Source organism: Halalkalibacter sp. AB-rgal2, from assembly GCF_041821005.1.
Taxonomy (GTDB): Bacteria; Bacillota; Bacilli; order Bacillales; family Bacillaceae_D; genus Halalkalibacter.
This window is the reverse complement of record NZ_JBGUAV010000018.1, coordinates 1-57,671: the sequence shown is the minus strand read 5'-3', so window position 1 is coordinate 57,671 and position 57,671 is coordinate 1. Positions and strand designations below refer to the sequence as shown.

The window sequence follows — 57,671 nt, the reverse complement described above, 5'->3', positions numbered from 1 at the left end:
GTATTCTCTGGACCAAGTGTCGTATATCCTCTTAACAGTTCTTTGTACTGGTGGAGAAAGTGGGGATGCCCCGCTTCCATAGTCTGTTTCATATGTGGAAATACGTGCAGAGCTAAATGGGAGTGTGCATTATTTGTCGACATATACGGAAGCGACATGAGTGTAAGGGCTTTGACATGATCAGGATACGCGCGGGCGTACTTCACAGCTAAATGTGTTCCATAACCAAATGAGACTATATGGACTTCTGATAGCTCAAGTTTTGTAAGGAGTTTATTTAAATCCTAACACAGAACGTCCCATGTGATCGGCGCCTCCTCAAAATGACTTTGTCCATGCCCTCGAATATCGTACTGCACAACGGAAAAGTCCGCCACAAGTAATTCGCTAAAGCGCCCCCAGCATGAGGAATCAAGTGCCAGTCCGTGAATGAGCAAAAGTATCTCCTGACTCCTGCTATTACTATCACTCCATTCGTAATACATGTTATGTTCATTTATTGATACTAAAGGCATGTATTCGCCTCCTGTTTACATAGTTGTTGCATTTTATTTCGACAATAATGCTTATTTCCCTTCTTTCTGTTACTTTCTTATTATCTGTTCTTAGTTATAATGAACTACAGTAGCTAGAAGACTTTAAATGATATTGATACATTCATGTCTATCCTTTTTGCATTATTAAAAGATGGTGGGGTTATGGTTTTATGTGATTTTCATCCATTAAGAAGGTGTACGGTTAAAGGATTTGGTGCACAAATCCAATATGAGATCCAGCCTCATTACTTTGAAGAACATGAATAACGAGTCTTTCCGGATAACTGCTGGTACTTTCAGTGGTTCGGATATCGATAAATTTAATAAATATAACATCTCTTATGAGAACGATCTAAAAGCAGATATATCTGTTTTGACGGATGTTTACTTTGCTTACGAATGTAAAGTTAAAAGTATCATCTTTAGCACGCTGAATAGGCATTGTCACCTTAAAATGGATTGTTTTCTTAAAAAAATATAAAAAAAAAAAAGTAGTTGACACTTCGGGAAATTATAAATTAACATGTATGTAACCGGTTGACATATGTTTTTAATAACATTATGTCTTTATTTTCTGTATAAGTTTGGAAGCGTTAACAAAATAAAAATATTTAAACTCATTTAATAAAGCAGAAATGCAGAATCTTCAAAGACTGTCTTCACTGATTCATAATCTTGACTTTTATTGATGTGTGAAGCAGCCTTTAAGTCATTGTTGGTCGTAGTTAAAATTTGTAGGAGGTTATTTAATGCGTAGGAATAATGGCTATTTAAGAGTAGTAATAGTAATCTTTGTATTTACTTTATTTGTTAGTGGTACCGTAATAATAAGTGCAGAAGGCGATGTTTTTATGTCAAATATAGGAGGAAATAATAGTAGTATGATAGAATCAAATGATTATTATACAGAGTTATATCGTCCACAATTTCATTTTTCCACACCAGCAGGAAGGTTAGCTGACCCAAATGGACTCATATATTTTGAAAGTGAATACCATTTATTTCATCAAAAAATGGGGACATGGGCTCACGCCGTTAGCCAGGATCTTATCCATTGGGAACACCTTCCAATAGCATTAGAGCACGATGAATTAGGTCAGGCTCTATCTGGAAGTGCTGTAGTTGACTGGAACGATACGAGTGGTTTTTTTGATGGAGAAGCAGGAATGGTAGCCATCTATACAAGTACTCATGGTGGAGAGGCACAAAGTATTGCCTATAGCAAAGACAATGGAAGAACGTGGGAGCGTTATGGTGGGAATCCTGTAATTGAAAACCCCGGAATAAAAGATTTCCGTGATCCTAAAGTTTTTTGGCATGATGAGACAGAAAAATGGGTGATGGTTGTCAGTACTGATAAAAGTGTAGCCTTTTACAACTCATCTAACTTGATCGAGTGGGAATATCAAAGCAAATTTGGAGATGATCAAGGTTCACAGGTTGCAGTATGGGAGTGTCCAGATTTGTTCAGATTGCCGGTTGATGGTGATAAGCATAATCAAAAATGGGTGCTACATGTAAGCATTGGCGATAATCATGTTACCGATGGTTCGACTGCACAATATTTTGTTGGAGAATTTGACGGATATGAATTTACGAACATAAATCCAGCTGATGAAGTATTATTTACTGACTTTGGACAGGATTTTTATGCAGCTCAGTCTTTTAATGATATTTCATCTGATGATGGCCGACGGATATGGTTAGGATGGATGGCCAATTGGCGTTATCCTTATCAATCTCCAACATTTCCATGGATGGGCTCTATGTCTATCCCAAGAGAATTGTCATTAAGGACAGTTGATGATAGCATTCGTTTATTTCAGGAACCAATTAGGGAAATAGAAAGCTTACGGGCAACAAAATACACTATAGACTCATTTATCCTTGAAGGTGAGCATACAATTAAAGATTTCTCTGGATCAACATATGAATTTGAAATGGTTATTGCATACGATGATGTTGATGAATTTGGGATTCGTTTGCGACAGTCTGAAGAAAATGAGACAGTTGCCGGAGTCGATGTGAACTCAGAAAAGGTTTTCCTCGATCGATCCAATGCAGGACTTGAAACATTAGTTGACCGAAATGGAGACACTTTTCAATTTGGAAAACGTTTTGAAACGGATTATCCAACTGACAAAAAACAAATAAAACTAAGAGGATTAGTAGATGAATCTTCGGTAGAATTATTTATCGATGATGGGGAGTATGTTTTTACAAACCTTATATACACAAAACCAACAAATAGAGGAATTGAGCTATATTCACATGGCGGTAAGGTAGAAATTCTCTCTCTCGACTTTTACCATCTAGATTCGATATGGAGAGTGTCTCCGGCAGATGGAGAAATAGAACGAATCGTTGTGAGTGAGGAAGAAGTTGTTTTAGAAGTCGGAGAACTTACTGAACTGATTGCTCATGCAAAGCCAGATTGGTTAAATGTATTATCCCCTTTTGAATGGGAGGTTGCAAAAGCAGGTCTAATTGAATTGAAAGCAATTGATGAAACAATCGTTTCTATTACAGGAATAGAAATGGGTACAACCTCAGTTACGATAAGCGATCCAAATAGTGGTATCTTCAAAGACATTACTGTGAGAGTGGTGGAGGATAGAACCTCTAAGTATACTGACGGTTGGGGGCCATCTCCTTTAACGGGAAGGGTTTCTGGTAATTGGGATATATTCGATCAGACAAGTTTAAGTAGTCATATTGAATTCAACCCTGAGTGGAAAGAGATTTTTAGAGAGGAAGTTCTTACTACTGACTTTAGTGTTTCTACTGATATACAATGGATTGACCAAGGCGATGAAGGCTTTCCGAAATATGGAGTTACTATTCAAGACGAAGAAGGAACAATGGTCTCAGCCTTTTTCAACGTGGATATTAATCAGCTTGAAACATTTGCAAGAAACCACCATCAAGATTTCGGCTGGGAAGGCGTAGATTTACCAGCAGGTACGGATCTTCAAGAAGCATCAACGTTAAAAGTAGAGAAAGAAGGTGACATCTTTACTTTTTATATAAATGGTGAACAAATGTATGAAAGAATAGTCGAAATGAAAGGTGACATGAGTGTAGGTCTAATAAATGAAAATACAAAAGCTGAATTCCGTAATTTTGAAGTTGAAAAACTATCGGATCCTATTTTCGATCATGAAATCGATGTAACTGACTTAGAAAAATTAATAAATTCAGCAAAAGGAATTACTAATAAGGGTGTAACGGAAGCATCTTATCAAAGATTGCAAGAGGCCATTAAAAGAGCAATTGAAGATCTTGAGACTATCACTACCGATGAAGAGTTGTTAATTGCTATTGAACGATTACAAGAAAGTATTAATGATTTACAAATAAAGGAATTGTCCCCTGTCCCCATAAAAAAAGAGATTGATGTAAGAGACTTGGAAGAATTAATAGAAAGAGCTATAAAGTTAACAAATAAAAGTATGACAGAAGAATCTTATCAAGTACTACAAGTTGCTATAAATAGTGCGATGGAAAAGCTTGATAATATAAATTCAGATGATGAACTAAATAAGACGATAAGTGAACTACAAGCAGCAATTTCGGAGGTTGAATTCTCTCTTCATGAAACGAAATCACAAGAAGGGGACGATGAGGTACTATTCGACAGCGATAAATTACCGAATACAAGTACTGTTTTGTTTAACCTTTTATTGCTGGGAATTGTATTGGTCACAATCGGTGGAACGGTAATGTATCGTTATAGAAATAGAGAAAATGAAAGCTAAAACGTAAGATGCACTCATTGTTGAAGTGGCTGTCCGAAAGGGGTATTACCTTTTCGGGCAGTTTTTTATGTACTTTTTTAACAAGAGCATTGTGAATGTTAGTAGATTTAAAATATTGACAGAGGGTAAAATTCTCATATACTATATATGTTACCGGTTGACATAAGGTGAGTTAATTACGCTTCTAGTGATGCATACATATTGTTCTACAATTATCATTTTTACCATATCAAGGTAGACTAATGCTATACTAATATCGTTGTCTGGTGCTCTCATTTTATTCAAACCTAATGGAGAGTGATTCTTTCGATTGTGCTTGTGATATTATGTAAATAAAATATATCGCCAACAGCTGATTATATAATAGTTCCCACAAAACACATGTTAAAAATTGTATTGTTTTATAAATATTTGTTGATGTTAGGAGAATGGAAGTTGAAACCGAAAATAAGTGATGTAGCAAAAAAAGCCGGTGTATCTAAAACAACAGTTTCCCGAGTGCTTAATAACAGAGGTTACATTAGTGAAAAAACGAAAGACCTCGTCTATAAAGCGATGGAGGAACTTCATTATGTACCCAACGATTTAGCGCGTTCTTTGTATAAAAAACGCTCCTATATAGTTGGTTTAATCGTACCTACAACAAGTAATCCATTTTTTGGGGAATTAACTTTTCATATTGAAAATTTATGTGACGAATTAGGATATAGAGTTTTATTATGTAATAGTTCCAGTCGAAGTGATAAAGAACAGAAGTATTGGGATATGTTACTTAGAAATCAAGTCGATGGAGTAATTGTTATAACGTATAATCGAGGACTAATAAATTCAGATAATAAAAAGAATCCTGTTGTAGCAATCGATCATTATTTATCTGATACGATTCCTGTCATTGGTTCTGATAATTATGAGGGAGGAAAACAGGCAACTGAATTATTAGTTTCAAAAAAATGCAAACAAATTATTCATATTCATGGACCAGACTCATTAGAAACACCAGCAAATTTACGTAAAAAAGCGTATGTAGATGTTATGAAGTCATATAATCGCACTCCTATCACCTATAGTGTGGAAAATGTACTTGATTCTAATAATCATATACAAGTGATATCTACTTTATTTGATCAGTATCCTGATGTGGATGGTATCTTTGCAAGTGATGATTTATTAGCTGCGGCTGTGATTGCAGAAGCAAAAAAAAGAGAAATTTCAATACCTGATCAATTAAAAATCATTGGTTACGATGGAACGGAGACAAGTAAAAGTCTCTTACCTGAATTGTCAACGATCCAGCAGCCAATAGACCAAATAGCAAAAGTAGCGATTGATTCATTACTTAAAATGATTGAAAACGAAAATCATGATTTACAATTAGAAACATGGTTACCAATTAAATTAATAGAGGGTAGTACGACTTAATGAAAACCTTGTACGAGTCCCTTGAAAGCGTTGTTATTACTTTACTCTTATCAGTGGAAAAGATGGTTTTAAATGAACTATTTTATCATTGTTAAGAGTTTTTTCAATTTAAAAGAGAGTATTTTTGTGGAACCGGTTGACATGTGGAACCGGATGACATATAATTTGACTATGGAGGCCATTCTATAACCATCACAAGAAAATAAGAAGGTTACGTTAGATATCGAGTATAGAAACCGCTATCAAGACGTGCGTTAGAGCTGCTGAATGGTTAATCCGTTCCTATTTAGAAAGAGGTGCTGGTTTTAATCAAAATGTTGGTTTTAAATTTTGAGACTGATTGCTAAGGGGGGGTTTTATGTCAACAAATTTGGAGTCACCAAGTGAACCAATAATGGTATTAGATAAGAAAAAAAGAAGCCGTTTAAGCTATATCAAAAAAAACTATTTACTATATTTATTTTTAGCTCCTGCTGTTATTTTAGTTTTTACATTCAATTATGTTCCAATGTATGGTGTGCTAATCGCATTTAAAGATTTTAGTGTTACGAAAGGAATTATGGGAAGTGACTGGGTTGGTTTTGAACATTTTCACAGCTTTTTAACTTCTCCAAACTTCTACCAAATCTTTATGAATACAATAAAGCTTAGTACGTTCGAGCTTTTAATCGGTTTCCCAGTCCCGGTCATTTTAGCTATTATGTTAAATCAGGTGAGAAAATCTAGTATAAAGAAAAATATCCAATTAGTTATTTATGCTCCATATTTTATTTCAACTGTTGTACTTGCAGGTATGGTATTTATCTTTCTTTCACCATCAGGACCTATTAACTCTTTTTTAACTCTGTTTATAAATAGCCCCATTTCATTTATGTCTGATCCTGATTATTTTAGAACGATTTTCATCGCTTCAGGAATATGGCAAGGCGCAGGATTTGCTTCCATTGTTTATGTTGCAGCATTATCGAATACGGATCCACAGCTTCATGACGCAGCAACAATTGACGGGGCATCGCTTTTGCAAAGAATTTGGCACATAGATTTTCAAGTTTTAAAACCAGTTATGGCTGTTCTGTTTATTTTATCTATTGGAGGAATCATGTCTATCGGATTTGAAAAGGCTTACTTATTGCAAACCTCAATGAACTTGCCTGCATCAGAAATTATTGACACGTATGTTTATAAAAGAGGTCTAATAGCAGGTGATTGGTCATTTGGTGCAGCTGTGGGACTGTTCAATACTATTATTGGATTAGTTCTACTAGTAACAGCAAATGGCGTTGTAAAAAAACTTAAAGGCGAAACCCTTTATTAAGAAGGGAGATGAACTTATGAAAAAAAGAAAGAACGAGACGCAACTAATAAATAATTCGAAGACTGATAGATTGTTACTTTTCATAAATAGAATATTTCTAAGCTTAATCGTAATATGTGTTACCATGCCTCTAATATATGTTGTCCTAGGTTCATTTTTACAACCAAATGTATTGTTAACGAGAGGGATATCCTTTAACCCTGAGCATTGGACAATTGATGGATACGTTCGCATATTTGAAGATGGAACGATCATGCGTGGATTTTTAAATTCTGTTTTTTATGCAACTGGCTTTACGTTAGTATCGATTACGTTTACTGTTCTCGCAGGCTATTCTTTATCGATTGATGATCTTGTTGGAAAAAAAATATTTACTGTCTATTTCCTCTTTGCAATGTTCTTTAATGGAGGAATGATTCCAACTTATTTAGTCGTTCGTTCCCTAGGTTTAGTTGACACACCTTGGGCCATTATCCTTCCGGGAGCTATCGGCATTTGGAATATTATTCTAGCAAGAACCTTTTTCAAAGGCTTACCTAATGAATTGAAGGAAGCAGCGAGAATTGATGGAGCTTCAGATTTCAGAATATTTATTAGTATTATATTACCTTTATCCAAGCCGATTATTTTTGTCATTGCCCTGTTTGCTTTTATAGGGAATTGGAATTCTTACTTTGACGCAATGATATACCTTAATGATCGGTCTCTCTATCCATTGCAATTAATTTTGCGAGAGATTTTAGTGCAAAATGAAGTGCAGCCTGGAATGATTGGTGATCAATTAGCTAGGGCAGAAATGCAAAGAATTGCTGAAATGATAAAATACTCGTCTATTGTCGTAGCAAGTCTACCACTGATGATTATGTACCCATTTTTCCAAAAGTACTTTGAAAAAGGGGTAATGGTAGGTTCATTAAAATAAAAAAAGGTGAGGGGATTCATTTGAAAAAATTATTTAAAACATTATCTTTATCTATCATTGGGGCAGTCGTTATTACTGGCTGTGGAAATGGTAATGAACAAACTTGGTCTGATGATTACGAGCTATCGAATATTTCCTTCCCAATAGAGGAAGAAGGAATATCCCTTAAAATCATGACAGAAAGTGCACCAATAGCACCTGATGATCCTAACGAAAAATTGATTTATCAACGTTTAGAAGAACAAACAGGTGTCCATATAGAATGGCAAAACTTTGTTGGTGAGACGTTTGGTGAGAGAAGAAACTTAGCCCTTGCTACAGGTGAAATGCCGGACGCTATCAAAAATGCTAGTTTTAGTGATTATGAATTATTAGACTACGCTGAAGACGGTGTGATTATTCCTTTAAATGATTTAATTGATAATTATATGCCTAATTTACAGGCAGTGCTAGAAGAGGCACCGGAGTATCGAGAAATGATGACTGCTCCAGATGGGAATATATATGCGTTTCCTTGGATTGAAGAGTTAGGTTCTGATAAAGGGAGAATCCAATCAGTTGATAACTTCCCTTGGATAAATGTCGAGTGGTTAGAAGAACTTGGATTAGATATGCCAACAACTACGGATGAATTAAAAGAAGTGTTAGTTGCTTTTAGAGATCATGACCCAGCAGGAGGCGGACAAACGATTCCAATGTCCTTTATGATCAACCACGGAGGAGAAGATCCAGGCTTCTTATTTGGATCATTTGGAATAGGTGATAACTGGGGGCGCACAGTTGTGACAAATGATGGAGAGGTTATACTAACTGCAGCTCATGAGGACTATATTGATTCATTTAATTTTATGAGTGATTTATATCAAGAAAGATTAATCGACATAGAGGCTTTTGAACAAGATTGGCCTGTTTATGTGGCAAAAGGGCAAGAAAATCGTTATGGTCTTTACTTCACTTGGGATAAGGCAAATATTACAGGTATGAACGATTCGTATGAACTAATGCCACCTCTTGAAGGACCAGATGGGCATAAAAATGTTGCAAGGACAAATGCGATGGGATTTGACCGTGCAAGAATGGTTATCACAAGTGCAAATGAAAACCTAGAATTAACAGCTAAATGGATTGATCAACTTTATGAACCGTATCAATCAGTACAAAACAACTGGGGTACTTATGGAGATGATGAGCAGCAAAATATATTTGAATATGATGAAAGCAGTCAAATGCTAAGGCATCTCGATTTAGAAGGGACACCACCGGTTGAATTAAGAGAAAAAACCTCAGTTGGAGGGCCATTGGCTATACTTGATAGCTACTATGATGAGATTACGACAATGCCGGACGATGCAGCGTGGCGACTGAATTTAATGGAAGAGGTCATGGTGCAACATATGCAAGCGGAAAATGTACTACCGAATATCTTCTTTAGTAAAGAAGAGCTTGATCGAATCTCTACAATTGAGGCTGATTTAATTCCATATATAGAGCGGAAAAGAGCTGAGTGGATTATAAATGGGAACATTGAAGATGAATGGGAAGCGCATTTAGTAGAATTGAATCGTTTAGGTTATCAAGAATGGATTGAAATTATGCAAAATGGATATGATCGAACAACGAATTAAGGAGAAAAACATGACTATTCAAAACATAGATAAGTATAGGCCGAATTTACACTTTGCACCACAAAGAAATTGGATGAACGATCCAAATGGGTTAATTTACTTTAAAGGAGAGTATCATCTATACTATCAATACAATCCAAATGACAGCGTTTGGGGTCCCATGCATTGGGGCCACGCTGTCAGTAAAGATTTAATCACGTGGGAAGAATTAGACATTGCCTTATACCCAGATGAAAAAGGAACAATCTTCTCTGGAAGTGCAGTGATTGATTGGAATAACACATCTGGATTTTTTCCTGAGGAACCAGGGATGGTAGCAATCTTTACACATCATAATGAATTCGAGGGAGAGCCGCAAAAGCAAACACAAAGCATTGCTTACAGCTACGATCAAGGAAGAACGTGGGAAAAGTTTGAGGAGAATCCTGTACTCGAGCACGAAACTAAATTAGACTTCAGAGATCCAAAAGTGTTCTGGCATCACGAAACAAGCAAATGGATCATGGTTTTGGCTACTGGTCAGACGGTAAGTATTTATTCATCAACCAATTTAAAAGAATGGAAGTTTCAAAGTGAATTTGGCCAAAATTTGGGGTTCCACGATGGAGTGTGGGAATGTCCGGATCTATTTCAATTAAAAGTTGAAGGAAGTAATGAGAAGAAATGGGTATTATTTGTGAGTGTAGGTGATAATGAACAATTTGATGTCGGTTCTTGTACACAATATTTCATTGGTTCTTTTGATGGTTCGCATTTTGAAGCAGAGCATGATGATACTCGTTGGTTAGACTATGGAAAAGATAATTATGCAGGTGTAAGCTTTTCTGATATCCCTGAAGAAGACGGAAGACGAATTTATCTTGGTTGGATGAGTAATTGGCGGTATGCTAATCAAGTTCCTACAGTTGGTTGGAGAAGTCAAATGACTCTTCCAAGGGAGTTAACTCTTCGAAATTCTCGAGCGGGCAAGAGGGTCGTCCAGAAATTAGTAAGGGAACTCGGCTCTTACTTCGCAAAAAAACATGCAATCGAACAACTGATTGTAAATGAACGAGAAATGTTTCCTGTGAATGAACAATACGTACAATTAGATCTTCATATCGAGAATATCGATGCTAATCAATTTGGTATTACACTGCATCATACAGATAACCAATACACAACATTAACGATTGATTCAATCAACAACACATTCGAATTAGATAGAAAAAATTCAGGAGAAATTAGTTTCTCGGATAATTTCTTTAAAAATCAAATAGCTACTATAACAAATACAGATCATTTACAAATACGTTTCGTTCAGGATACATCATCAGTCGAAGTTTTTTTAAATGATGGAGAATATGTTCTGACAAGCTTACTTTATCCAGATAACGTCTGTGAACAGATTTCGTTTTTTTCAAAAGGCGGATCAATTAAACTAACAGACGGTTACATATCTGGACCAAAAAGGTTTTAATGAAAAAGAAGTGAAAATATGTGCACTAAAAAGTAGCTATAAAATGATGTTTCCAGGGGGGCAAATATTTCTCTCTGCCATTCAAACGTCGCTTAGAAGCAATTCAGAAGTCTATTTTTTGAACATCATTTTTTATAAAGAAGTTTTCAGTGGTCTTGTGAAATACCTTCTTATATGGGATTGAGGCAGTACAAGACACTGACCGCATTGTAATTGATGATTTAGTCATTAATAATATCGGAATTGGTGTACAACTACACGGAGCAGATGCCCCTTCGATACGTAATTCTTGGATTGCAGAAACTACGACTTCCATTATTTTAAATGGGGCCTCACAGCAGGCGAGTATTGTTAATAACTCATTAGGCGCACAGCCAGATGGTGTAACGATTGAGTTAGAAAATGCTAAATGGTTTAATATAAGCGGTAACAACATATATCCTGATGGTTCAAGTAATATACGACTATATAACCCAATTCATGAGACTTTAGCGAGCAATACTATTTCAGCCCGTTATAATGGGATGATTGAATTGTTGCCAAATGAATTTGGGGAATATGGTAATGGGAATGTCATTAATGGTAATGTTATCTCTATAATAGAATATAGAAATCATCCTGATGACAAGGACATAGAATGGGAAATATTACATGTAGAAGCCTATAATACTAATATTAGCGGGAATCAAATTATTGCTGATGGTATGCCAGAAGGGTATACGGCTATTTTAGTAGAGACTGGAGAAAACAATCGAATTTCAAATAATTCTATTGGGGTAACGAATCCATCTAATGCTAAGATTGTAGTAAACGCTCAGCGACTTCCACGATCATAACAGATAGTATCTATGAAAATGAATTTCAGAATCATGGGGATAATAGTAACGTAAATGTCACCTTACCTGATTAGTTACAAAAGTATCAGGAAATTAAACTTTATTGAGGGAGGAAGAAAACTTATTTTGTTAATAGGTTTCTTCCTCTTTTCAAGGTCGTTAATCGTAAATATTGAATATGTTATCAATTAGTTAGAAGGAGGATTAGGAAATGCAAACACATTCAACCATAGTATGTATTGGAGAGTTACTTATCGATTTCTTCTGTACGGATACCGGAAATGATCTAATAAAAGGGATGAAATTTGAAAAACAGGCAGGTGGTGCTCCGGCAAATGTCTGTGCATCGATAGTGAAATTAGGTGGACATGCAATGATTTGTGGGAAAGTTGGCAATGATCCATTTGGCCACTTCTTGAAAAATACGTTAGAAGAACTGAAGGTTGATACGTCAATGCTCGTATTTGATGATACGAATCCAACGACACTTGCCTTCGTGGCCTTACAGGAGAATGGGGAGCGGGATTTTGTATTTAATCCTGGTGCAGATGCGTTTTTAACAGAAGAAGATCTAGATATGGGGAAAATAGATAGTGCTCGCATTTTGCACTTCGGTTCAGCTACAGCTTTACTGAATGGTCCAATTCAAACAATTTATTTAAACACAATGAAAGAGGCAAAATTGGCAGATCAATTTATCTCGTTTGATCCTAATTTTCGGACGGATTTGTGGAAAGGCAATGAACAGGAGTTTGTCGCTTTGGCGAAAAAAGCCATTACTTTTTCTGATTTCGTAAAAGTCAGTGAGGAAGAACTACAACTCATTACAGGAGTCGAGGACATCGCAGAAGGGGTTCAGGCTTTTCATCGCGATGGAGCTAAGTTTGTTGCAGTAACGTTAGGAAGTAAAGGAACGTTTATTTCAAATGGAATGACACAAGAGACGATTTCAAGTATAAAGGTGAAAGCAATAGACACAACAGGAGCCGGAGATGCATTTGTTGGAGCAATGCTTTATCAGTTAGCTAAGGAAAAGGAACCAAAACGTGTTTTAGAGAATATTGAACAAATTAGAGAAATAACGTTATTTAGTAATAAGGTTGCAGCTCTTACATGTACAAATGTAGGGTCAATTGCATCGATTCCAACAATGGATGATTTAAATTATTTTTAGTACTGTTTATGTAAGCTCTCCTTCCCTGCCAAATTTAGAGCAAGTTGCCTTTGTGAAAAAGCAAGTTTTTTTATGTGACATACTTAATCACAAAAGACTTTTAGTAGCCGCAGAGATAACCAATTTATATGCTAATCTCCAAAGAAATGCTTTAGGAGTAGCTACCTTTACTGGGTTTAGTCAGGTCGCACAGGATCATGATGTTAAACTCTTCATTAGAAGAGGAATAGAAATTGGGAAAAAGCATGCGAAGTTATTTGGAGAAAAATTAGAAGAAAGTAACCCTCCTGTACCTACTACGTGGTCATCTGAAATAACCAATAGTACGGCTCATACATTTTCTGATAAAATGATGATGTTCTATACATCCTCTTTGATTTCTTTAAGTATTGGTTACTATGGTATAAGTACTTCTCAAAGCCCTAGAGTAGATATAGGTGTTATGTATAACAGATTATTATTAGAAATTCAGCTCTATTCTGAGAATGGAGTTAATATCATGATAAAAAAATGGTTAGAACAACTCCAATGGCTCTCGCTAGAAATGAGTTAGCAAAAAATAAATAAAGGGTTGTATAATTTGATAAACGTACTTAACAATGGTATAAGTGTAAAGGAAGCAGAGATATCTTTGCTTCTTATTTTTTGGGGGGGATATTAGGAATATTGCTGATGCTCCGATTGTGAAAGGATTTGGATTTGAAAATGACTGAAAATTTTTGGCGTGATTTACCACGTCCGTTTTTTATATTGGCACCGATGGAAGATGTGACAGATGTTGTTTTTCGACATGTCGTAAGTGCGGCAGCTAGACCTGATGTGTTCTTTACAGAGTTTACAAATACGGAAAGTTACTGTCATCCAGAGGGGCACCATAGTGTGCGTGGTCGTTTGGTTTTTACCGAGGATGAACAGCCGATAGTGGCGCATATATGGGGGGATAAGCCGGAATACTTTCGGCAAATGAGTATAGGTATGGCGAAGGAAGGTTTTCGCGGTGTCGATATTAACATGGGCTGTCCGGTACCTAACGTGACATCCAATGGCAAGGGATCAGGTCTTATTTGTCGTCCGGATGTTGCTGCTGATCTTATACAAGCAGCAAAGGCGGGAGGGCTGCCCGTAAGTGTGAAAACAAGGCTTGGTTACACAGATGTAGATGAATGGCACGACTGGCTTACACATATACTCAAACAAGACATCGCTAATCTTTCTATTCATCTTCGTACGAGAAAGGAAATGAGTAAAGTGGATGCACACTGGGAACTGATTCCAGAGATTAAGAAGCTTCGTGATACGGTGGCACCCGATACTCTTTTGACGATAAACGGGGATATTCCTGATCGTCAAACGGGTATGGAACTAGCACGGAAGTACGACGTTGATGGGATTATGATTGGGCGTGGGATATTCCACAATCCATTCGCCTTTGAAACGGACCCGAAAGGGCATAGTAGTAAGGAATTGTTGGATCTTTTAAGATTGCATCTTGACCTCTACGATCAATATTCAAAGGAATTTGAACCGCGTCCATTCAAATCGCTTCAGCGTTTTTTCAAGATCTATGTTCGTGGGTTTCGAGGGGCGAGTCCATTAAGAAATCAATTGATGAACACAGAGTCAACGGATGAAGTGCGAGCATTGCTCGATGACTACAACGCAACAGTAGACAATTATTGATAAATGATATGTAAACGGACTTTGGATGCGCCTGCCAATCTATTATGATGCCACTGAAAAAGTTTGGTTTTAACTTTTTCAGTGGCTTCTCTATTATGGCAGACACGTCCGAATTCCCAAAAAATTAAGGTAGGATGTTTCCTGCTGAACGATAGATGCTATACCATTCTTCACGAGTGAGATGAACATCGCTTGCTTTTATACATTCTCGTAATCTGCCTTCATTCATCGTTCCGATGACAGGCTGCATGTTCGCAGGGTGGCGCAGTAGCCACGCAATTGCGATCGTTGTATTCGACACCTCGTATTTTGCCGCAACCTCATCTATTCTTTTATTCAATTCTGGGAACTTTTCGTTTCCTAGAAATATCCCCTCAAAAAAGCCATACTGGAACGGAGACCAAGGCTGAATCGTAATATCCTTCAACCTACAATAATCAAGCACACTACCATCGCGATTTACGGCAGCATCATTCTCCATATTGACATTGATCCCACTGGAAATCATCGTTGTGTTTGTAATACTTAATTGGAGCTGATTGGCAACAATCGGTTGTTTTAAGTATTTGCTTAAAAGCTCCATTTGCATTGGATTTTGATTGGAGACGCCGAAATGTCTGACTTTTCCTGAGCTTTCGAGAATATCGAAGGCTTCTGCAACCTCTTCAGGCTCCATTAGTGCGTCTGGACGATGAAGTAGGAAGACATCCAAATAATCTGTTTTCAGACGCTTTAAGATTTTCTCAACGGATTGTACAATATGTTCCTTCGAAAAATCGAACGTTCCGACATCGGGTCGGATCCCGCATTTAGACTGGAGAATCAAATTTTCCCGGACATCATCATTCATCCGAACCGCATCAGCAAATATTTCCTCACATTCACCCGCACCATAAAGATCAGCATGATCAAAAAAGTTTGCACCATTATCTAATGCTGTCTGTAGAAAGCTTTCTGCCTCTTTTTTATCGATGGAATTAATCCGCATACAGCCTACCGCAACAACAGGTACTTCTAATTCACTAGTTCCAAGCTTAATGGTTCTCATTCTTTACATCTCCTTTTGAGATAGAATTGGTTTTTCTAAGTACATAACATTTTTAATTATATCAATATTTATAATGGATGTCCTACTTCTAGTATGCGTGAGTCTATAGGATGAGAAGTAGTCGTATATTTTAGAGCTAGCCTCCTTTTTTTGGAATAACATGCTATTATTAAATAAAAGAATCAAGGACTAAATTCTATTTGAAAGGAAGATGGCGGTGAAGCTTTGGGGGTCGTTATGATCATCATCGAACAAGCTGCCGAGTGAGAAGCATTTGAGGAACTAGGTTGAACATTGACTTACATAGTTTGAAAGGGGAATTGCATTGGTCATTTTAGATGCAAGTCGTATTGTTAAGATATACGGCGAACTAAATAACGAAAGTTCTACAACGGCTTTAAACGAAGTGAGCCTTTCTATTCACAAGGGAGAGTTTATTGCGATTATGGGTCCCTCAGGAAGTGGTAAATCTACTTTGCTTAATGTATTAAGTGGAATGGACAAGCCTACTTCTGGCGAGGTTACAATAGCTGGTGAAAGAATAAGCGAAATGATAGGAGATAAATTAGCATTATTTCGGCGTAAACAATTAGGTTTCGTGTTTCAAGATTTCAATCTTCTAGATAGTTTGACGGTAAAGGAAAATATTATTCTGCCAATGGTATTAGAACGAAAAAGGGCAAGCGAAATGGATGCAAGGATTGAATACCTTGCCAGTTTGTTTGGGATTGAATCCATCTTACATAAATATCCTTATAACATATCAGGAGGACAACAACAACGAACGGCTGTCAGTCGAGCACTAGTTAACGAACCAAGTATACTATTAGCTGATGAGCCTACTGGAAATTTGGATTCTAAATCATCGGAAGTCATAATGAAATGCTTTAAAAAGATAGTTGATGAGCTAGCCACTACCGTACTTCTTGTCACTCATGATGTTTTTGCTGCTAGCTATTGTCAGAAGGTTGTATTTTTAAAAGATGGTTCTATTCATTCCTCGATTACCAAAAAAGGTAGTAGGAAAGAGTTCTTAGACGAAATAATGGATAGTCAAGCTGTTTTGGGAGGAAGAACGGATGTCCTTTAACCAAATCGTTTGGAAAATGGTCAAGGCTCATTATAAAAAGTATATTTTCTATTTCTTATGTAACAGTTTAGCAGTCATGTTGTTCTTTTTATTTTCAACGCTGTTTTTTAATGAAGATATCGCTCAAGTAAAAGAGACAGAATCAATTGGATATGTTTTAGCTGTTCCTGGAATAGCTTTAGTTGTTTTTACTATGCTATTTATTAGTTATGCACACAGTATTTTTATAAAACGAAGAAATAGTGAGTTTGGTTTGTTCATCACTTTAGGAATGACCAATCGGGATGTTAGTAAATTGCTACTAATTGAAAATGGAATCATCGGCAGCATATCGTTAGTTACTGGTATTGTCGCGGGTTCACTATTTTCTCGTCTTTTCTTTTATTTGTTAACGAGTAGTGTCGGGATAAATTCTGTTTCCTATCATTTAAATATTGAAATGTTCCTATACACATCGATGGTTTTTTTAATTGTATTTGTTGTAGCAGTGGGTAGAACTCTTTTTCTCATAGTTAATCAAAGGATCATTCTGACTTTAAAAAGTGATAGGGTTTCTGAGGAAATCAAGATGAAAAGTCCATTGCTTGGTAAATTTGGAATAGCCATCATTATCTTATCTATTTTGGGGCTGTATTTTACCTATACAGGGTCAAATGGAGGCGATTATTTATTAATATGGACGACAACGACATGGATGGGTTTGTATATAAGTATAAATCAGTTCACGAGTTACTTTATAGATCTTATTAAAAAGAATAAAGCTTATTATTACAAACGAATGTTATCTTTAAGCAGTTTAGAGTACAAATTTAAGCAACTGACATCTACGCTTATGTTGGTTACTGTGATGATTATGGTCACTATTTTGTATAGTACGATAATGTTGTTCACGTACATAGAAAATGCTAAACAAGCTATTAAGGAAAACCCTTATGATATAGCGTTTTTCCAAACAGACAGTAAGAATAACCTAACTGAGGAAGAGCTTTATTCTATCATTAACCAGCCAGAAAATCCTATTCATACACATGTATCGCTACCGATCTATTCATATTTTCAACAAGAACGATTTAGTGGCTGGACTTATGTCTATCACGTGATGTCAATTGATGATTTTAATCATTTGACTTCTAATCAAATCAAAATAGGTGATAAGGAATTTATCTATTATATCAATCAACAGTCAGAGAATAATGATAGTGATTACGATCTTTATTTTACCTTCCCGAACGTAGAGAGTGAAGAAAACTATACACACAGGAAAACCATTGTTGAAAAAAACCTCAATAACGTAAGCCTTGAATTTATTCTTGTCAATGATTTTGAAATGAAGCATCTAAAAAACAAAAAAGATGGATTTGAATCAACTATTCATTTAATCAATGTAGCGAATTGGGAAGAGACGTATGAGGTTGTTGAGGAACTTCAGGAACGGTTCACAACCTTCAATGAAGCAACATCGCCCATTGTTGACGAGGAAGTAGAGGGGATATCTGAAACGGATTTATTTAGAATAGTGTCTAAAGTAGAAGCCTATAACCGTAATAAAACGACAAATGGAATTTCGTTTTTCGTCACTGCCTTTTTAAGTGTGCTATTCTTCTTTGCGTCGTTTGTTCTATTATATTTAAACCTCTTCTCTAACATTGACAAGGAAAAGGCGAAGGTCAAAAAGCTTCATCATATCGGTGTTACGACAATAGAATTAAAGAGAATGATCTCAAATGAACTAACACCTATATTTTTTATTCCAACCATTATTGGGACGATTCTTGCTTTTCTTTTTATTACGGCCATGTCAACTGATATTGGTGGAATTGTTCAAAACCCAAATGTCGTATTATATTTTTTAGTTGTTTCTGGCACCTACCATGTAATCCAATTAGGGTTTTATCTGTATGCAAGAAAGAAAATGTTTTTATACCTTATAAATAAGTCTGAAATTGACGTTAAAATGGAATGAGGAGATCTTTAAGAAAAAGTAGAATTGAGGTGTTTTCCCTATGTTCGGTATTAAAATATGAAACTCAAACATTGAGGATACGAATAAGTTCATAGAAGTATATGTTGATTACTTTCGAAGCGAATTTTACTAAATCTTGCGGATAAAGGATCTTACATTGTCTCAGAATCAACGTTTTTTCGTGTAATACGTGAAGCAAACATGTAACATCACCGTGGGCGTAGCCAAAAGACTGAGCGAAGAACTTCTGAAAGTCATCTGGCTACATATCCCAACCAAGTATGGACTTGGGATATTACGTGGCTTGGTGGACCTGTGAAAGGCTTGTATGACCGTCTTTATTTAATTCTTGATTTATTTAGTAGAAAAGCAGTTAGTTGGAAAGCGTGGGAAAAGGAAGAAGCCACACCTTTGGTGATTATTTAAGTTCAGGAACTCAACTTTCGCAAAGTAAAATTGGCAAATAAGCGATGAGCTAACTGGCGAGGTCCGCAATTTTCAGGAAAATTATTGACAATGATAGCGCTCTCATTTACACTAGGTGCAGTGGTAATTTTCTTAAAATTCGTTTAATTAGAATAGGAAGCAGTCGATCTAATATGGAAAATAAAAAAGTAACCATTTATGATTTAGCAGAGGAGGTGGGTGTATCTACTGCCACGATTTCACGTGTTATTGCTGGCAATTATCCAGTTAGTCAAAAAACGCGTGAAAAAGTACAAAAGGTCATAGATAAATACGATTACCGTCCAAATGCCATTGCGAGAACATTGAGTAACAAAAAATCAAGATTACTAGGCTTTATCACCCCTGATATTACAAACCCGTTTTTTTCACAAGTGTTTGTTGAGGTGGACAAATATGCGCTTGAGAAAGGTTATTCAGTTCTGCTAGGGAATTCTATGCATAGCCGTGAACTAGAGTCACGCTACATCCGAATATTACTTGAGCAACAAGCTGTGGGCATTATTTTATTAGGTGGGCTGATTAACGATACAGTACCAGATCCAAATAGTGTTCAAGAGCTAATCGAAGTACAGAAGGGAACTAAGTTGGTCACGATTAATGGCAAGGTTGAAGGGGGGAATAATTATTCGGTTAGAACGGATGAAGCAAAAGGTATTGAATTAATCATTAAGCACCTAGTGAAACTAGGACATAAAAAAATTGGTTTATTAGGTGGAGTCAAGGGGATAACGACAACAGATATTAAGGTCAGTACATTTAAAAGGGAACTTAAGAAGTACAATTTAGAATATAAGGATTCCTGGCAAATTTATAGTGGGTTTAATATTGCAAGTGGTGAAGAGGGTTTTGAGCAATTAATTCGTACGAATAGAGAGTTACCAACTGCTTTATTAGGTATTAATGATATGGTTGGGGTAGGCATAATCAAAGCCTCAAAGCGTCATGCTGATAAGAGTTTTTCTTTTGTTGGATTTGATGATACAAGCTTAGCGCAAACATCCTCACCAGAACTAACGAGTGTTCGTCATCCTTATGAAAAATTGGGCAAAATGGCAATCGAGATGATTGAGGATGGAGGTCCTAGTAGAGATATCATTTTACCACCACGTCTTGTGGTTAAGGAGTCGACGTTGAGAAACGTGGATGGCTACGGAAAATTGTAGTTGTGTTTAGTGTAATAGTAACCGGTTACTATAAAGAATTCGTTTTTACGTAACGAAAGGAACCACCTGCTATCTAAATAAAGGTGATCTTCATGACAATGACAAAAGAGTACAAGAGGATCCCTGGTTGACGGTTTCTATAACTCTATCACGACGTCTTGTGGCTAAGGAATCGACATTGAGAAACATGGATGGCTAAGTTGAATTGTAGTTGTGATTAGTGTAATAGTAACCGGTTACTATAAAGAGTTCGTTTTTACGTAACGAAAGGAACCACCTGCTATCTAAAAATAAAGGTGATTTTCATAAGTTAATAACTCTATCACGACGCCTTGTGGGTAAGGAATTCATTTTGAGAAACATGGATAATTAAGCGAAATAACCTTGAGAAGCAGAGCTTAGCGGTTGTTTCAGAGAAAAGTAAGCGGTTACTACGCGCGGAAAGGTGATTTTTATGACAAAAAAGTACAACATGAACCTCGATTGGAAGTTTCTATTAGGAGAAGAAAAAAAAGCTTGGTATAAAGGATTTGATGATCAGCATTGGCGAGATGTGCAGCTTCCACATGATTGGTCAGTTGAAGCTCCTTTTTCAAAAGAGCATTCAAGTGGTACTGGTTATTTACCAGGTGGTATTGGCTGGTATCGTAAGTCATTTCACCTACAAGATGACATAAAAGGAAAAAAGGTCAACTTAACGATTGAGGGTGCGTATCAAAATGCAAAGGTTTGGGTTAACAGCTATTATCTAGGCTATAGACCATATGGATACAGCACGTTTAGTTATGATATTTCTGATTTTGTTCATTCTGGTCATAATGTGGTTTCGATTAGATTGGATCGCCCTTCAACGAGCGATTCTCGCTGGTTCACTGGTTCTGGTATTTATCGCAATGTATATGTGTCGGTTCAAGAACAAACACGTATAGTACCAGAAAGCACGTTCTATTACACTAAATCATCTGATGAAAACAGTGCAATCGTTGCTGTGGAGACAAATATTGAAAACGATACAGCGTACCGAAAAAAGCTTAAAATTGAAAGTGTTCTATATGATGATCATGACCACATTCGAGGGGAATCATCACAGCTGATTACTCTACAGGCTAATGATGCCCAGCAGCTAGCATTTGAGCTAAACATTGATACCCCAAAATTATGGTCACCAGAAACTCCGCATCTATATCAATTGGTTACACGAGTTATTGAAGCAGGTGAACTTGTCGATGAACAGGTTACTACAGTGGGAATACGAAGCATTAGCTTTGATTCTGAAACCGGTTTCTTTTTGAATGGGAAACCTACCTTACTAAAGGGCGTATGTGTGCACCATGATGCAGGAACACTAGGTGCTGCTGTACCTAAAGCGGTGTGGCAACGGCGTCTTGAGAAATTTAAAGATTTAGGTGCTAATGCAATTAGAATGAGTCATAATCCACCTGCGCCAGATTTGTTGGATCTATGTGATGAAATGGGTTTCTTAGTCATCGATGAAATTTTCGATGAATGGGAAGGCCCAAAAAACAAATGGTCGACAGGGCATAATGTTTATCCGCCTAAGCATGATGGTTATTTTGAACATTTTCCGGAATGGGGCGAACGGGATTTGAAGGATTGGGTGCAACGAGATCGTAATCATCCTTCTATCATTGCTTGGAGCATTGGTAATGAAATTGATTATCCCAATGATCCGTATTGTCACCCGTCGTTTAAAGAAATGACTGGTAATAATGATAAAGATAAACCAGTTGAAGAACGGCGATATGATCCGAATAAGCCAAATGCAGAGCGACTTGTTTCGATTTCTAAAAAACTAGTTAACTATGTAAAAGAAATCGATACGACAAGACCCGTAACGGCTGCATTAGCGTATCCTGAGCTATCAAATTTAACAGGACTTTCAGACACATTAGATATCGTTGGTTATAACTACAAAGAACATTTATATGAGCAGGATCACAGCAAGAATAAGAGCCAAGTGATTTATGGCAGTGAGAACAGTCATAGCGTTGAGAACTGGTTGGAGGTGGTCAATCGCCCTTATATTTCAGGTCAGTTCCTATGGACTGGAATTGATTTTCTTGGAGAAGCACAGGGTTGGCCGATAAGAGGATCGATGGCTGGCTTACTAGATTTAGCAGGCCGTGAAAAGCCGGGTTATTATTTGCGAAAAAGCTTATGGTCAAAGGAGCTATTTGGTAAGTTAACTGTCGAACAGATGGGTAGCAACAAGGAACATTTTATGTGGGATTATGATGACGATGATCAAGTCTTGATTAGAGGTTATACAAATGGTGAAAAAGCGGAGTGCTTCGTCAACGGAAAATCGTTAGGCGTTAAAGAAGTAACGAAAATCGGTGAAGTGCCGGAGTGGCAAACAACCTTTCAAAAAGGCGAGATCAAGCTTGTCGTCTTAAATGATGATCATGATTCTTTTGAGGATGTGCTTTACACACCAAGTCACGATCACTATCTACTAAAGGCGGTAAGCGATAAAGATAAATTAGTAGCAAATGGCGAGGATATTGCTCATATAGAAGTGGTTCTGACCGATCAGGAAGGAAGAATGGTGATCAATGATCAAGAAAGAATCGAAGTGAGTACTGAGGGGGCCATTGACATATTAGGGATTGAAAATGGTGATCTATCTGATTTAACCCCATACTCTGAGTCCAAGCGAAACTTTCATCAAGGTTATGCACTTATCTATGTACGTAGTAAAACTGAGGGAGGTGAGGCTACGATTCATATTCGCAACACAGGTGCAAAGGACACTAAAGTGCCGTTTACGATTATTTGAATGATAAAGGGGAGGCGTTATTAATGTTAAGAAAAATGGGTGGGTTCTTGCTTCTAATGGTTGCTCTTGTTTTAGTGGCGTGTGGAAATAATGCAACAGAAGATGTTAGTAGTGATAAAACAGAGATTCGATTTGCATATTGGGGCGGAGATTTTGATCAAACACGTATGGAAAATATTAAGGCTGCCTTTGAGGAACAAAATGATAGCATTGAAGTAGAATTAGTTAATGTACCGGGGGACGAATATGGTCAACACCTGTTAACGCGCTTTGCTTCTGGTGATGTATATGATATTGTCCAGCTAGCTGAAAATTCCTATTATTTTGCTACTCGCGGAGTGTTGGAAGATTTAACGCCATGGGCTGAGGAAGATGATGACTTTGATTTAGATGATTTTTATGAGGTGGGTATTGAGGCCTATAGCCATAATGACCGCTTATATGGACTGCCACTCAGATTAGGAACAGTCATGATGTTTTACAACAAGGATTTGCTCGATCAGCATGGCTTAGATTATCCTGATGAAAATTCAACTTGGGAAGAAATTATTGAGATGGCTGAAACGATTACCAACCCTTCTGAAGGTGTGTTTGGTATGAATCCATTAGGTGGCTGGTGGGCAAGTACAAGTCAATTTACGCGCTCACATGGTGTGAGAATGTTAAGTGAAGATTTTACCGAATTTCAATTAGATTCACCTGAAGGAATAGATGCGATTGAAAAAATGCGCTATTTAGTTAATGATTTAAATATTGCACCAAATGATTCACAAATTCCAGAGGGTATTGATCTTTGGACAAGTGGACGACAAGGATTTTTAATTGATGGGCCTTGGCATATTCTGTCTAGTCGAGCGAATATTGAGGATTTTGAATGGGATATGACCAGTGCACCGACTATGCCAGGTGTTGCTGATACTGCACCAACGTTCTCAAATGCGTTTCATATTGCTAATGCGTCAACGAATAAGGATGCTGCATGGGAGGTTATTAAGTTTTGGACGGGAGTCGAAGGTCAAGAGATTCTAGCCAGCGAGCACGCTGAGACACCTTCGCGACGTTCGGTAGCAGAATCAGATGCTTACTTAGAAATTGGTGATATGGGTCCGGAAAACTTTGCATCGACGCTTGAAGCGGTGGAAGGGGCGTATCCTCCTGAAGCATCATTAATGTGGAGCGAAATTAATGAAGAGGTACAAAATAGATTATCAAGAATTATTAATTTAGAGGAACCAGTAGATGTAGAAATGAAAGCGCTTAGAAATGATATTGAACCGCTTCTTGAAGAGCAAGAACGATTATTAGAGAGTTTTGAATAAAGAGTGAAAAAGGCTGAATATAGAGGGTATCCCCCTCTATATTTAGTTAAATTGCATAAGAAAGGGTTTTTACTATGAACAATGAAAAGAAGAAATTCTGGTTATATATTTCCCCTTTTATCATTGGCTTTAGCCTTTTCACAATTGGACCTATGATCGCATCCATTTATCTAAGCTTTACCCGGTACGATGTATTAACACCTGCTGAATGGATTGGTATCGCCAATTATATAAACTTATTTCAAAATGAACGATTTTGGGCCTTTTTGGGAAACACACTATACTATGTGTTTATAGGGGTTCCAATCACTGTAGCGGCATCATTGATTGTGTCGCTCGTGCTATATCGCAACATCCCCGCGATCTCATTTTTTAGAACAACCTTTTACTTGCCATCTATCTTTGGTGGCGTTGCCATCTTAATTTTGTGGAACTACATGCTCGCACCAGGGTTTCAAGGAGAGAATGTTGGGGTCATTAATGCGGTGTTAGCAACAATTGGTATTGAGGGACCTGGTTGGCTAAGTGATCAAAATTGGGCAAAGCCTGCGATTATTTTAACCCAGCTTTGGGGTGTAGGCGGGAGTATGTTAATTTTGCTACCTGCTCTTGCTAGTGTACCACAGGATCAGCTTGAGGCGGCAGATATTGATGGCGCATCAGCCATTAGAAAGTTCTTCTCTGTGGTGATTCCTCAAATAAGCCCCGCACTATTCTTTTTGTTAACAATGGGGATGATTGGTACGTTTCAAATGTTTAATGAGCCGATGATTTTACCTGGAGCTGATCGACTATGGACCGATACCTTAATGGTTCATTTGTACAGTAATGCATTTGAAAACTATCGTATGGGTTATGCTTCTGCCTTAGCGTGGGTCATGTTTGTGGTGATCATGTTCTTTACACTCATACAATTGGCCTTAGGAAAGAAGTGGGTGCATTATGAATAACAAACAAATAAAAAGATTTAGAGAAGTTTGGGCATTGTCTCCAAAAGAAAAGTTACTACTCGCTATAAAGTATGCCTTTTTGATTGGGCTAACCATTGCGTTCTTAATTCCAATAGTATGGACAATATCGGGTTCATTGAAGCCCTCAGGTAGAATTTTCACTGTGCCGATTGAGTGGATCCCATCGACCTTTCATTGGGAAAACTACACCAATCTATTAGAGAAGTTTCCATTTTTTAAGTATGCTTTTAATAGTTTCATTTTGGTTGGCTTTAATATGGTGTTTACCATCATCTCGTCATTAATTGTTGCATACGGGTTTGCTCGATTTAGACATCCGTGGAATCAGAAGGTGTTTATTTTCGTATTAGCAACGATGATGATTCCGCCACAAGTCACTTTAATTCCACAATTCTTAATTTTTTCAAGCTTAGGCTGGGTGAACACCTACTTGCCTTTAATTGTGCCTAATTTATTCGGAAGTGCATTTAACATCTTTCTCATGCGTCAGTTTATTATGGGGATACCACGCAGTTTAGATGAGTCTGCTTATATGGATGGGGCAAGCTCGTTTAAAATTTTGACAAAAATAATCGTACCTCTATGTATGCCTGTCATCGTTACAATTGGCGTATTTACCTTTAATAGTAACTGGAATGATTTTATGGGTCCATTAATCTATTTAAGTACACAAGAGAAATATCCTTTACAGCTTGCATTATATACATTAGACGCTGGTCGTCAAGGTCTTACCGACTTTGGTATGTTATTTGCAGCTTCAATAGTTGCACTCATTCCTCCGTTGCTTTTATTTGTTTTCCTACAAAAACATATAATGGCGGGTATTAAACTCGGTGGTTCAGTAAAAGGGTAAATAATGAGGAGGACGTGTTCTATGTTTTTGGAAAATCAACCAATCCTTCAAAAGCTATATTTGTTGGCTACTTGGATATCACGATTAGCAACGGTAAACTTACTTTGGCTCGCCTTTACTTTACTAGGCTTAGGTATATTTGGCATTGGTCCTTCTACAGCGGCTATGAGTGCGGTCATTAGTCGCTGGATCGATGGCGATAATAGTTTCTCTGTCGTACGTCTTTTTGTGAATGTTTATCGTAAGCATTTTATTAAGACGAATATGATCTTTCTGTTGTTAGCGATAGTAGGTGCTGTTTTGCTGTTTAATTATTCCTTTATTCAATCAAATGGTCTTCCTATGTTCTATAGTATACTAACAGTGACAATGGGAATGATTCACTTGCTAATCAGTATCATCATTATACCGCTATATATCAACAATAATGTTAGTGTTGTGGAGTTATTTAAAACAAGTACCTTGTTTGTTATAGGGTACCCAGTGAATTCCTTGATTATTGTTGTTGCCACAAGTGGATTAGTCATGATCCAGCTATTCATGCCGGGATTATTATTCTTTTTTTCAGGAAGTGCGATTACCTTTGTTGTTATATTAAGAATCAAAAAAGCAATAGATAAAACAAGGGCCATACAAGATGAGATTAGAGAAAGTGTGAATGTTTAGATACTCTAAGCAGAAATAGCTAGAAAGTTGGAAAGCATTCGAGCAAATATAAACGTATTTCTGAACCTAAAGTAGGAATAAGAATCTTATAAAAAGGCGCTTGGATATCAGATTATAATATCTCAAGAATGAAGACGTTTTGCATAGTATAGCCGTATTTTCGATGGGAAATCGATATATTACGGCTCTTTGCCATGCTTACCGGTAAGGTGCGCCTATTTTTTTATAATTCGGACTTACTGTGATAAAAATTCCTGTATGACTCTGTTCACCTCTTCAGGATTATCTAAATTGGTTGCATGGTGTGCGTCTTTAATGATTTTCAGCTGTGAATGTGTTATTTTTTCTAGCATGGCTTTCTGTTGTCTCATAATCATCGTGTCATGATCACCTTGTAAAAGTAAAGTTGGACACTTTACTTTAACTAAATCCGTACCGCTTTCCATTCTAGTTACAGCATCCCACACACGAGTCCAGTTATTTTTCTTAATCATATTAAAGGCTTCCTCAATATAATTTTTATTATGAGGGTTGAATTTTGATAGCATATTGGCTTGTATTCTTCCAGCCATCTTCATCGGTATTAAACGGTTGGAAAAACGATTAATCGGAACAAGTAATTTTTCATACCAATTAAAAGAATTAGTAAAAGGGGTGCCAATTAATATTAATGCTTCCACTCTTTCTGGATAACGAATGGCTGTTTGAAGTGAAATGTGACCACCCATAGATAAACCACAAAGTATCGCCTTTTCAATATTTAAATGGTCTAGTAGAGTTATTAAGTCTTTGGAGAAATCTTCAGAGTCCACTTTCCCTACAGGTAAGCTCGATTGTCCATGACCTCTTACATCCCAGACGACCGTTTGATAATGATTCGAAAAAAACTTTACTTGTGGGTGCCATTGCTTATGGTTCCAGGATGCTCCGTGTGTAAAAATAATCGGCTTTCCTTCCCCTTGATTTTCGTAATACAGGGTCACATTATTACTAGTTATTGTAGGCATTTTAGCCCCTCCTAAGTATAGGGTTTAAGAATCACACTAAAGCAATCGTCTATTAATGCTTCTATTGTTCTTTCGGGGTTTCTTATCCAAATTAACATGGCACCTCCGACAGAAGATTGTAAGACCGTGCTAATAAGGTTTACATCACATTCCTTCATCTCGCCTTGACAAATAGCTTGATTTAAAAGGCTTTGTGTTCCTTTATCAAGAATATCTAGCCTTTTCTTAGATATTTTTAGTAAATCAGGATCAGATGTACTTTCTAAGTAAAAGGAAGTGTGATTGGCTAAAGAAATTGGATCATCTGCTAATTTCATTGCTTTTTTATATATTTTTTTTAAAGCATGTATGGATGAATCTTCTTTGTGTGACTCATCAAAGCTTTTCTTTGTTAATTCGACGACAAACTCACTATAAGCTAAGAGAATACCTTTCTTAGATCCAAACCTTTTTAATAAACCCGCGGGTGAAATAGTACCTTCATTTGAAATATCATTTATTGTTAATTTTGACATTCCTTTTTTACAAAGAGCTTGATAAACAGCATAAAAGATCGTTTCGTTTGCAAACTCACGAGGTCTTGCCATAAGTACACCACACCTTTATTAGTAAGTGAACATTCATTTACTAATTATAAACGTTTCTTGCAAAGGTGTCTATAAACCAATAAAATTTCTTGATTGAGTAGAGGAGAGCTGATGAGGTTTTGTAAGAAGTTAAAGACACAAAACTTTTTATGGACCGTCTTTTTCTATTTACAAAATATAAATTTTATATATACTAAGTATATATAGTGATGTGTTTAATTCCTTTAAATACATCATTAGTTTTAATATTTATATATATACTTTGTATGTAAAGAGAGTGGAGGGGTTTGATGATTCATGTACAGAACGTAACGAAGAGTTTTTCTCAAGGGGCTGAACAATCCCAAGTGTTGAAAGGGGTAGATCTTGACATCGAGCAGGGGGAGTTTGTAGCTGTTATGGGGCCTAGTGGTTCAGGAAAAAGTACCCTTCTTCAGCTTCTTGGCGGGCTTGATATACCAGATGAAGGCACGATCGAAATTGGTGATGAGCGTATTGAAAAGATGAGAGAAAAGGATAGAACGATTTTCCGTAGAAGAAATGTTGGATTTGTTTTTCAAAATTATCAGCTGCTTCAAAACCTGAGTGTGGAGGAAAATATCGCATTTCCAATCCATGCAGATGGGACATTGAAGCCTAGTGATCAGAAAAAAATCAATGGCTTGATTAAGGCAGTTGGGCTGACGGGGCTTGAAAAAAAGAGGGTAAATCTCCTTAGTGGTGGCCAGCAGCAACGTGTCGCAATGGCGCGAGCTCTTGCAAACAATCCTGGGGTTTTGCTAGCGGATGAACCGACTGGTAATTTGGATCGGGCGAAAGCAGAGGAAATTTTGGCATTAATGGTTTCTTTTCATCGAAATGACCATCAAACAATTGTGATGGTGACTCATGATATTTTTGCAGCTGGATTTGCTGATCGTATCGTTCTGTTTAAAGACGGTAAGGTAGAGCGGATCATTTCGAGAAAGGATGACGATTATGCTGAATATTTGGCGAATTTCATGGCGTAATAGTACTCGGAGAAAAAAGAGGTTTTTCTTTACACTTGCGGCAATGGTAATGGGAGTTGCGGTTATGACCGCCATGCTTGTCGCTGATAAGACAACCGAAGATGTGTTTACGTATTATGAGCAGATGTATGTAGCTGATGCGGATTACTGGATTCTTAGCGATGATCATACATTTTCAGAAAATACGGCAGAGGAGGTGGCTGTTCACTCAGAAGTTAATGAAACCCTTCATGTCCTCGATAAACAGGCCTTTTTTGAGCTGGAGGAAGAGCGACCGAGAAATGAGCGCTCAGTACGTATCACAGGAGTGAGTGATTTTTCTAGCTCGCTTTTAAAGCTTCCCGTTGCAGAGGGTAGCTTGGAGGATGAGGGGGTTATTTTACCAGAACCAGTCGCGCGTTTGCTTGGAAAGGGAGTTGGAGACTCTGTACGTTTTGCAGAGTTAGGGGAGCTTGAGGTTTCAGCAATCGTGGAATATGTACAGATTTTGGCTAGTCCATCCGATTGGGAAGGAGCACAGTCAGCAGGATTTCGAGTGATGGTCCCCCTTGATGTCCTGCAGGAATGGACGGGTTTGAATGGAGAAATCTCTTATATGCGCTTTCAGACGGAAGGGGATGGAGAGGAGCTTTTCCTCAATCTTCAGGAGCAGTTTCAAGGATCTTCAACATTTGTTCAGCCTGTCGTGGCCGATGATCGTCAGAGTAACGACATTAGCGGGTTGTATACATTTTTCTATTTAATTGCGGCTCTTGCGATTATAATCAGCGGTTTTATCGTTTTCAATATGATCTACACAAGTGTGATCGAAAGGCAAAAGGAATTTGCTATTATGAAGAGTCTTGGGTATCTACAGACTTCCGTTTCCAAGCTAGTTCTTATAGAAGTACTGCTTTTAGCTACCATTGCGGTGGTGATCGGAGTCCCGTTTGGCGTTTGGATCGGAGACCTTTTTATGATGGCTCTTCTAAGCGTGTTTGCCTTTGATATGGTATACTCATTGAATTGGGCAATCCCGGCCATGATCTCAGCTACAGCAGGGTTCGTCTTTCCGATTCTCTTTTCACTTGTTCCGATTTATCATGCTGGGAAAACGTCGATTTTGCTCACATTAAAAGGAGAAACTAGCAAGGGAATCTATTCTAACAAAAGCCCACTTCGTTTTGGAGTTGGTTTAGCGCTTCTCGTCTTTGTGTTTGTGGATTATCCGATTTCTTATATCGCTATTTTGGCCGGTGTCATTCTTTTGTTTCCATTTGTACTAACCGTGATTTCGCATCTTTTTAGGCCGGTTCTAACGCATGTATTTGGATTTGGAGGTACTTTAGCTGTGCAAAACCTCCAAAATCAAATTGGGCGTAATGCGAATACATCGGCCATTTTGGCAGTGGGTATTGCCGTGATTCTTCTGCTCGGTGCAGCAGTAGATTCAGCGCCTGACGGGTACGAAAGGGAAATCCGAAGTACATATGGTGGTGACGTAAGAATTTCCTCAGAATCGCCATGGAGCGAAGAGAATATCTCAGCGCTAGAAGCATATGAGGAGGTCAAGGAGGTTCATAAGCTAGCGGAAGCGACACCGATTACGTGGAAAACGGTTAATGGCGATCACAGGCAGTTTTCCGTTTTGTCGGTCAGCTCGGGGAATGCTTCCTTGTATGATCATCCAGATTATACGTTAAACAATAAGCTTGTCGAACAGCCGTCTGTGCTACTTGGAAATCGTGCTTTTGATGAGTGGGGAGGGGAAATCGGTGAAAGTATCGTAATGAATACTCCAGACGGCAAACAGGAGCTAGAGGTTATAGGGAATGTTACAACCTCTCACTATTCAGGGTACGTTGCATTCATGGAGGAAGGTCATATGGACGAGGCTTTCGGATGGGAAGGTAGCTTTGATTTGCTTCTCACGTTAGAAGAAGGGAGTCATTCGTTTCCTCCAAGGGTTTGGGATGATTTCGGGCATCATCTCTCCGGTGTGGAAACGGTAGAAGATGAGATACGATCTACTACCTCAGCCATATCAGAAATGTATAGTCTCATATATGTTCTCATGATCATGATGATTGGCCTAGCCAGTATTGGAACTGCGAATACGATCCTAATGAACACCGTGGAACGCACATCTGAGATAAGCACAATGAGAGCGATTGGCTTTACGGTGTCTCAGGTGAAACGGATGATCCTTGCAGAAGGATTACTTATCGGGATCACGGGTGTTGTTGGAGGCGTTATGACTGGGGTTCTCCTCATTTTCACTGCTAGCCGTTCTGATTTAATGGAAGGGTTTCTCATCTTCCATATTCCAGTGAGCTATGTACTCATTGCAGTCATGACCGGGTTGGTCTTCAGTCAACTTGCATCATGGTCAGCTGCGAGCCATGCTTCAAACATTAAGCTGCAATCATCACTTAAAGAAGGGTAAGATCATGTCGGTAAAATACGGAATTTTAACGATCTTATATAATGGAATAAATCATGGTTACGATTTAAAGGTGGGGGTTGACTCATTGATCGGGTTGAAAGGGAAAATCAATCCAGGACAAATCTATACAACACTGGATAGATTGACGCGCGATGGGATGGTCACTTCAGCAGGAACAGACGACAAGGAGCGTAAACGGTATGCCATTGAGGTGAAAGGAATGGAGTCACTTGAGAAATGGCTGCTAGATCCAGTCCCCTATCATTCGGTAAAAGAGGATTTCTTCTTTAAATGGAGCTGTGCGAGAAAGATCCTTTTCAAGGAAGAGAAAAAGATGCTTGATCAACAAAAAGCACTCATCATTAAGGAAACGATGGAGCTATCCAGGTTGAAAACGGAGCTTCTTGTCAATGGTGATGAGGACAGGTATCTGTTAGTTACAGGAACACTGTTACATCTAGAGGCAGATCTGAATTGGATCACAAGGGTGGAAAACCGTCACCAATAATACAATCCCGCCGTGCTGAAGGGAGAGCGGCGGGATTGTTGTGAAGAGCGAGCTCTTCTTTTGATTAATGGGGAGAATCACACAAGAAGGAAAGTTTGTTACAGCAATCCCGATGTAGGGGAAAGGGGGACCGCTCGGGCGGAAAGAAGGGAAAAGGGAATCCTCCTTCCGCTAAAGAGCTGAAATTAGAAGAGAGAGCGCGAAAATGTACTCAACGTTCCGCTATTGGTTAGAAAAGAGTCTGTTGATCAGGAAAAAAGGCAAAATAGCGGAACGAGGAACCGCAAAGGAAAGAATCGAGCAGGCTGACGAGAATAGAGGAAGGAGGATTCCCCTTGCTCAGCCAAAGGGAATCCTCCTTCCGCTAAAGAGCTGAAATTAGAAGAGAGAGCGCGAAAATGTACTCAACGTTCCGCTATTGGTTAGAAAAGAGTCTGTTGAGCAGGAAAAAAGGCAAAATAGCGGAACGAGGAACCGTAAAGGAAAGAAATTGAGCAGAATGAAGGGAATAGAGGAAGGAGGATTCCATCCAACTTAATCCCATTTTTTAAACCATACATCGATCATAAATTTATGATCATGAACGTCGGCAGCTACTTGCCCTTCTTGTTTGTTTATTAGTTGTTGAACAATATGGAGACCTAATCCAAGCTGCCCACCACTTCGGCTAGGATCTAATCGAAAGGATCGGTCAAAAATTCGATTAAGCTCGGTATGATCAAATGGGCCTATATCATTTACGACTCTTAACCTGTAATACGTTTCTTCTTCTACCAAGTTAATCGTGACATAGCTTTTGGCATACCGTAATGCATTTTGAATAATGTTGGTTACGATTCGATTGGTTGCCTTCTTGTCGGCTAAAATAGGTGATACTGTCATTTCATCCATATGGACGTTTAATTGATTTTTTTCAAAGTCATTGTAGAACAACAGCATCGCTTCCACGACGATTTTATCTAACAACTGTTGCTCTAAAGTGAATGGCTTGTCGGAGGATTCGATTTGGGATAGTTCATAGAATCCATCAGCCATCATTGTGAGATGGTCAATTTTCTTTTGAATGATGCTTAGAAACTCTTTCCTTTCTTCCTCAGATATAGATGGGTCCGTTAATAATTCGGAAAAGCCTTTAATGGATGTCAAAGGTGTTCGCAAATCATGGGATAGGTTGGTCACTTCTTCCTTCAGTTCTTTCTCTTTCTTCACCATATTCTGCTGATCTTGCTTGAATAAATAAATGAGCTGGTTGATTTTCGTAATGAATTGAATCAGGATTTTACTATGCGTATTTGTGCGGACCAATTCATTTGTACCGAAATTTCCGATGATCTCATCTAATTGCTTCGTCATTCTTTTCATATCAAAGAGGAGGAGCAGAAGCGTCCCAGTACTTATAATGAGTAGAAAAATCAACATGATGATCATCAACCAGCTGTTCACGACTCTAACATCCCTTCTTCATCAATCAATCGTTTGTTTAGCGAATTTTCTAGCGCCTATTAGTAAAAATATCACCGAAATAACAATGCCAGTTATCCAAGGGCGATACTCGAATTGAACCTCTTGAGCCAAAAAGCTCATTAAATTTTCGTTTAATAGTGTACTTGGTGCATAGTGATAAAGTTCATCCATTCCTGAAATAGATCGGAATAGTAATCGTACTAAATCACCAGATAAAAGAAAGAAAAAGAGCAACATAACAATGACGTAGACATCGCCGACCTTAAGCATTCTAAGCACATGGATGACAAAAAATCCACCCACTACAATCGGGATCATATTGAAACTAGCTAGTAAGAAATTCTTGACGGCTTGTTCCTCACTAGCGAAAAGACTCTCTCCTAATACAATCGTTAAGGCTAGACCGATTACACAGATTAGTAAAAAATAAATAAAGGTTAGAATAAGCTTTGACCAAAAGATGGTGCTACGAGAGATACCAAAGGATATAGATTGTTTAATGATAGCCGTGTCTTTACCCGTTAGAGCTGAATTAAAGAGTAATCCTATGATCACAATTAATACTCCACCACTGATGACATTTGAATAAAAGAACCTACTAGTTGCGTACGGGAAATTTGGGTCAAAATGCAAAGACAAGGATAATACAACGGCAGCTGCAATAATTAAAGCTAAGCCAATAGCACTTGTAACATATAGCCCTTTTTTGTGTAGCAAGCGATAATGTTCGCTTTTCATATAATTCATCATTGTTCATTCGCATCCACTAATCCTAAGAAATATTCTTCTAAATTCAATGCTTCGAAACGAAACTCCATCACTAACACATCATTGGTCGTTAAGAGACGATTAATCTCGCCACCTTCATCGACATGATTTTGGATGGTGATGATTTGATTAGGAAGAACTTTATATTGGATATCCGCAAAGGCTTGTTCTAACAATTGTGCTGTCTTAGCTGTATCATTGACTTTAAGCCGAATTTGCTTTTTACTTTTTTCATCTAAAGCCTCTTTGCTTAAATCCTCAACAATGACCCCATTTTTAATAAAAGCAAAGCGCGTCGCTATTAATTGTAATTCACTTAAAATATGACTAGAAATCAAAATGGTTATTTGTTTCTCTTCATTTAACTTCAATAATAACTGACGAATCTCCATAATGCCCTCAGCATCTAACCCATTAATAGGCTCATCTAGCACTAAACAATCTGGACTACTTAGAAGACACAGGGCGATTCCTAGTCGTTGCTTCATTCCCATTGAGTAATCACTAAAACGTTTCTTCTTTTCATTGGCTAAGCCAACAATTTGTAACACTTCATAAATTCTTTTTTTCTCAACGACGCCCCGTTGAATTCGAAAATACTCTAGATTTTGAGTCGCCGTAAAATCCGGAAAAAATTCAGGCGTCTCAATCATAAAGCCCATTCTCTTTTGTGCAATGGGCATTTCGTTTCCTGATTTCCCAAATAAGTGAATCTCTCCGGAGGTAGGAATGAATTGGCCCGAAAGCATTTTAAAGAACGTCGATTTTCCAGCTCCATTTTTTCCGATTAATGCACAAATTTCTCCTTGTTCAAGTGAGAAATTCAGTGGCTTGATGATTTCATCCTCTTTAAAGGCTTTCGTCAATTGAAAGGTTTGAATAATGGTATTCATCTTGTTGACTCCTTCGCTAAAATTCTTATTACAATTAGTTTAGCTTAGGTGTCTTTAATTTCCCTTAAGCAAAACATAAAGAAATCATAAAGAATTTAAATGAGCATGAAGCCTACTCCCCAAATGGTTCTAATATACTCATCAGGCGTGATTTCGGCCATTTTTCTACGAAGGTTCGAGACATGAACACTAATCGTATTGTCATCGCCTAAGTAGGTCCGATTCCACGTTCGTTCATACATCTCCCTTTTGGAAAAGGCACGCTCAGGATGACTTATAAATAAGAAGAGGATATCAAATTCCGCATTCGTTAATTGCAGCTCGTTCCCTTCTAACGTTACAGACAATTTATCAGGATTGATCGTAAGTCCTCGCCATACTTTCTCAGAAGTTCTTGTTGAGTGACTGCTTGATTTTCGTAATTGCACTTCAACTCTTGCCATTACCTCTTCTTGATTAAAAGGCTTCGTCATATAATCGTCTGCCCCTATCTTCAATACGTGTACTTTGCTTTCGATGTCCACCTTGGCGGAGATGACAATAATGGGGATGTCACTATTTTCTCTAATCTCTTTGATTAATTGTTCCCCGCTTTTTCCTGGTAGCATCAAATCTAATAAAATTAAATCATATGTATCATTCTGCAGCTGTAGCAGACCTTCTGTACCAGAATACGCCACAACTGAATCCATCCCTAATTTAGTAAAAATCACACGTAATAGTCTACTAATTTCTTGATCATCTTCAATGATTAACAGTCGTTTACCTTTATTATGCACAATCATCAACCCTTTTTGTTCAATCTAATGGATTACCTTTCATTATAGCGTATTTAATGGATGAAAATGGAGAGTGATTTGGGGTGAAATAAAAAGACTAGGAAAATGATTGTTTTTGTAAAATATCCTCTAAAGAAAACGTTTAATGATATAATAATAATATGTAATTATGGATGAAAATGGAGGTGGTAATTCTCATGTCGCAAAAGTTAACGAAGTCATCGACGGATAATGTCCTATTTGGCATATGCGGTGGAATAGCCAATTTTTTCGGTATATCACCTTTTATTGTGAGAGTTATATTTATCTTTACGGCTTCTGCTTCTTTGTGGATTTATATACTTCTTGCTTTGGCATTAGAAGATGAGTTATCACTTTGATTGTAGATTCTCTACAATACTTCTTTTCAACAAAAGGGAGTTTTAATGGGGATGGTAACGAATATCGTCATTTGTAATGCACATAGCCAAATTAGAAATTCTGAAGCAATATATACATGACAAAACATAGTGGTGAGTTGGTCGAAAAGATAGCATTCAACATTAAGGAATGCTTTTTAAGAAATGTTAAACTGAAGAGGCGTTTAGAATAAATAGTAGGAGGCACACAAAGATGACCTGTATTTTTTGTAAGATAGTTAATAGAGAAGCTCCAGCAGAAATGATCTATGAAGATGAGGATGTTATGGCCTTTTACGGATTGCATTTTAGTGCACCAATTCATGCGTTAGTCATTCCTAAAAAACATATTGAAAACATAATGGACATCAAAGTGGGTGATGAAAGAATGATCTACAACATTCATCATGGATTACAAGAAGTTGCCAAAATAATGGGGATAAGTAGTGATGGTTTTAGAGTTATTACGAATACAGGGAAACATGGTCAACAAGAAATTTATCATTTGCATTATCATATAATTGGTGGTCGTCAATTAAAATGGGAAATGTAATTGACTCATGGTCAACGAGCATGGACGTGGGCGCAACTGCGGATAGAAAAGATAAGGAGGGGACTGGAATGTTTCACGATTTAAAAGGGGAAACAAGCATGTCACCAATGGTAGGGTTATTATATTCTACTGTAAAAGAAAATACCCAACGATTACAAGTTATCACAAAAGGTATGTCTCAAGAAGAAGTAGATTACAAGGGACCAAAAAACAACTTTAACAGTACTGCTCAGTTAATCAGACATATCATGTATGTTGACCTTAATTGGACCTATAGAATAAAAGACCAACGACTTCCTGATTCTTTAAAAGAACAATACGGACCGATGATAGATGTAAATAATAAGCTTCCAATGGTAAAAGGAAGGTCTTTGGACACACTCATAACTGAATATAAAGGTGTATTAAAAATGTTGGAAGATGCATGCACACAATTAACAGATGCTGATTTAGATAAAGTTGTCACGTTTGGACATGAAAACGAAAAGCAAGCAACCATTCGTTGGGGACTATGGCATATGGCTGACCATAATCGCTATCATCAAGCTCATATTAATCAACTTAGAAAGTGGTTTAATGAAAACACTAGGAAAGATGAAAAAAGCCGAAAGAGGCAATGCTCTATATAATTTCGTTAATCGTAGTAATGAATAAGAATAAAGTTATTGATAAGGAGAAAGGCATTCCATGGGGAATACCAAAAGATTGGTAATATGTTTAATGATCCGTAACTAATTGTGCAGTAAAGAAAACACCCCCTATATAAATGAAGTACACCTTTTCCAGTGCAACCTATCTATTATTAGGGGGTACTGTTACCATTCATATAAAAATAGATATACATGCTCGTCGTTTGAATGATTTTTTTACTCTTCTTTTTCCATATTTTGTTCCTTGGCCATCTTCTTTACAATTTTGGGCGCGATCCAAAGTGGGGGAAGGAGCAATATTGACACTGGTACGGCCGTGACAACAATAAAGTTTTGTAAGGCCTGTATACTTCCTTCACCGATGGTTAGGAGGACAACGGATAAGATACCAAATAAAACGACCCAAAACACTCTTATCCATTTTTGTGGATGCTCTGTACCTTGCAACGTGACTGCTACTGTATATGAAATTGAATCAACGGTAGTCGATACAAACACAATACTAACGATTAAAAATCCAATCGCCAACCATAATCCCATAGGTAGTTGGTTCGTTATCGCCATTAAGGTCGCTGGCATTCCGCCATCACCTAATGGGTTTGAAATGGAACCAGGATGATTTAATTCATGAGATAATCCTGTACCACCAACAACTGCGAACCAGAAATTACTCACTAATGGAGCCATAATCGATACGGCTACGATCAGCTCTCTAATCGTACGACCACGCGATATCTTACTAATAAAAATCGCCATCATTGGTGCATAGCCTAAAAACCAACCCCAGAAAAAGATCGTCCAGTATCCAAGCCAAGCTTGATCCCCGCGATATAAATTCATTTCGAAAAAGTGCTGTAATTGAAAAGCTTGAGCACTAATAAAAGAATCGATTAAAAACATGGTCGGACCAATAATGAGAATAATGGCTGCTAATAATACAACAAATATAACATTTACACGACTTAAAAATTGAATACCTTTGTCAACACCACTCGCTACAGATACAGCAGCAATAATGATAAGTGCGCCGACAACGATTATATTTGTCGCCAAAGTATTTGGAATATTAAATAAGAAATGTAGTCCATAACCAATTTGTAGACCTAAAAATCCGATCGGCCCCATTGTACCTGCAGCAACGGCGATAATTGAAACGATATCGGCAGTTGAACCAAGTACACTTTTATGAAAGATCTTTTCTCCAAAAATAGGATATAAAATGGCACGTGGCTTAAGCGGATATCCCTTATGATAATGTGCATACATGAGGACAATGGATGTTAAAGTACCTAAACACGCCCAAGCTAGGAAGCCCCAATGTACAAAGCTTTGGGATAAAGCCGGTATAATAGCCTCCTGTGGTGTCATCCCATCATTTTCAAACAACGGAGGAGTGGTCATAAAATGATAAATGGGCTCTGATGCAGCCCAAAATACACCACCACTAGCTAGAAGTGTACATAAAATCATCGAAATCCAACGAAAATAACCATTCTCAGGTTTCTCTATTTTTCCAAGCTTTAATTTCCCGTATTTCGAAAAAGCGATGATCATCCCAATCGCAAAATTTCCAAGTAATAATAATTGCCAATAAGCACCGAAATAAGTTACTGACCAATTGAAGGATTCCGCTACCCAACCTTCAACTAAATGAATGTCCATTAGTGCAAAAAGGACAAAGAGGAATAGAAATCCTCCACTTACCGCAAAGGTAGTCCAGTCCATTTTCAAGCTATTTATTGTTTTCATTCTTTTCCTCCTATAACGTTTAATGAAGCTATAATATCGAGTGTTTTTGACGTTTGGAGAAAAAGACTACGGAACTGAAGTACCACTTGCTCGCTTGTTAAAGCGTATACACCTACAATCGTTGTCTAAGATAGTTTCACCTTCTATTTATTCATGTCATACCAAAATCCTATATGGCGGATGTTAGCCGTTTAATATTATAGTTATAAAACATTACTCAGTCAAACGAACTTTTTTTGAGGGGAGCTTATGTTGTGGAAGATGTGAAGGGAAAGGTCAGAAGGTGATGCAATCATTGTAGGAGAATGGTTAGGTTGCTCAAGATTTAAGTTGGTGAGTTTTTATTTTTTATAGCAACAGATGGTTTAGAAAGGATTATTACTATTTTATGGTATAATTGGTTACGATATTTAGCTATAATTCGAATTAGTAGTACATGTTGTATTAACAAAAGGTGTTTGGTTATGAAGGCGGTTATTTTTGATTTCGATGGGACTCTGCAGGTACGTTGTTGAAGTTTAGGGGAAATCCAAGAAAAAAGGCTTATGGCATTCCGCCAAGATTACTAATTATGAAAGAAGGTGAACTGTGAAAAGGTTATTTATGTCATTCATTTCATTAGTACTGTTGTTTGGTTGTAAATATGGAGATGAAATCATTGACAATGAAATGTTTTTTGACACACAAACAGAGGCGTTCAATTACTTTGAGTTAGAAAGAGCACAAGGTTTAAACCTTATTACAACATTGGCCCTTTCAGATGATGAGCAGATCTTTTTTTATCGCCAAAATGATCTAATTCGTCATATGAAAGTAAGATATGAAGACGGAGCTTATAAAATTATTGAATCTGCTAGTAGTTATAGGTTGCCAGACGCTGATGATGTTAGCTTCATTACTTATTCTGAGGAAGAAATGAACGTAGTATTTGGGAAAGTTTTTGATTCAGATATAAAGGATTTAGTGTATAAGACTCAAACTAGATCAGAGAAAATTGAGTTGGATCATGACGGTTATTTTTACTTTTTTACTAATGATTTTACGTGGGATATTGAGTGGTATTAGGTTCAATTCCTTTATGGAAAAAGTGAAGTATATGTCTATTGTTGCAGAATTACAGTGATTAAATTAATGCGGCATTAAAGAGTTTTCCTGTGAATGTTATTTTCTAAGGTTGTTATATTTCGATATTGTGTTTTGCTTTTGTAGGGGGGATTATATGTCTAGGAACCAATCTGAGGATCTCACTTCTATGAGTAACAAGGAACTTATAATCTAGTACATATCAATAGATGGAACGCGGAATGCTGGGAAACTAGCACGTTCCGTGTGGAGCAGGGGAAAAGCTGGAGATCACATCAAATGCTTACCTATTGCTGACGTAGGGTTTAATAAGAATTAACGTACCTTTCTGGGGGATATATATGGGGAAACATGAGGTAAAGAAAATATATAATCTGTTGGATTTTGATTTGGATCGTTTAGTAAAACAAAGTAAACAAGATGGTTTTCGTTTTGTAGAAAGATTAATAAATGATTATGAAAATGGTAGCAATACTTTTAATAATTTTGGAGAAGTCTTATTTGGCGTGTTTAACGAAGAAGATGTCCTTGTTGCTATTGGTGGATTAAATAAAGACCCATATTCAAATGAAAAATTTATTGGTAGGTTGAGAAGATTTTATGTTAGTAAGGAGTATAGAAGAAACGGTGTAGGGAGTCTTTTGGTAAAAAAGATGATCGACGAAGCAAAAAGATATTATAACATTTTGGTGCTTCATACAGATACGGAACAGGCTGATAAATTTTATACTTCTTTAGGATTTTTAAAGGAAAACCTCTATCCAAATTCAAGTCACTATATGGAGTTATAAGATAACAGGTGGCGTTTCTACAACAATTGGAGGCGCTTTTTCATTAACGAGCAGGGTTAGTGAAAAAACTATAAAGGGGTGTTTATAATTGTTAATGATTTTAAAAGTAATTTTTGCAGTAATCGCTGCTTTTTTCGCAGGATATGGATTGATTACTAAGAATTTGAGTTCCAGTTATATATGATGTTTTTCTTAAGTTTAACGATGTTAGTAATGGGATTAGAAGAATTTCGGAAAGAACAAAAAGTTATGGGGTGGATTAGCATCGGGGCATTTTTCTTTGTATTATTTGCATCACTTCTAGTCTTCTTCTTGAACTAGAAGGTGGGGAATGTTGAACAAGGATATTCACTTCTTCAACTATCGATTTAGTTGCTTGTTGTAATATAAAGGTAATTAGTTCGGGTGAAAAGTGTACTTAAAGTAACGGATGCGATTGTCCAATAAGAGCAATCGCTTGTTGTATTAAAGAGTAGGCTAATTTAATAAGTGGTTAGGAGTCGTCAAAATGACTGAACACAAAAGATTCCGAATTTAGAAACGGATAGGTTGGTATTGCGAAATGTAAATACTGAGGATGTTGATTTTATTTATAGGCTTTTTAGTGATGAAAAAGTGTGTGAATTTTTATATGATGAAGAACTATTTATTAGTAAAAATGATGCAATAGAGTTTGTTGAATGGAATAAAGATCCAGAAGAAAAGGAACACAATCGTTGGATATTAGTCAAAAAAGGTGAAAACCAAGAACAAATTGGAACCTGTGGTTTGATAATTGGGACAGAATGAATAATATTGCTGAAATAGGCTATGATTTATGGCACGAATATTGGGGCCAAGGATATATGAAAGAAGCATTAATTAGTGCAATTGAAAGTGGATTTAATCATATGAAATTGAATAGAATTAATGCTTACGTTGCTTTAGATAATGTCAACTCTATGAGTTTATTAGAAAAACTTGGGTTTGTAAATGAAGGAGTATATAGAGTTAAGCATTTATTTAGGGGTAAATATTATGATCATTATTCCTTTTCTTTGTTAAAAAGAAGAACCAATACGAACGAAGCAGGTTAATTTATCAAAAGTGATTTAAAATCTAGTAAAAACTAGGGAATTAATACTAGGGGGAAATTTTATGGAGGACAAGAAAAAAGCTTTAATTATAGTTGATGTGCAAAAAGCTTTCGATGATAAGAAATGGGGAGAACGAAATAACCAAAATGCAGAAGAAAACATTAGTAATATATTACAATTTTGTAGAGAGAAAGGGTGGTTAGTAATACATATACAGCATACTTCTGATAATCCTAATTCAGTATTTCATCCTAAAAATGAGGGATTCGCTATAAAAGAAATCGTTGAACCTATTGATAAAGAAGTAATAATAAATAAGAAAGTAAACAGTAGCTTTATTGGTACAAATTTAGAAGAGCTTCTAAAAGCAAATGAAGTTACAACAGTTGTAATCACTGGTTTAACTACACCTCATTGTGTATCAACAACTACAAGGATGAGTGGTAACTTAGGTTTCGATACGTACCTGATTTCAGATGCAACAGCTGCCTTTGGTATGAAGGACCAAAATGATATATATTATGATGCAGCAACTATTCATAATATATCTCTAGCTACATTGCACGAAGAATTTGCCACAATACTTACAACAGATAAATTGTTAAACGATTTTTTTTAATAGGCTTATGTCATTAAAGGGGAGCGATTGTTTAAAATGTCTGCCACTTCGTTTCTTGCATTAATTGGCAGGATTGTTTAACAAGTATTTGGTTTTATATGGTGAATTTAGAACTTCCAAAACGTATTAGGGGGGAAATGAAAATGTATGAAATTGTTATAAAAGAAATCACAAAGAATAACTGGGAAGAAGCTTTTGAACTCTCAGTAAACGATAACCAAAAGTCTTATGTTCCAAACATTGCAGAATCTCTTGCCTTTGCGTTTTTAAAGCCCTGGGATGAGGCTTTAGACCCTTACGTATTATATGACAACAAAAAAATAATCGGAGCATTTTATATTACCTATACACCAAACAGTGAGGATAATTATTGGATTGGAGGATTTCAGATTGATAAAAGTCTTCAAGGTAAAGGGTATGGGAGACAGGCTCTTATTAAAATTATTGAATTTATAAAAGAGAACCACCATTATTGTAAGGTTATATCTTTAACGGTAGAAAAAGAAAACCAGCAAGCAATCCGCTTATATGAGAAGGCAGGATTTGTTAGCCAAAACAAGGAAAATAGTTATCAACAACCTATTTATAGGTTGATAATTAAGTAAAAAAATTATTTTACTATTCAACTCTTACGAGGAGCTTTTCTGTGATAAACAGGAAAGTTTTTTCTTTTTGTGAACATATAAAAGGGAATTAATGTTAAAATTTAAGTGACGATCAAGTGAAGGTAGTAGAGTTGAACCAATTTTTTGGAGGGTTTTTATGAACTTAGAAGCTTGGATTGTGATATTAATTCCTCTTATTGTTAGTATTGTAATCTGTTGTGTTATTAATGTTAAAGTGAAAAACAAAAAGAAATTCCTATTCATATATTCACTTTGTGCGATTTTATATGTACTGATTTATGCTGCTTATCTGCATCTTACAGATAGACTTATTTATTGGTAAAGTCGAATAACATAATAATGGATATGTAAAACAACTAAGAAAGGCGCCTTATACATGTTGTATAAATATCCCAGTTTCTATAATGGTGTTTATGTATAGGTGGACTGCAACCATTGTTATAGCTATTAGTTTTGTTTTCTATTATAAAAGAAAGTTGAAATTCAATTAAAGCAGTGCGCTACTTTAATAAGAAACAGCGTACTTTCTTTATTGTACTAATTGGACAGGATTGTTGAAGATAATAGAGAAGGGGAAGTAGATATAAAAAAAATGGATAGTAATGATAATCTGTTTATTCTTGGTATCTTGTAGTAATAACAATTATACTACTGAGACGCCTGAGGAGGCATTAGAGTTAATACACTCCAAAGAAGGTTTTGCAAAAGTTGTTGATATATTAAATTTCACTCAAATTAGTGAAATGCAAATTTTTTACGTTTTTGAAGGTGAAATGAATAATCAAACAGAATGGTATGGTGCTTTAGTGGAATAACTGGAGTTGTCCTTGAGACAGTTTCTCCTTACGCTAACGAAGCAGAATACTTGAACAAGAGTATATAAAAAACGTTATTTTTTGGGGGAATAATGAAATACTGTAAAACGGAAAAAACGATTGAAACCAATAGGTTACTTCTAAGATTATTTAAAGAAACGGATGCAACAGAGGTTGCCAAACTTTGTGACAACTACAATCTGTTAAGAACACACTATATTTACCGTATCCATATTCCATAGAGGATGCTTTATCATGGATGAAAAATCACCTTGATAACTTTAATGATGATAAATCATATGAATTTGCGATAACTGATAAGGTTACAGGGAAATTATATGGAGCAGTTGCATTGACAAGCAATCAAGGGTTTAATAATGGAGAGATTGCTTATTGGGTTGGAGAAAAACATTGGGGAACTGGCTATGCTACCGAGGCGGCTAAAGCTATACTCGAATTTGCTTTTGTTGAAAAGCAATACCATAAAGTATTTGCTCGTTACTTTCAATCCAATCTAGCTTCAGGAAAAGTTATTGAGAAAATAGGCATGAAAAAAGAAGGCATTTTAAGAGAGCATGTAATAAAAGAAAACGATTATATAGACCTTGTTTATTATGGAATCCTTAAAACTGAATTTAATGTATACAACTAGCAGGGGCGATTGTTGAATAAGAGGTATGTCACTTCGCTTACGGAACTAACGAGTGAATATGTCTCAAATTTAATTAGAGGCGTTTTTAGGGAGGGAACAATATGAAGGTAGAAATTGAAGTTAAAGCATTTGGAGAGATTGAAGCACAAGGTGTGGAAAATGCCTTTAAAGGTGTTGAACGAATGGGTGTGCATAAACTTTCCAAAGATACAACATTAGGTGAGTTAGAAGAATTAATAAATACACAATTTGAAGAAGTAGAGAAGGATTATAAAAATCCAGAACAAGTTGCAGGAAAAATCATCATTCGTGCCAAAAGGGAAAATGGCAAAACTGTCTATTTAGGTTAGCCTAGTTTTATTGTACGAACAGGTGCGTTAATTAAACAAGTGATTAGATACATTTAAAGGACTTCCTTGATTTTGGAAGTCCATTTTTAGTATAAAAATCAACATCATACACTAACAGAGTCTTCCATTAAAAACATACAACAACTAAAGGGAATTAATGTTAAAATAGAAAATGTGCATATATAATAGTATATATTGGATGTTTAGTTGGAAATAAGGAGGTGTGCAATTGATATTTTTTAATGTTATAGAACATTGGATTATGCAGGGCTCGATGAACTTTATCATATTTATCGGTTCAGCTTCATTGATTGCTATTATTTCTGTCATAACGATGACCATTCTAGCGAAAAAAATGAGCCATGATGATCAGAAAAATGTAGTGGTGAAACAAAAGATACATTCTTATATGTTGTATTCATTAGTGATCTATCTCGTTTTGTACATCTTGTGGTTACCTGATGATCATTCACCTGTCAATAAACAGTTAATTGGACTTGGTATCATTATTTCTTTCATAGTAGGAGCAATCGGCTATTTTACGTTTTATATAAAACAAGTGCAAAAAAAGAAAAGTGAAGCAATTAGGTACTAGAAAAGAGGGGGCTATGCAGTGGGTTTAAAAATTATGAAAGAATTAGATAGAGAAGCTAAACAGTATGTTGACGACAGCCTTTATAACTATAATTTAAAGCATTTTCCAAAGGACTTGGGCAATAGATACGAAGATATAGGTTTATTCATTAAGGATGATAAAGGTATAGTACATGGTGGATTAATTGCTTCAATTTGTTGGAATTGGCTAGAAATTTATCATTTAATTGTTGATGAAGATATAAGGGCACAGGGATATGGAACTAAATTATTATTAAAAGCAGAGAAGATAGCTTTAGAAAAGCAATGTGATTTTATTAAGTTGGATACTTTAAGCTTTCAAGCGTTAGGCTTTTATGAAAAGCATGGTTATACGGTGTTTGGAACTTTAGATAATGTAGGAAGAGATCATAAACATTATTATTTGAAGAAGGATTTATAGGAATGAAAGTAGAGATGAAATTACGTTAATTAGAACAATTGTAATCGTTTCAAATTAAAGGTAACGATTTTCTGGAGGGGTCATATGGGCATTGTAAGTTTGATTTTTACGTTAATGTTTTATGGGTTAATCATCTATTTCTTGATTACGGTTTTAAGACATTTAAGAGCCAAAAATCATAATGATCTGTTAATGCTAAAAAAGTTAGATCATATTAGTAAGAAATTAGAGGAAATGAGTAACAGGGAGTATCGGAGTTAATTTTTTATGTTAGATAGCCTCTGTTTTTTGAAAATATAGTATGAGAATACGTGCAGAAAAGTATATGTAGATCGGAGGTGTTATTCCTGGATGTTGCTGTTTACCTTACTTTAGTATGTACGTTGATTGTATGTACTATCTCTTCCGTTTGGTTATTTAAAATAAAAGCAAATAAGTGGCTAGGAATAGTAACTGTGTTACAAAGATCATTAGGGGGAGATGTTGTTGGTGTTAATTGGAATTATTATAATGATTTTTGCTATTATATCGATAGAAGGACAACTTCGGAAAGCATATAAGCAAAATGAAGAAATCATTGAATTGTTAAAGGAAATAAAGGAAAAGCAATGATCACTTTTCGTATAAGGTGGGGAGGATAAATGGAATATTATAAATACTTACGTCAGTACGTAGGACAAAGACCTATTATTTTACCTGGTTCAGTTGTAATCATATTAAATGAACAAAGTGAGGTTTTACTGCAAAGAAGACACGATGGTACATATTCGTTTTAAGTATGAAGGAAGATGAAAGATAAAAAGGCTATCTATGTCCTTAATTACATTGTTATTGTTATTTGCCTGTAAAAGTGGAGATAAAATCAATGATAGTGAACTCCTTTTTGGTACACAAGCAGAGGCAGTCAAGTACTTCTAGTTTCTAATAATAAGGAGCTCTTTTTTATCGTCAAAATGATTTGATTATACGAACGGGTGCGTTTTTAAAAAAGGTCATAGTTCTTAGATTAAATTGCTTTACATTTGAGAAGCAGAATAGCTAGTCGAGAAACTTATAAAAATCACCATACTCTTCAAAATAACCGTCCTCAAATTGAGAACACGAAAAATTCTATATCTAATGAATATGGCACAGTAGGACTACTGAATGAAAATAATGAAATATTTGATGAGATACAAATAACTGCAATGGCTATCTGTAAATATGAAGGAGGGAATGAGTATTATTTATTTTCGTGTGATTTAAATTGGGAGGTTGTTGGAGATTTTGATCACGATACTTTAGAGGAAGCAAAAGAAAGTGCAAAGTTCAATCATAACGTAAATTATGATGACTGGATTGCTTTATAATCTTGTTCAACAAACGGAGGCAATACTTCAAAGGAGTAGAGGGGTTATTTGCTGGGTTAGGGATTCTAATCTTTGCTTTTTTTATTCCTATCATTAGTGTATGAATTATTACACCCTTAAATTTGTAAAAAATAAAATAAAATGGTTTATCATTTATTGAAAGAAATAGAGTAGGCGCAACAAGCAATAGAAGAAGCGTTATTTCAAGCATCAATTGATGTTAAAAATGTGCAAGGACTCACTGCGGGAGTAGCAGGGCTTGATTCCGAAGAAGATTATAAATGGGCAAATGAACTCACTCGAATAGAAGGGCTTGAATGTTCAAAGTGGATTGTGAATGATGCTGTCGTTGCACAGTCAGGAGCTTTTTTAATGAAACCAGGAATCGTAGCCATTTCTGGTACAGGCTCCATCATATTTGCGATAAATGAAATGGGAAAAAGTATTCGTAATTATGATTTTCATCACTATGCATATAGCGCTGCACGTTTTCTTTCATATGAAGCTATTTTTGGTGTTTTATCAGAAAATACAAATAAATCAGATCAATTATTTATTGAAAACGTGCTATCTTATTGGGACTTGAGAACGATAGATCAGCTTAGAAGTCTTGGCATGCGAGGGTTTCTTGCAGATCGAAGAGAGCGTGATAAATATGTTGGAAAAATGGGTCCGTTAGTGACAGAAGCAGCTGAAGGAGGAAGCGATCTTGCGAGAAGGGTCTGTGATCGAGCGATTGAACAATTAGCGGTTGGAATTGGTATGCTAGGCTCTTGTTTTTCTTCTAGCTCGGTTTCTGTCGCATGCATAGGGAGTGTTTTAACTAGTCCTTATATGAAAAATAAGTTAACAGAAATCTTACAGAAAAAAAACGGCAAAACGTACAAGGTCCAAGAGCCGATTCTTTCATCTGTTAGTGGCGCTGCGTTAATGGCGTTAGTGAACAGTGGAGTTTCGATTGATCAGGACATGATTGCTCATTTACAAACGATAAAATAAATTGGATGAACATACAACGGAGTGTGCACATGACGTTACAACAATTAAAATATGTGATCGAAGTAGCAAGAAGTCGGTTGATTAGTAAATAGAAAAAGTAGTCATCATCTGTCATGCGATCAAAGCGTATTTAGACAAGGGAGCCACGGTCAAACACATACATGTATTTTTTAATAGAGTGATAAAAATATAATTACACAAAAAAGTGTTTACAATAAGGAAGCGTGAGATGTAGATGAATCTGTTCCACATCCCCCGCTTCCTATTGTCAATGCTAATTGTCACACTAGTAAGAACTATAAATCCCACCAAGTAGAAACAGGCACGTCTAACTCTTCAAGATCAACGGTTTCGCCAATTTTCGGTGCGATGAGATGCACGTCTAGCTCTTCTGCTGCAAGAAGGGCGCGTTCGACTGGTTCTGACCAGCCATGATACGCTAAAGTAAAAGCACCCCAATGCATGAGCATCATCGTTTCCCCATTGACATCGATATGAGCCTGCACCGACTCTTCGGGGAACATATGAGAGTAGGACCAACGCTCATCATATTGCCCACCTTCGATTAAGGTGAGGTCAAACGGACCATACGCTTCGCCAATTTGTTCAAAGTGTGGACCGTAGCTAGAATCACCACTCGTGAATAGTCTCGTTTGTTCGCCTAGAATGACCCAGCCAGACCATAACGTTTGATTTCGGTCCCAAAGCCCTCTTCCAGAATAATGCTGAGCGGGAACTGAGGCAATCGTTAATCCATCCCACTCTACCTCGTCCCACCAATTCAATGCGGTAATGCTCTCACTTTGAACGCCCCACTCTAATAGATGAGCGTCGACTCCGAGAGGAACAAAGAAGTGCTCCACCTTATCAATTAGCTCAACAATCGATGGGTAATCCAAATGATCATAATGATCATGCGTAATGAACACTGCATCGATTGGAGGCAATTCATCAATGACATGTAATAAGTCATCACTGAACCTTGTGCTTCCTACAAATGAAACTGGAGAAGCCACTTCACCGAACATGGGGTCAATCAATATCTTTTTACCATCAATGCTTAGTAAAAAATTCGAGTGCCCAAACCAAGTGAGACTGTCTTTTTCACTTTTGATCTTCTCCCAATCAAAGGACGAAATAGGAAGATCATTAAGTGGATGACGATCCTCATCACGACTCACCCAATCACGTAGAAGCGAAAACATCGTCGTGACATCCATCCCCATATCGACTTCATGCTCATTCACAAACTGCCCATCCACATAGTTCTCAAGCTGACTATAGGCTTCTCTCTGTTCATTCGTTGGACTCCCACCAAATGTCGGATGAAAATTCAAAAACAGAACGCCTACAACGACTCCGATCACTCCTAATCCTAGTAAAACGATAGCGACTTTTCTCATTTTAAACCTCCAAACAACTAATCTTCCTCTTATTATAGAACATTTAAATGAACTGAATATGAACGATGTGTGAAAAGGATGGAACCATATACTCGTAGTTCCAACATTATCAAAGAAGAGTGAAAATATGAGGTCACTGAAAAAGTTAAAACCAAACTTTTTCAGTGGCCTCGAAAATATAGATCAACCATGCAGGTTTATTTCCTGTTCTTGTTGAAATTATGTTAGAAGCAATTGTAAGCAAAAACGTTCTGTTTCTATATGTTCTTCAATTCGTTATAAAATCGAAGTGTTGGAGGTTTGAAAATGACTGATTGTTTCAAAAATGAAGTGAGGATTAAACATCGTGGAAGGGAAATTTATGGTGTTTCCTATATGCCAAATAATAGCGAAAAGAGTCCTGTTGTTATTTTCAGTCATGGTTTTAACGGTACAAATGAGGATTTTGCTAGAAATAGTGAATATTTGGCTGCAAATGGTGTGGGGTCTTTTTGCTTCGACTTTTGCGGTGGGTCAGTAAAGACGAAAAGTGACCTTAAGACTACTGAAATGTCTATTTTTACAGAGAAGGAAGATTTGTGTGCTGTTATTGATACGGTAAGAGATTGGGAGAATGTTGATCGTGATAATATCTTTCTCTTTGGAGGTAGTCAAGGCGGATTGGTAACAGCATTAACGGCGGAGGAATATATAGAAGAAATTAAAGGGATTTTATTATTATATCCTGCATTTTGTATCCCATATGATTGGAATGAAAGATTCCCCACGCTTGATCATATTCCTGATTCATGGGAAATATGGGGCGTCACGTTGGGAAGAATCTTTTTTGAATCTATTCATGGGTATGATGTATTTGAACATATTGGGGAATACGATAAAAATGTATTGATTTTACATGGAGATCAAGATGAGATTGTCGAACTTGAATATGGGGAGAAAGCAGCAAAGCTGTATCCTCATGCTAGAATGGTAGTATTTCCAGGAGAAGGCCATGGTTTTTCAGAAGCAGGAAATCGTAAGGTGGCTGAGATGACATACGAATTTGTAAAAAACTGTTGAAGAAAGTCTTTTGGCTTGAGACATGACACTTAATTTTAGAAATACAAGCTTTTATAGATAAATAGGACGTCATTTCATTTTAATGGACATACAACATGTAAGCTGAGAAAACGTAAAAATGCAGCCCATAACAACAAAGGTATGGGCTGTATGATCATAGTATTAATTACAATTTAATTTTATAAACTGTTAATGGAGTTTGCATCAGAATTTCCGATCTTGATAGGGGAGTCCAGTATCCTCCTCGCAATAATTTTTTAGGCTATATAAAAACATCGCCCAATTGTAATTGCAGAAACGATAGAAGTCGGTAACTTCCTTCCAATTCATATGACGCAAAATAATTTCTGTTTTACTACCTTTCTCGTTTAATTCAAATGATATCGTAGTACCGACCCACTCTGGATCTGATTCTGTACATAGCCATTCTATTCTTTTAAATGGAGTTAGCTCTACAATTTGCATCTTTGTTAAATCGTTGTCCCCGAAATGAAACTCATTGACTTTTCCAATCTGATCATGGACTGTAAGATCGCGGGTCCACACTTCAGATAACCCCTTTGCTGTCGTTAAAGCCTTATACACTAATGCTGCAGGTGCATGTACGATTTGTAGTTGTTCAATATTTTCCATAAATATCCTCCTCTTCTACTTTCTTTGATTATAGCAATAACTGAGTATAAATATTTCTTTTCAATTGCTCTTGTTGACTTTTATGTGGGTTTTTTTAGCGAAAGAACTTAGAACTGAAGAATAACAGTTATCTTTTAAAAGGTTGAATACTCATTTATAATTACTCTGAAATGTTGATAATCTTTGTAAGAAGTGGTAACTTCCCTAAGAAGGAGCTACTTAAATTTGTTATGGGAGAGTGGGAAATGTCTAATTGAATTAGAAGGCTAATTGTCTAAATCTCGATAGAATGACAAACGATAAAATAAATGTATGCTCCTATAATGTTAAACATAAAACGGAGGGGTTTAGATGACATTACAACAATTAAAATATGTGATCGAAGTAGCAAAAAGTCGGTCGATTAATAAAGCAGCTCAAACGTTATTTATTAGTCAGCCTAGTCTTTCAAACGCATTGAGTGAGCTAGAGGCTGAGGTTGGGATCACGATTTTTTTTCGGTCGAATAAAGGGATTACAATTACCCCAGAAGGGTCTGAGTTTCTAGGTTATGCTAGACAGGTTGTGGAGCAGAGTGAGCTGTTAGAGAAACGCTATATGAAAACACGATCAACTCAGCAGCATTTTTCTGTGTCAACTCAGCATTATGCCTTTGCAGTCAGTGCCTTTGTTCGTTTGTTAAAGGAATATGACCGTGACGAATTTGATTTTACTTTACGAGAAACGAAGACTTATGAAATTATTGATGATGTGAAAAACTTGCGAAGTGAAATTGGTGTTTTATATGTAAATGAATTTAATCAGAAGGTTATTAAGAAGTTTCTAAGAGAAGGTAATTTACAGTTCCATGAGCTGTTTACTGCCGAACCCCATGTTTTTATTAGCTCAACGAATCCGCTTGCGAAAAAGGAGTATGTGACTTTAGCGGACATGGAACCCTATCCGTATCTTTCTTATGAGCAGGGAGATTACAACTCGTTTTATTTTTCAGAAGAGATTCTTAGCACTCTTTCTAGACCGAAGAATATCCGCGTGACGGATCGAGCGACGTTATTTAACTTATTAATTGGCTTAGATGGCTATACGATTTCAACGGGTGTCATTAGCCATAAATTAAATAGCAAGGATATCATTTCTGTTCCCTTGAAGGTAGATGAACGAATTAATGTTGGTTACATCACCCATAAACATGTGACACATAGTACGTTAGCTAACATTTATATTCAATATTTAAAAGAATCGATTCAAGAAGAACTGAATCAGTTATAGGTGAAAGCTATAATGAGAGATAGATTTTACGCGTTACCGTATAACCATTTCCACGTGCTACACTTACCGTAAGTCAGAGAAAGAAAGCTTGCAAAAGAGAGAGGGAGATTTGTTATGACACTAACAAAAGTGAACGTTCCATTTAGAGCAGATCACGTAGGAAGCTTACTACGACCAGAAAGAATTCATAAGGCTAGAAAGGATTTCCAAGAAGGGGCTCTTACAGCTCAACAATTGCATGAAATTGAAACAGAAGAAATTAAGAAGGTCGTTGATAAACAAATTGAGGTTGGTCTTGAGGCTGTGACAGATGGTGAGTTTCGCCGTAGGTTTTGGCATACAGATTTTCTCGAGCATTTAAATGGGGTGGAAGGTTATGTTCCTGAACAAGGTTATCAATTCAAAGGAGAGGAAACGGAGAGATACAATATACGAGTAAACGGCAAGATATCGTTTAACGTTGATCATCCGCATATTAAAGAATTTATCCAATTTAAAGAAATCGTTGGAGACCGTGCTGTTGCCAAACAAACGATTCCAAGTCCAAATCAATTATTCAATGCCGGGATTCGTAACGAAGACATTTATCCTAATATTGAAGACTATGCCACAGATATTATTCAGTCGTATCGTGATGCTTTAAGAGCGTTTTATGATGCGGGCTGTCGTTATATTCAATTAGATGATGTTTATATAGCTGGACTTAATTCAGAAGGGATCCCTTTTAACGACAGTGGCTTTTCAAGGGAGGAATTAATTGATTTGGCTTTACGAGTGGCCAACGGTGTGTTAGAAGATAAACCAGAGGATTTAATTGTCACGACTCATCTTTGTCGTGGAAACTATCGTTCGAAATGGGCTTTTGAAGGAAGCTATGCCAAAATTGCCCCAACTTTATTTGCTAAGGAAAAAGTAGATGCATTTTTCCTAGAATATGATGATGACCGTTCAGGTAATTTTGAACCGCTGGACTATATTCCTAATGGAGGGGCATATGTTGTATTAGGGCTGTTCACATCAAAGCATGGGAAATTAGAGGATAAAGAAACGGTAAAAGCTCGTGTAAAAGAGGCGACACAATTTGTGCCACTAGAGAAATTGTGTATTAGTCCGCAATGTGGCTTTGCTTCTACTCATCATGGAAATATTTTAACGGAAGATGAGCAATGGGCAAAGTTGAAATATATCATTGATATCTCAAAAGAAATTTGGGGATGAATTTGGCTGGATAGTAAGGGTGGGATTAGGTTATAAATTATGGACCGTTCAACAAGTGAACTGATTTTCAGCGTATGTTTTTTTGTTGAGACCGTCTCAAGGATTTCAAATGATTACCAGTCATCTCTTCTGTTGATATGTAAATAAAAATGGTTTCCTCATCTGGGAACCATTTTTGTCGTTGATCATACATATGGTGTTACCAATGATTTTCTTTTTTACGCAAAGCTTCACTTTCTCATCGGATGTAAAAAAATCTAGAAATAATGACTTAAATAATATTGTATACCTAAAACAATGAAAGCCCTACCTCTCTTCCATCTTTACGGCTCCTTGTCCGTGCCAGTGTGAATCAGGATTGCAAAAATCAAGTGACTATTTTATTGGGTTATTTAATGAAACGTAAACGTTCATAAAATAAAAATGGATTAGATTGTAGAAACAACAAAAGAGGTTAGTGCTCTATAGGTGAGTTGAAGAAGTTGAATGTTTTTGAAGAGAGTTATTTTTTATATTCGAGGGATGTCATACATGCTCATTAATAGAAGCTTTTTATTTGATTTTCAGTAATCCCTTTAATTAATCCAAGTTCACTAATCAAAAATTCATGTGCATTATCTAACATTTTTTTTTCGCTTGTATTAAGTGATTTTTCTTTCTTCATGCGCATTAAATCACGTACAACTTCAGCACAATCTTTTATATTACCGGTTCTTATTTTGTCTGTATTCACTTTATACCTTTGCTTCCAAGGCAGTAATCTATCTGATTCTCCATGCTGAAAAATGTGTATGATGTGTTTTAATGCAATGATGTCTGTAATAGGGCGTATACATGAACTCAATATTTTGCCCGTAGGAATCATGACTTGCATATTACTGATTGACATGTTTATGACATAATACTGTTGTTTTTCCCCTGAGATTTCCTTTTCTTCAATGGCTTTAATTATACCTGCTCCGTGCATTGGATAAACGATAGTATCGCCAATTTGAAACAAATAATCCACCTCCATATATGATAACCTCTTAATTTTAACATATATATTATTTTTTATCAAATTTTTAATAATATCATAAGTTTATTTTGGGTGTCAACTACTTTTGCTTAAAAATCAAAAAAAGCAAGAACGATAAAAAAATGAGTGAACAAAACGACTCAAAGCCCATTACACCTCCACTAAACGGGAGGTGTAATTTAATGACTATGTATCTTTTGCAATCTTTTTCCGATTAGGTGCAAGAGGTGGTTGTTCTAACCACTTTTGTCGTGTCATTATGTTGAACCATTCTTTAGTAACCATCAAGTTTTTTAATATAATTTTTTCATAAGTTAATACAAGGTCTGTTCGCATGGCTGAAGCAAGTCCAGTCCCATGATAGGCTTGTGCCGTTTGCAATAGAAATCCAATGTGGTACAACATTAACTTATCTGAGAAGGGAGAATCGCGAGAAGTTGTAACTTCTGTTTCCCATGACATTGGTACAGGTAAATTATCTGATTGTAGTATTTTAGCTAGTGTTTGAATTTGTTCATCTGAGGTTCTTTCCGATGACTCTAAAAATTTCCTCACTTCTTTCGATTGTGCCACTTGGCTAAAAGCTATACAAAGTGTTTTTTCTAAAATCTTCTTTTTAATATTAAAGGAAAGACTGATGATTTCAGTTGCAGCTAATGGACGGTGATCACCAAAAAAACCATCCAAAAATTGCTGGCCCATTACAAATTCAGGGTTTGCTTCAGGGTAAAAGTAGGGATCTCTTTGAAAGTGCCCCTTATCTACAAGTAATTCAATCGTTTGATGGTATATTTTTTTCCCATCATTATCGCAAGAATCGTAAAAATACCTTAAATCCTTTCTTACAGAGGCACTAAGGGATGTCATGTGACCTAATAAACCATGAAGCGTCATAACATGCAAGTAATGTACACAAAATATGTCGGAAAACAGCCTTTCTGTCCCTTTATTAAGATCTGAATCAGTAAATCCAATGGGGACTGGAAAGCCTTCATTTTCTATAAAGGTAGCTATCTGCTTTTTTTGTTTATCAAATATCATGGTTGCTTCTTCAAATAATTGTTTAATCTTTTTATCCTCTATAATGGATAGCATATATTTGTTTACAATATCAACGGCTGTTCCGTTTACATATTGCGTCCACAATGTTCCTATTTCAGCAGATGTGAGTTTTAACTTATCTTTTTCCATAATGTTCACCTCATAAATTACACTTCCCTAATTCAGATAGAAATATAACGAGAAGCTTAAATACGACGTTCATTTTTCTAATCATTGTAGAGTGCCCAGTTACTCGTTATTTCAAAAACAGTTCACAGTTATTTAGTATTTCATCTGTACGAAGCAAGGTAGCTTCTCTTATTCCTACATTATGGGCTTTCATAAAGGATTGGACAGCTTGGTAGCCAACCGCATAGCCAGCAAATGTAGATAGGCCAACAGGTTGATAACCTTGTTCTTTAGCAATGGTGTCACCAAACATATAACTACTCACTTCAGCAAATCCTTTGGTTTCTAATGAATCCTTGATTACTTTAATGGAGTAATCTAAGTCCTCTTGATCAAAAGAAGTAACCCAAGGCCCTAAAAGAGTTTCTCCATAGAGTTCTTTCGCAAAAGATTCAGCTAACCCTTCTATAACTAAGTAATCACCAACCGTTACATTTCCATGATCCCAATCAAAATAAGAAAACCGAATATTATGATGAAATTCATGTGCAATTACGGCAGGAAGTCTTGGTATGTTATAGGAATTCGGATAGATAGATACTTGAATAAACCCTGGAATTCCTCCGAATCCACAATAACCTTTTTGTAA

56 protein-coding genes and 2 pseudogenes (1 of these 58 running past the window's edge) are annotated in these 57,671 nt (G+C 36.6%); 43 read left to right on the top strand and 15 right to left on the bottom strand.

All coding sequences use genetic code 11. The features are described from left to right. Together ACERJO_RS14250 and ACERJO_RS14245 are read right to left on the bottom strand one after the other, a co-directional pair. Nucleotides 1–143 carry the 5' end (the start) of an alpha/beta fold hydrolase gene (locus tag ACERJO_RS14250; protein ID WP_373647915.1) on the bottom strand. The gene continues 775 nt to the left of window position 1, outside the view, so 143 of the gene's 918 nt are visible here — the first part of the coding sequence; the start codon lies at nucleotides 141–143; its stop codon lies beyond the left edge, outside the window. 141 nt (nucleotides 144–284) lie between these two features. Continuing rightward, nucleotides 285–515, bottom strand: a complete 231-nt coding sequence (locus tag ACERJO_RS14245; protein ID WP_373647914.1) for an alpha/beta fold hydrolase — start codon at nucleotides 513–515, stop codon at nucleotides 285–287. Between the two features lie 144 nt (nucleotides 516–659). Here ACERJO_RS14245 and ACERJO_RS14240 point away from each other — a divergent pair, with 144 nt between their 5' ends. The 11 genes from ACERJO_RS14240 to ACERJO_RS14190 all read left to right on the top strand — a co-directional run bounded on the left by ACERJO_RS14240 (nucleotide 660) and on the right by ACERJO_RS14190 (nucleotide 14,724). After that, complete coding sequence (locus ACERJO_RS14240; RefSeq protein ID WP_373647913.1) at nucleotides 660–803, top strand: hypothetical protein; 144 nt, start codon at nucleotides 660–662, stop codon at nucleotides 801–803. A 482-nt stretch (nucleotides 804–1,285) separates the two neighbouring features. Continuing rightward, a complete protein-coding gene (locus tag ACERJO_RS14235) occupies nucleotides 1,286–4,294 on the top strand; it encodes a glycoside hydrolase family 32 protein (protein WP_373647912.1) in 3,009 nt (1,002 codons plus the stop codon). Between the two features lie 435 nt (nucleotides 4,295–4,729). Continuing rightward, nucleotides 4,730–5,713, top strand: a complete 984-nt coding sequence (locus tag ACERJO_RS14230) for a LacI family DNA-binding transcriptional regulator (RefSeq protein ID WP_373647911.1) — start codon at nucleotides 4,730–4,732, stop codon at nucleotides 5,711–5,713. 394 nt (nucleotides 5,714–6,107) lie between these two features. Beyond that, nucleotides 6,108–7,028: an ABC transporter permease gene (locus ACERJO_RS14225; protein ID WP_373647934.1), complete on the top strand. Its 921-nt coding sequence runs from the start codon at nucleotides 6,108–6,110 to the stop codon at nucleotides 7,026–7,028. A gap of 16 nt (nucleotides 7,029–7,044) precedes the next feature. Continuing rightward, nucleotides 7,045–7,950: a carbohydrate ABC transporter permease gene (locus ACERJO_RS14220; protein ID WP_373647910.1), complete on the top strand. Its 906-nt coding sequence runs from the start codon at nucleotides 7,045–7,047 to the stop codon at nucleotides 7,948–7,950. A gap of 20 nt (nucleotides 7,951–7,970) precedes the next feature. Then, a complete protein-coding gene (locus tag ACERJO_RS14215; RefSeq protein ID WP_373647909.1) occupies nucleotides 7,971–9,575 on the top strand; it encodes an extracellular solute-binding protein in 1,605 nt (534 codons plus the stop codon). 10 nt (nucleotides 9,576–9,585) lie between these two features. Next, nucleotides 9,586–11,034, top strand: coding sequence for a glycoside hydrolase family 32 protein (locus ACERJO_RS14210; protein ID WP_373647908.1), 1,449 nt, complete (start codon nucleotides 9,586–9,588; stop codon nucleotides 11,032–11,034). 536 nt (nucleotides 11,035–11,570) lie between these two features. Further along, a complete protein-coding gene (locus tag ACERJO_RS14205) occupies nucleotides 11,571–11,870 on the top strand; it encodes a hypothetical protein (RefSeq protein WP_373647907.1) in 300 nt (99 codons plus the stop codon). 211 nt (nucleotides 11,871–12,081) lie between these two features. Beyond that, nucleotides 12,082–13,044: a carbohydrate kinase family protein gene (locus tag ACERJO_RS14200; protein ID WP_373647906.1), complete on the top strand. Its 963-nt coding sequence runs from the start codon at nucleotides 12,082–12,084 to the stop codon at nucleotides 13,042–13,044. A 52-nt stretch (nucleotides 13,045–13,096) separates the two neighbouring features. After that, nucleotides 13,097–13,597, top strand: coding sequence for a DUF3231 family protein (locus tag ACERJO_RS14195; protein ID WP_373647905.1), 501 nt, complete (start codon nucleotides 13,097–13,099; stop codon nucleotides 13,595–13,597). Nucleotides 13,598–13,749: 152 nt separating this feature from the next. Continuing rightward, nucleotides 13,750–14,724 (top strand): tRNA dihydrouridine synthase, encoded by a 975-nt coding sequence (locus tag ACERJO_RS14190; protein WP_373647904.1) that lies wholly within the window; start codon nucleotides 13,750–13,752, stop codon nucleotides 14,722–14,724. A gap of 124 nt (nucleotides 14,725–14,848) precedes the next feature. Here the strand turns inward: ACERJO_RS14190 and ACERJO_RS14185 are convergent, their stop codons facing one another. Beyond that, nucleotides 14,849–15,772, bottom strand: coding sequence for an aldo/keto reductase (locus tag ACERJO_RS14185; RefSeq protein ID WP_373647903.1), 924 nt, complete (start codon nucleotides 15,770–15,772; stop codon nucleotides 14,849–14,851). A gap of 325 nt (nucleotides 15,773–16,097) precedes the next feature. Here ACERJO_RS14185 and ACERJO_RS14180 point away from each other — a divergent pair, with 325 nt between their 5' ends. The 8 genes from ACERJO_RS14180 to ACERJO_RS14145 all read left to right on the top strand — a co-directional run bounded on the left by ACERJO_RS14180 (nucleotide 16,098) and on the right by ACERJO_RS14145 (nucleotide 27,065). Then, nucleotides 16,098–16,862, top strand: a complete 765-nt coding sequence (locus ACERJO_RS14180; protein WP_373647902.1) for an ABC transporter ATP-binding protein — start codon at nucleotides 16,098–16,100, stop codon at nucleotides 16,860–16,862. Next, nucleotides 16,852–18,825 carry an ABC transporter permease gene (locus ACERJO_RS14175; protein WP_373647901.1) on the top strand — a complete coding sequence of 658 codons (1,974 nt, stop codon included), beginning with the start codon at nucleotides 16,852–16,854 and terminating at the stop codon, nucleotides 18,823–18,825. The genes ACERJO_RS14180 and ACERJO_RS14175 overlap by 11 nt, the downstream gene beginning before the upstream one ends. Before the next feature lie 599 nt (nucleotides 18,826–19,424). Continuing rightward, nucleotides 19,425–20,456 (top strand): LacI family DNA-binding transcriptional regulator, encoded by a 1,032-nt coding sequence (locus ACERJO_RS14170; protein WP_373647900.1) that lies wholly within the window; start codon nucleotides 19,425–19,427, stop codon nucleotides 20,454–20,456. Nucleotides 20,457–20,910: 454 nt separating this feature from the next. After that, on the top strand, nucleotides 20,911–23,256 hold the full coding sequence (locus tag ACERJO_RS14165) for a glycoside hydrolase family 2 TIM barrel-domain containing protein (protein WP_373647899.1): 2,346 nt from the start codon (nucleotides 20,911–20,913) through the stop codon (nucleotides 23,254–23,256). Nucleotides 23,257–23,279: 23 nt separating this feature from the next. Next, nucleotides 23,280–24,575 carry an ABC transporter substrate-binding protein gene (locus ACERJO_RS14160; protein ID WP_373647898.1) on the top strand — a complete coding sequence of 432 codons (1,296 nt, stop codon included), beginning with the start codon at nucleotides 23,280–23,282 and terminating at the stop codon, nucleotides 24,573–24,575. A gap of 74 nt (nucleotides 24,576–24,649) precedes the next feature. Next, complete coding sequence (locus ACERJO_RS14155) at nucleotides 24,650–25,525, top strand: carbohydrate ABC transporter permease (RefSeq protein WP_247106883.1); 876 nt, start codon at nucleotides 24,650–24,652, stop codon at nucleotides 25,523–25,525. Continuing rightward, nucleotides 25,518–26,399 carry a carbohydrate ABC transporter permease gene (locus ACERJO_RS14150; protein WP_247106882.1) on the top strand — a complete coding sequence of 294 codons (882 nt, stop codon included), beginning with the start codon at nucleotides 25,518–25,520 and terminating at the stop codon, nucleotides 26,397–26,399. Before ACERJO_RS14155 ends, ACERJO_RS14150 begins: the two co-directional genes overlap by 8 nt. 21 nt (nucleotides 26,400–26,420) lie before the next feature. After that, on the top strand, nucleotides 26,421–27,065 hold the full coding sequence (locus tag ACERJO_RS14145; protein ID WP_373647897.1) for a YesL family protein: 645 nt from the start codon (nucleotides 26,421–26,423) through the stop codon (nucleotides 27,063–27,065). Between the two features lie 236 nt (nucleotides 27,066–27,301). Here the strand turns inward: ACERJO_RS14145 and ACERJO_RS14140 are convergent, their stop codons facing one another. Continuing rightward, nucleotides 27,302–28,072 carry an alpha/beta fold hydrolase gene (locus ACERJO_RS14140; RefSeq protein ID WP_373647896.1) on the bottom strand — a complete coding sequence of 257 codons (771 nt, stop codon included), beginning with the start codon at nucleotides 28,070–28,072 and terminating at the stop codon, nucleotides 27,302–27,304. Between the two features lie 11 nt (nucleotides 28,073–28,083). Then, nucleotides 28,084–28,659 carry a TetR/AcrR family transcriptional regulator gene (locus ACERJO_RS14135; RefSeq protein WP_247106876.1) on the bottom strand — a complete coding sequence of 192 codons (576 nt, stop codon included), beginning with the start codon at nucleotides 28,657–28,659 and terminating at the stop codon, nucleotides 28,084–28,086. A 290-nt stretch (nucleotides 28,660–28,949) separates the two neighbouring features. On the opposite strand from ACERJO_RS14135, the gene ACERJO_RS14130 reads away from it, so the two are divergent. The 3 genes from ACERJO_RS14130 to ACERJO_RS14120 are packed head-to-tail and all read left to right on the top strand — an operon-like array spanning nucleotide 28,950 to nucleotide 32,602. Then, nucleotides 28,950–29,669: an ABC transporter ATP-binding protein gene (locus ACERJO_RS14130; RefSeq protein WP_247106875.1), complete on the top strand. Its 720-nt coding sequence runs from the start codon at nucleotides 28,950–28,952 to the stop codon at nucleotides 29,667–29,669. Further along, the gene (locus ACERJO_RS14125) at nucleotides 29,638–32,094 is read left to right on the top strand and encodes an ABC transporter permease (protein ID WP_373647895.1); all 2,457 of its coding nucleotides are present in this window, start codon (nucleotides 29,638–29,640) and stop codon (nucleotides 32,092–32,094) included. The genes ACERJO_RS14130 and ACERJO_RS14125 overlap by 32 nt, the downstream gene beginning before the upstream one ends. 4 nt (nucleotides 32,095–32,098) lie before the next feature. Then, a complete protein-coding gene (locus ACERJO_RS14120; RefSeq protein ID WP_373647894.1) occupies nucleotides 32,099–32,602 on the top strand; it encodes a PadR family transcriptional regulator in 504 nt (167 codons plus the stop codon). Between the two features lie 534 nt (nucleotides 32,603–33,136). On the opposite strand, the gene ACERJO_RS14115 is transcribed toward ACERJO_RS14120, so the two are convergent. The 4 genes from ACERJO_RS14115 to ACERJO_RS14100 all read right to left on the bottom strand — a co-directional run bounded on the left by ACERJO_RS14115 (nucleotide 33,137) and on the right by ACERJO_RS14100 (nucleotide 36,506). Continuing rightward, a complete protein-coding gene (locus ACERJO_RS14115) occupies nucleotides 33,137–34,045 on the bottom strand; it encodes a sensor histidine kinase (RefSeq protein ID WP_373647893.1) in 909 nt (302 codons plus the stop codon). Nucleotides 34,046–34,066: 21 nt separating this feature from the next. After that, nucleotides 34,067–34,816 (bottom strand): ABC transporter permease, encoded by a 750-nt coding sequence (locus ACERJO_RS14110; RefSeq protein ID WP_373647892.1) that lies wholly within the window; start codon nucleotides 34,814–34,816, stop codon nucleotides 34,067–34,069. Then, nucleotides 34,813–35,727 (bottom strand): ATP-binding cassette domain-containing protein, encoded by a 915-nt coding sequence (locus ACERJO_RS14105; RefSeq protein ID WP_373647891.1) that lies wholly within the window; start codon nucleotides 35,725–35,727, stop codon nucleotides 34,813–34,815. Before ACERJO_RS14105 ends, ACERJO_RS14110 begins: the two co-directional genes overlap by 4 nt. Before the next feature lie 95 nt (nucleotides 35,728–35,822). Further along, nucleotides 35,823–36,506 (bottom strand): response regulator transcription factor, encoded by a 684-nt coding sequence (locus ACERJO_RS14100; protein ID WP_373647890.1) that lies wholly within the window; start codon nucleotides 36,504–36,506, stop codon nucleotides 35,823–35,825. A gap of 197 nt (nucleotides 36,507–36,703) precedes the next feature. Between ACERJO_RS14100 and ACERJO_RS14095 the strand changes: the two genes are divergently transcribed. The 3 genes from ACERJO_RS14095 to ACERJO_RS14085 all read left to right on the top strand — a co-directional run bounded on the left by ACERJO_RS14095 (nucleotide 36,704) and on the right by ACERJO_RS14085 (nucleotide 38,086). After that, nucleotides 36,704–36,886, top strand: a complete 183-nt coding sequence (locus ACERJO_RS14095; protein WP_373647889.1) for a PspC domain-containing protein — start codon at nucleotides 36,704–36,706, stop codon at nucleotides 36,884–36,886. Between the two features lie 232 nt (nucleotides 36,887–37,118). After that, nucleotides 37,119–37,457: an HIT domain-containing protein gene (locus ACERJO_RS14090; RefSeq protein ID WP_373647888.1), complete on the top strand. Its 339-nt coding sequence runs from the start codon at nucleotides 37,119–37,121 to the stop codon at nucleotides 37,455–37,457. 68 nt (nucleotides 37,458–37,525) lie between these two features. After that, nucleotides 37,526–38,086, top strand: a complete 561-nt coding sequence (locus tag ACERJO_RS14085) for a DinB family protein (RefSeq protein ID WP_373647887.1) — start codon at nucleotides 37,526–37,528, stop codon at nucleotides 38,084–38,086. Nucleotides 38,087–38,323: 237 nt separating this feature from the next. On the opposite strand, the gene ACERJO_RS14080 is transcribed toward ACERJO_RS14085, so the two are convergent. Continuing rightward, nucleotides 38,324–39,856 carry a BCCT family transporter gene (locus tag ACERJO_RS14080; RefSeq protein ID WP_373647886.1) on the bottom strand — a complete coding sequence of 511 codons (1,533 nt, stop codon included), beginning with the start codon at nucleotides 39,854–39,856 and terminating at the stop codon, nucleotides 38,324–38,326. 588 nt (nucleotides 39,857–40,444) lie between these two features. On the opposite strand from ACERJO_RS14080, the gene ACERJO_RS14075 reads away from it, so the two are divergent. The 15 genes and pseudogenes from ACERJO_RS14075 to ACERJO_RS14005 all read left to right on the top strand — a co-directional run bounded on the left by ACERJO_RS14075 (nucleotide 40,445) and on the right by ACERJO_RS14005 (nucleotide 49,252). Next, nucleotides 40,445–40,921, top strand: coding sequence for a hypothetical protein (locus ACERJO_RS14075; protein WP_247106863.1), 477 nt, complete (start codon nucleotides 40,445–40,447; stop codon nucleotides 40,919–40,921). Between the two features lie 359 nt (nucleotides 40,922–41,280). Next, nucleotides 41,281–41,730, top strand: a complete 450-nt coding sequence (locus ACERJO_RS14070; protein ID WP_247106862.1) for a GNAT family N-acetyltransferase — start codon at nucleotides 41,281–41,283, stop codon at nucleotides 41,728–41,730. A 180-nt stretch (nucleotides 41,731–41,910) separates the two neighbouring features. Further along, entirely contained in the window at nucleotides 41,911–42,051 is a 141-nt protein-coding gene (locus ACERJO_RS14065; protein WP_373647885.1) for a DUF3953 domain-containing protein, read from the top strand. 228 nt (nucleotides 42,052–42,279) lie between these two features. Continuing rightward, a pseudogene (locus ACERJO_RS14060) lies at nucleotides 42,280–42,806 on the top strand (GNAT family N-acetyltransferase). Between the two features lie 61 nt (nucleotides 42,807–42,867). Further along, nucleotides 42,868–43,425 carry a cysteine hydrolase family protein gene (locus ACERJO_RS14055; RefSeq protein WP_373647884.1) on the top strand — a complete coding sequence of 186 codons (558 nt, stop codon included), beginning with the start codon at nucleotides 42,868–42,870 and terminating at the stop codon, nucleotides 43,423–43,425. 143 nt (nucleotides 43,426–43,568) lie between these two features. Then, the gene (locus tag ACERJO_RS14050; protein WP_373647883.1) at nucleotides 43,569–44,030 is read left to right on the top strand and encodes a GNAT family N-acetyltransferase; all 462 of its coding nucleotides are present in this window, start codon (nucleotides 43,569–43,571) and stop codon (nucleotides 44,028–44,030) included. A gap of 928 nt (nucleotides 44,031–44,958) precedes the next feature. Next, nucleotides 44,959–45,518: pseudogene (locus ACERJO_RS14045) on the top strand (GNAT family N-acetyltransferase). A 101-nt stretch (nucleotides 45,519–45,619) separates the two neighbouring features. Further along, nucleotides 45,620–45,868 (top strand): hypothetical protein, encoded by a 249-nt coding sequence (locus ACERJO_RS14040; protein WP_247106855.1) that lies wholly within the window; start codon nucleotides 45,620–45,622, stop codon nucleotides 45,866–45,868. 229 nt (nucleotides 45,869–46,097) lie between these two features. Beyond that, nucleotides 46,098–46,463, top strand: a complete 366-nt coding sequence (locus tag ACERJO_RS14035) for a hypothetical protein (RefSeq protein ID WP_373647882.1) — start codon at nucleotides 46,098–46,100, stop codon at nucleotides 46,461–46,463. An 18-nt stretch (nucleotides 46,464–46,481) separates the two neighbouring features. Continuing rightward, complete coding sequence (locus ACERJO_RS14030; RefSeq protein WP_247106852.1) at nucleotides 46,482–46,904, top strand: GNAT family N-acetyltransferase; 423 nt, start codon at nucleotides 46,482–46,484, stop codon at nucleotides 46,902–46,904. Between the two features lie 84 nt (nucleotides 46,905–46,988). After that, nucleotides 46,989–47,165, top strand: coding sequence for a hypothetical protein (locus tag ACERJO_RS14025; protein WP_373647881.1), 177 nt, complete (start codon nucleotides 46,989–46,991; stop codon nucleotides 47,163–47,165). 225 nt (nucleotides 47,166–47,390) lie between these two features. Then, on the top strand, nucleotides 47,391–47,516 hold the full coding sequence (locus ACERJO_RS14020) for a hypothetical protein (protein WP_260505925.1): 126 nt from the start codon (nucleotides 47,391–47,393) through the stop codon (nucleotides 47,514–47,516). Nucleotides 47,517–47,545: 29 nt separating this feature from the next. After that, nucleotides 47,546–47,680 carry an NUDIX hydrolase gene (locus ACERJO_RS14015; RefSeq protein WP_260505924.1) on the top strand — a complete coding sequence of 45 codons (135 nt, stop codon included), beginning with the start codon at nucleotides 47,546–47,548 and terminating at the stop codon, nucleotides 47,678–47,680. Between the two features lie 246 nt (nucleotides 47,681–47,926). Further along, entirely contained in the window at nucleotides 47,927–48,253 is a 327-nt protein-coding gene (locus ACERJO_RS14010; RefSeq protein ID WP_373647880.1) for a hypothetical protein, read from the top strand. Between the two features lie 228 nt (nucleotides 48,254–48,481). Beyond that, nucleotides 48,482–49,252, top strand: a complete 771-nt coding sequence (locus ACERJO_RS14005) for an ATPase (protein ID WP_373647879.1) — start codon at nucleotides 48,482–48,484, stop codon at nucleotides 49,250–49,252. Nucleotides 49,253–49,548: 296 nt separating this feature from the next. Here ACERJO_RS14005 and ACERJO_RS14000 read toward each other — a convergent pair whose 3' ends face one another. Further along, nucleotides 49,549–50,655: an MBL fold metallo-hydrolase gene (locus ACERJO_RS14000; protein WP_373647878.1), complete on the bottom strand. Its 1,107-nt coding sequence runs from the start codon at nucleotides 50,653–50,655 to the stop codon at nucleotides 49,549–49,551. 306 nt (nucleotides 50,656–50,961) lie between these two features. On the opposite strand from ACERJO_RS14000, the gene ACERJO_RS13995 reads away from it, so the two are divergent. Next, entirely contained in the window at nucleotides 50,962–51,714 is a 753-nt protein-coding gene (locus ACERJO_RS13995) for an alpha/beta hydrolase family protein (protein WP_373647877.1), read from the top strand. Between the two features lie 204 nt (nucleotides 51,715–51,918). On the opposite strand, the gene ACERJO_RS13990 is transcribed toward ACERJO_RS13995, so the two are convergent. Beyond that, entirely contained in the window at nucleotides 51,919–52,347 is a 429-nt protein-coding gene (locus tag ACERJO_RS13990; protein ID WP_247106840.1) for an SRPBCC family protein, read from the bottom strand. Nucleotides 52,348–52,698: 351 nt separating this feature from the next. Between ACERJO_RS13990 and ACERJO_RS13985 the strand changes: the two genes are divergently transcribed. Continuing rightward, nucleotides 52,699–53,616, top strand: a complete 918-nt coding sequence (locus ACERJO_RS13985) for a LysR family transcriptional regulator (RefSeq protein ID WP_373647876.1) — start codon at nucleotides 52,699–52,701, stop codon at nucleotides 53,614–53,616. 114 nt (nucleotides 53,617–53,730) lie between these two features. Next, nucleotides 53,731–54,834, top strand: a complete 1,104-nt coding sequence (locus ACERJO_RS13980) for a 5-methyltetrahydropteroyltriglutamate--homocysteine S-methyltransferase (protein WP_373647875.1) — start codon at nucleotides 53,731–53,733, stop codon at nucleotides 54,832–54,834. Between the two features lie 538 nt (nucleotides 54,835–55,372). Here ACERJO_RS13980 and ACERJO_RS13975 read toward each other — a convergent pair. The 3 genes from ACERJO_RS13975 to ACERJO_RS13965 form a co-directional block, all read right to left on the bottom strand. Continuing rightward, nucleotides 55,373–55,849, bottom strand: coding sequence for a CarD family transcriptional regulator (locus tag ACERJO_RS13975; protein ID WP_373647874.1), 477 nt, complete (start codon nucleotides 55,847–55,849; stop codon nucleotides 55,373–55,375). 189 nt (nucleotides 55,850–56,038) lie between these two features. Then, nucleotides 56,039–57,043 carry a DUF3231 family protein gene (locus ACERJO_RS13970; RefSeq protein ID WP_373647873.1) on the bottom strand — a complete coding sequence of 335 codons (1,005 nt, stop codon included), beginning with the start codon at nucleotides 57,041–57,043 and terminating at the stop codon, nucleotides 56,039–56,041. Nucleotides 57,044–57,149: 106 nt separating this feature from the next. Beyond that, nucleotides 57,150–57,671, bottom strand: a 522-nt coding sequence (locus tag ACERJO_RS13965) for a DUF2268 domain-containing putative Zn-dependent protease (protein ID WP_373647872.1), incomplete at its 5' end; no start/stop codon positions are given.

Coding starts and splice junctions, on each gene's coding strand:
- ACERJO_RS14095 (WP_373647889.1), top strand. CDS start 36,704: ATGTCGCAAAAGTTAACGAAGTCATCGACGGATAATGTCCTATTTGGC.
- ACERJO_RS14120 (WP_373647894.1), top strand. CDS start 32,099: ATGTCGGTAAAATACGGAATTTTAACGATCTTATATAATGGAATAAAT.
- ACERJO_RS14170 (WP_373647900.1), top strand. CDS start 19,425: ATGGAAAATAAAAAAGTAACCATTTATGATTTAGCAGAGGAGGTGGGT.
- ACERJO_RS14105 (WP_373647891.1), bottom strand. CDS start 35,727: ATGAATACCATTATTCAAACCTTTCAATTGACGAAAGCCTTTAAAGAG.
- ACERJO_RS14150 (WP_247106882.1), top strand. CDS start 25,518: ATGAATAACAAACAAATAAAAAGATTTAGAGAAGTTTGGGCATTGTCT.
- ACERJO_RS13985 (WP_373647876.1), top strand. CDS start 52,699: ATGACATTACAACAATTAAAATATGTGATCGAAGTAGCAAAAAGTCGG.
- ACERJO_RS14145 (WP_373647897.1), top strand. CDS start 26,421: ATGTTTTTGGAAAATCAACCAATCCTTCAAAAGCTATATTTGTTGGCT.
- ACERJO_RS14165 (WP_373647899.1), top strand. CDS start 20,911: ATGACAAAAAAGTACAACATGAACCTCGATTGGAAGTTTCTATTAGGA.
- ACERJO_RS14245 (WP_373647914.1), bottom strand. CDS start 515: ATGCCTTTAGTATCAATAAATGAACATAACATGTATTACGAATGGAGT.
- ACERJO_RS13975 (WP_373647874.1), bottom strand. CDS start 55,849: ATGGAGGTGGATTATTTGTTTCAAATTGGCGATACTATCGTTTATCCA.
- ACERJO_RS14160 (WP_373647898.1), top strand. CDS start 23,280: ATGTTAAGAAAAATGGGTGGGTTCTTGCTTCTAATGGTTGCTCTTGTT.
- ACERJO_RS14185 (WP_373647903.1), bottom strand. CDS start 15,772: ATGAGAACCATTAAGCTTGGAACTAGTGAATTAGAAGTACCTGTTGTT.
- ACERJO_RS13980 (WP_373647875.1), top strand. CDS start 53,731: ATGACACTAACAAAAGTGAACGTTCCATTTAGAGCAGATCACGTAGGA.
- ACERJO_RS14175 (WP_373647901.1), top strand. CDS start 16,852: ATGTCCTTTAACCAAATCGTTTGGAAAATGGTCAAGGCTCATTATAAA.
- ACERJO_RS14090 (WP_373647888.1), top strand. CDS start 37,119: ATGACCTGTATTTTTTGTAAGATAGTTAATAGAGAAGCTCCAGCAGAA.
- ACERJO_RS14190 (WP_373647904.1), top strand. CDS start 13,750: ATGACTGAAAATTTTTGGCGTGATTTACCACGTCCGTTTTTTATATTG.
- ACERJO_RS14065 (WP_373647885.1), top strand. CDS start 41,911: ATGATGTTTTTCTTAAGTTTAACGATGTTAGTAATGGGATTAGAAGAA.
- ACERJO_RS14225 (WP_373647934.1), top strand. CDS start 6,108: ATGGTATTAGATAAGAAAAAAAGAAGCCGTTTAAGCTATATCAAAAAA.
- ACERJO_RS14110 (WP_373647892.1), bottom strand. CDS start 34,816: ATGATGAATTATATGAAAAGCGAACATTATCGCTTGCTACACAAAAAA.
- ACERJO_RS14025 (WP_373647881.1), top strand. CDS start 46,989: ATGGGCATTGTAAGTTTGATTTTTACGTTAATGTTTTATGGGTTAATC.
- ACERJO_RS14050 (WP_373647883.1), top strand. CDS start 43,569: ATGTATGAAATTGTTATAAAAGAAATCACAAAGAATAACTGGGAAGAA.
- ACERJO_RS14235 (WP_373647912.1), top strand. CDS start 1,286: ATGCGTAGGAATAATGGCTATTTAAGAGTAGTAATAGTAATCTTTGTA.
- ACERJO_RS14055 (WP_373647884.1), top strand. CDS start 42,868: ATGGAGGACAAGAAAAAAGCTTTAATTATAGTTGATGTGCAAAAAGCT.
- ACERJO_RS13995 (WP_373647877.1), top strand. CDS start 50,962: ATGACTGATTGTTTCAAAAATGAAGTGAGGATTAAACATCGTGGAAGG.
- ACERJO_RS14210 (WP_373647908.1), top strand. CDS start 9,586: ATGACTATTCAAAACATAGATAAGTATAGGCCGAATTTACACTTTGCA.
- ACERJO_RS14200 (WP_373647906.1), top strand. CDS start 12,082: ATGCAAACACATTCAACCATAGTATGTATTGGAGAGTTACTTATCGAT.
- ACERJO_RS14040 (WP_247106855.1), top strand. CDS start 45,620: ATGAAGGTAGAAATTGAAGTTAAAGCATTTGGAGAGATTGAAGCACAA.
- ACERJO_RS14140 (WP_373647896.1), bottom strand. CDS start 28,072: ATGCCTACAATAACTAGTAATAATGTGACCCTGTATTACGAAAATCAA.
- ACERJO_RS14015 (WP_260505924.1), top strand. CDS start 47,546: ATGGAATATTATAAATACTTACGTCAGTACGTAGGACAAAGACCTATT.
- ACERJO_RS14000 (WP_373647878.1), bottom strand. CDS start 50,655: ATGAGAAAAGTCGCTATCGTTTTACTAGGATTAGGAGTGATCGGAGTC.
- ACERJO_RS14155 (WP_247106883.1), top strand. CDS start 24,650: ATGAACAATGAAAAGAAGAAATTCTGGTTATATATTTCCCCTTTTATC.
- ACERJO_RS14240 (WP_373647913.1), top strand. CDS start 660: ATGTCTATCCTTTTTGCATTATTAAAAGATGGTGGGGTTATGGTTTTA.
- ACERJO_RS13970 (WP_373647873.1), bottom strand. CDS start 57,043: ATGGAAAAAGATAAGTTAAAACTCACATCTGCTGAAATAGGAACATTG.
- ACERJO_RS14135 (WP_247106876.1), bottom strand. CDS start 28,659: ATGGCAAGACCTCGTGAGTTTGCAAACGAAACGATCTTTTATGCTGTT.
- ACERJO_RS14080 (WP_373647886.1), bottom strand. CDS start 39,856: ATGAAAACAATAAATAGCTTGAAAATGGACTGGACTACCTTTGCGGTA.
- ACERJO_RS14220 (WP_373647910.1), top strand. CDS start 7,045: ATGAAAAAAAGAAAGAACGAGACGCAACTAATAAATAATTCGAAGACT.
- ACERJO_RS14070 (WP_247106862.1), top strand. CDS start 41,281: ATGGGGAAACATGAGGTAAAGAAAATATATAATCTGTTGGATTTTGAT.
- ACERJO_RS13990 (WP_247106840.1), bottom strand. CDS start 52,347: ATGGAAAATATTGAACAACTACAAATCGTACATGCACCTGCAGCATTA.
- ACERJO_RS14130 (WP_247106875.1), top strand. CDS start 28,950: ATGATTCATGTACAGAACGTAACGAAGAGTTTTTCTCAAGGGGCTGAA.
- ACERJO_RS14125 (WP_373647895.1), top strand. CDS start 29,638: ATGCTGAATATTTGGCGAATTTCATGGCGTAATAGTACTCGGAGAAAA.
- ACERJO_RS14085 (WP_373647887.1), top strand. CDS start 37,526: ATGTTTCACGATTTAAAAGGGGAAACAAGCATGTCACCAATGGTAGGG.